This window comes from Streptosporangium oxazolinicum, assembly GCF_039537505.1.
Lineage (GTDB): Bacteria > Actinomycetota > Actinomycetes > Streptosporangiales > Streptosporangiaceae > Streptosporangium > Streptosporangium oxazolinicum.
This window is the reverse complement of record NZ_BAABAQ010000016.1, coordinates 1-57,671: the sequence shown is the minus strand read 5'-3', so window position 1 is coordinate 57,671 and position 57,671 is coordinate 1. Positions and strand designations below refer to the sequence as shown.

Sequence of the window (57,671 nt, the reverse complement as noted above, 5' to 3'; positions counted from 1 at the left end):
CTTCACGGCGCTGGGCACCTACGTGCTGAACGGCGGGACGGCCGCGATGGGCGGGACGGGCTCGCCGGACTCCGGCACGCTCGCGATGGTGTTCGTCGCCGTACTGGCGGCGATCGTGGGGGCGGCCATCGTGGCCGCGGTCACCAGGGGGTCGCAGGCGGCCAGGGCCAGGGCCGAGGCCCAGCGGGACAGCGCCGTGGAACGGGCCCAGCTGCTCGCCGCGGCGATGGACCCCGAGGTCGCCATGCGGATCCTCGGCTACAACGGCACCGACGAGCGGCCCCCGCGCTGAGGGCTCCCGGCAGGTCCCGGGATCTCCGGCGAGCGAGGCGAGCGAAGGGTCACGAGAGAAGAAGAGGAGCGACGGCTGACGAGCACAGCCCGCCGGGCCGAGGCCGACGGCGGGCTGTGGTCGGAGGTTCCGGGGGAACCGTGAGGCTGGTTCCCCCGGAGGTCCGTCAGTCGAACTCGCCGTCCTTCACGCCGCCGACGAAGGCGTCCCACTCGCTCCGGGTGAACGCCAGCGCCGGGCCGCCCGGATCCTTGGAGTCGCGGACGAGATACAGCTGGTCGGCGTCCGCCTTGTGCTGGGCGACCGCAGGGTCACCGGGGACAACCGCCACCTCCACGCAGTTGCCTCCGTTGGTGCTGCGGCCGCTCTTACGCCACTCGGCGCCGGACAGATCCATCGTGGACCCTCGCACTTTTTCTTCCTTCTACTGCTAGGGGGAGGAAAACCTTCTCGCCATCTGGGCGATGAAGGCTGCCGACGCCTCCTGACTGAGAGCCATGGCGCAGAGACTCTCGAACATGGAGGCGTATCGGCTGACTTGCTCGGGGTCGTCCGGCACGATCCCGCTCGCGGCCTGCTCCAGGTAGAGCAGGTCGGGATCCTCCGGTTCGGGGAAGCTGAGCAGGCAGAACTGGCCGTCCATCGCGGGGTGGGCCCCCGCGGAGAACGGGACGACCCGTATCTCCACGTTGGGCAGCCCGCTGAGACGGACGAGATGCTCCAGCTGCTCCGACATGATGTCGCGTCCGCCGATCCGGCGCCGGATCACCGCTTCGTCCAGCACGGCGACGAGATGGATCGGGTCACCGGGCCCATGCAGCAACCGCTGACGCGAGATGCGCACGGAGACCGTCTCCTCGACCTTGGAGGGGGTTTGGACGACTGAGGTCGCCTCGATCACCGCACGTGCGTACGGTTCGGTCTGCATCAGGCCGGGGACGACGAGCGGCTCGTACGAGCGCACGAGCGACGCCTCCGCCTCAAGCCCGATGTAGGAGTCGAAGCCAGGTTTCAGGGCTCGACGGTGGGGGTGCCACCAGCCCCGCCTTCTGGCCTCGACGGCCATCTGGATCAGGGAGTCTCTGGCCTCCCCGGTCACGCCGTACACATCGGTGAGGGCCGACACGTCCGAGGGGCGAGGCCGGGATATCCCCGTCTCGTACCTCCAGACGGTGGTGTCGGTGGAACCGATCCGCTCGGCCACCTCCACCCGCGTCAGCCCGCTGTCCTTTCGCAGACGGCTCAGCTCAGCCATCAGACGGCGATGACGGGCCGTGGGGCTGTGTCGAGAGGCCACGCATCCACCTCCCTCCGTCCTTTGATAGCAAATCTGTGGAATCTCAACATGAGGTATTGCAGTCCTTGATAGAACAGTTCACCGTGAGTGAGTGTGCCATCTCAGAGGGCGATGTGCATGGGATATGCGTGTCGGGGAGTGAGGTCGACCATGACGATCGGACGGCGGACCGTCTCACCTCGATCGACGGTGACTCTCAAAGGGGTCCCGGAGTCGGTGTCGGTGGCACGGAGCCGGGTCAGGGAGCTGCTCGGTGAGGGGCACCCCGCGTCCGACGACGTCGTCCTCCTGGTGAGCGAGGTGGTGACGAACTCGGTGGTCCACTCCGGTTCCGGAGGGGGCGGAGAGGTCGCGATGACCGTGGCGGTGGGATCGGCCGCGGTGCTGGTCGAGGTCTGCGACGCCGGGTCCGGGGCGTCGGCGCCGCACGTGCGCAACGACCCGGAGGCGGAGGGCGGCCGGGGCATGTTCCTGGTGGACCTGCTCGCCGACAGCTGGGGCATCCAGGACGACGTCCCCGAGGGGTCCAGGACGCTCTGGTTCGAGGTGGTCTTCTGAATCCGGCCCGGTTTCATCCGGTTGCGCGGATGAGTTCCCGGTGTTCCAAAAATTTGGGCCTTTGCTAATCAACGCCACTGTTTGACTCTCGGTGGAGGCACGCGACAAAACCCTAGAGTGCGTGCCTGAGGAGGACGCAGGTGAGACGCCGTCTGATCGTGGTGTTCGCCGCCCTGGCGCTGTTGTGTCTCGGTGTGACCGGGGCCGGAGCCTCGGCCGAGCCGCAACCGAACAGCCAGTACAAGGTCCAGGGGCCGAGCACCGCCCAGCAGCGAAGTGCGGTGGCCGCCACCGGCGCCGCGATCGACCAGGTCGACCCCGACTCGGTCGTGATCACCGCCAGCGAGGCGGAGGTCGCCGAGATCAAGAAACTCGGCTACACCGTCACGAGGATCCCCAGGTCGTTATCCCCGACCGGGCCGGAACGACGCGCCGACTTCCCGTCCGCGGACTCCGGCTACCACAACTACGCCGAGATGACCGCCGCGGTGAACCAGATCGTCGCCGACCATCCGACGATCGCCCGCAAGATCAGCTACGGCACCTCGTACGAGGGACGCGACCTGATCGCCGTCAAGATCAGTGACAACGTCGCCACGGACGAGAACGAACCCGAGGTGCTGTTCACCCACCACCAGCACGCCCGCGAGCACCTGACCGTCGAGATGGCGATCTACCTGCTCAACCTGTTCACCGACGGGTACGCCACCGACAGCCGCATCGCCAACCTGGTCAACGGCCGCGAGATCTGGATCATGCCGGACCTCAACCCCGACGGCGGCGAGTACGACATCGCCACGGGCTCCTACCGCTCCTGGCGCAAGAACCGCCAGCCCAACCCCGGTTCCTCGTCCGTGGGCACCGACATGAACCGCAACTGGGGCTACAACTGGGGCTGCTGCGGCGGCTCCTCCGGCTCCGCCTCCAGCGACACCTACCGGGGTTCGGCGGCCGAGTCGACCCCCGAGGTCAGGGCGGTCGCCAACTGGGTGCGCAGCCGGGTCGTCGGCGGCGTGCAGCAGATCAAGTCGCACATCGACTGGCACACCTACAGCGAGCTGATCCTGTGGCCGTACGGCTACACCTACAACGACACCGGCCCCGGCCTGACCCAGGACGACCGTGACGCCCACGCGGCCCTGGGGCAGAACATGGCCTCCACCAACGGCTACACCCCCCAGCAGGCCAGCGACCTCTACATCACCGACGGCACGATCGACGACTGGCTGTGGGGCGTCTACAAGATCTTCAGCTACACCTTCGAGATGTACCCGGCCAGTTCCTCGCCGGGCTTCTACCCTCCCGACGAGCAGATCGTCCCGCAGACGACCCGTAACAAGGAGGCCACGCTGCGCTTCCTGGAATACTCCGACTGCGTCTACCGGATCATCGGCAAGGAGTCGCAGTACTGCGGCACCGGCACCCCGCCGGTGACCGTCTACTCCGACGAGTTCGAGACGGCGACCGGCTGGACGGTCAACCCCTCGGGGACCGACACCGCGACCTCCGGCCTGTGGGAGCGCGGTGACCCCGAGGCCACCACCTCCAGCGGCGCCAAGCAGCTCGGCACCACCGTGAGCGGCACCAACGACCTGGTCACCGGCAGGCTCGCGGGCGCGGCGGCGGGCGATTACGACCTCGACGGAGGCATCACCAGCATCCGGTCACCGGCCATCACCCTGCCGTCCACCGGGACGCTGAACCTGTCGCTGTCGTGGTATCTCGCGCACGGTTCCAACTCCTCCAACGCCGACTTCCTGCGGGTGAAGGTCGTCGGCTCCACCACCACCCAGGTGTTCCAGCAACTCGGCGCGGCCTCCAACCGCAACGGCGCCTGGGCCGTGGCCACGGCCAACCTCTCCGCCTTCGCGGGGCAGACGGTCCGCATCCTGATCGAGGCCGGTGACGCCTCCGGCGCCTCCCTGGTCGAGGCCGGGGTCGACAACGTCAAGATCACCCGGCAACCCTGACCCTTCCTCGGGGCGCCCCCACCGGGGGCGCCCCGAGCCTTCGCCGCTTCCCCTGTTTCCCCTGTCGGGTCGTCCGGGGACACTTCGGGGCGCTCGGGAAGCTTGGGTCACGGACGAACATGGATGAGCCCGTACGAGCTCGGAAGCCGGAGGCTGCGACCCCCCGCGGCTCAGGCGCGGCAGACCAGCTCGCCGTGGAGCAGTGACAGCCAGCCGTCCGGCTGCCCGGCCCAGGTCCGCCAGCCCGCCGAGACGCGGCGCAGGTCCTCCTCGGTGGCGGCCCCCGAGGCGAGCGCCTGGCGGGCCATGTCGGACTCCAGGATCCGCTCGGCCCACATGCCGCCCCACCACGCGCGGTCGTCGGGGGTGGCGAAGCACCAGGTCGAGGAGGTGGCCGAGACGTCGGTGAACCCCGCCGCGCGCGCCCACGACAGCAGCCGCCGCCCCGCGTCGGGCTCGCCGCCGTTGGCTCTCGCCACCCTCCGGTAGAGGTCCAGCCACTCGTCCAGCTCGGGAGTCTCGGGGAACCAGGTGAACGCGGCGTAGTCGCTGTCGCGTACCGCGACGATCCCGCCCGGCACGCAGACCCGCCGCATCTCGCGCAGCGCCTGGACCGGGTCGCCGACGTGCTGCAGCACCTGGTGGGCGTGGACGACGTCGAAGGTGTCGTCGGGGAACTTCAGCGCGTGCGCGTCCGCCACGGCGAACGCGATGTCGGAGCGCCCGCGCCGCGCCGCCTCCGCGCGGGCCAGTCCGAGCGCCTCCTCGGTGATCTCGACCGCGGTGACCGCGCCGGGCGCGATTCGCTCCGCCAGGTCGGCGGTGATGGTGCCCGGCCCGCAGCCCACGTCCAGCAGCGTCATGCCCGGCCTCAGGTGCGGCAGGAGGTGGGCCGCCGAGTTCTCCGCCGTACGCCACCGGTGGGACCTGAGCACGGACTCGTGGTGCCCGTGCGTGTAGACGGCGTCCTTGCCTGTCATGGAAGTCCTCCCCTTCTCGTCGCACTGGTTGGACCGTAGCAGGAGTCTCATATTTCAAGAAAAACGGTCTCAGCATGTGGTCGTAACGGTTTTCGCACTATTCCATTACTTGTTGTGATGAGAGGTCGGGTTCACACTCAGGTCGGATATTCGTTGACACATGGGGGTGGTCCTCGTGCACGAGGAGTTCAGTGCTCACGAGACCTGGCCGCTGGGGTGCGCGCACTGCGGGCACCTGTGGCAGGAGGAATACCTCGTCCGCCACCTGACCGACGGGCACGGACACGATGTCGTGCTCTGGCTGCGGTCCGGTGTCATGGTCCAGCCGCCCTGGTTGGGGGCGAACTGCCCCGCCTGCGGACGCGACGGCGTCCGCGCCTTCCCCCCGGGCACGCGTCCCCGCGTCATCGCCGTGCCGCCTCCGGTGGCGTTCCCCGCGGTGTCCCCGGTGACGCCCTCCGGCCCCGACCTCGGCCCTGACCTCGGCCTCGGCCTCACGCCCGTTCCCGCGACAGAGCCGGGGCTCTCGGCGGCCGAGCCCCGCCCGCGCCGCCGCGTGTCGCAACCCGTCCTGCTGTACGCCCTCCTCGCGGTCGCGTTCGTGCTCTTCATGAGCTTCGAGGTCTTCGAGTACGTGGTGACGCGCCACTGAGGATGTCAGGTCCTGGTGGGAGGCGCGTCCGGGATCGCGTTCTCACGTGTGGCGGCGCTCATGCCGCCACACGTCGAAGGCGCCCGGGGTGTCAGAGGCGGAAGTCCAGGTCGGGGACGATCTCGGCGACATCCATCTGGGCCTTCTGGAGCCTGCCCGAGTGGTCCCAGTTCATCGCCTGCCAGCGGGTGAACTGGTCGAGGACCCACACCCCCGACTGGCGGCTGCCGTTGCCCGACTTGCCGTTGCCGCCGAAGGGCAGGTGGGCCTCCGCGCCGGAGGTGGAGTTGTTGACGCTGACCATGCCCGCGCCGATGCCCTCGCGGAAGCGGAAGGCCGACGCCGGGTCGGTGGTGTAGATGGAGGAGGAGAGCCCGTAGCCGGGCAGGTTCGCCAGGTCGACGGCCTCGTCCAGCGTGCCGAAGGGCGTCACGCCGACGATGGGGCCGAAGGTCTCCTCCAGGAAGAGCCGGTCGCCGGGGCGGACGCCGTCCACGACCACCGGGTGGTAGTAGAGGCCGCCCTCCCCGGTGAAGCCGCCGCGCGGATTGTCCGGGGTGATGCGGCCGGTGGGACCGGAGACGACCGTGTGGTGCGGCTGGATCCAGCCCAGGTACTCCTCGTAGCGTGCGGCGAACTTCCGGTCGAGCAGCGGCCCGCACAGCACGTCCCCGGCGGGGTCGCCGATCGTCGCCCCGGCCACGGCGCGCGCGTACCGGCTGAGGAACTCGTCGTGGACGCTCTCGTGCACGATCACCGTGCCGAGTGAGGTGCACCGCTGCCCGGCGGTGCCGAAGCCCGCGAACAGCGCGCCCTCCACGGCGAGGTCCAGGTCGGCGTCGGGCATGACCACCATCGGGTTCTTGCCGCCCAGCTCCAGGCAGGGGGACTGCAGGTGGCGCCCGCACAGCTCGCCGACGCGGCGGCCCACCTCGGTGGAGCCGGTGAACCCGACCTTGTGCACCGTGCCCTCCGCCAGCGCCGCCTCCAGCCCCTCGAACGTCGCGGCGCCGTCGGCGAGCACCAGGTTCAGCACGCCGTCGGGCAGCCCGGCCGCGGTGAACAGCCGGTAGAGCGCGTGCGCGGAGGCCGCCGCGTACTCGGCGGGCTTCCACACCACCGCGTTGCCGCACAGCAGCGCCGGGACGAGGTACCACGACGGCACCGCGACCGGGAAGTTGCCCGCGGTGATCACCGCGGCCACCCCCACGGGGACCCGGAAGGTGAACAGGTTCTTGTCCGGCATCTCCGAGGGGACCGTCTGCCCGTACAGCCGCCTGCCCTCGCCGAGGAAGAAGTCGCACGTGTCGACGATCTCGCGTACCTCGCCCAGCGCCTCGGCGTACGGCTTGCCGATCTCGCGGGTGACCAGGCGGGCCAGCTCCTCGGCGTTCGCCTCCACCAGGCGCCCGATCGAGGCGATCACCCGCCCCCGGACGGGCGCGGGAACTCGCGCCCACTCCCGCTGCGCGGCGGCGGCCGAGCGGCACGCGGAGGAGAACGTGCTCGCGTCCGCCAGCCGGACCCGTGCGACCACCTCTTCCACGCGAGCCGGGTTGACCGACTCGTAGGCCGCGCCGTTGGACGTTTCTTTTCCGCCGATGACGGAGACGATCTCGCTGGTCATCTTCGACCTCCCGGTGTGAACCTGTGACCGCATTCTCCCCGCACCGGGGGAGGCCGTCACATCGGCCGGGAGGCCGTTCGCGTCATCTCCTCACGGCGGGCCGTTCGTCCCACCGTCCGTCGCGCTGTCCGTGTTGTCTTTCACGTCGTACGGCGGGCCGTGAGGAAGTCGGCGACGTCGAACACGCCGTCAGATCATGCGGAAGTCGGCGAAGTCGAAACCGGGGGACACGACGCAGCTCACCAGCACGCCCTCGTCACCGGCGGGACGGGCGGCCTGCCAGGTGCCGCCGGGCACCACGACCTGGAGGACCTGCCCCTCCTCCACCAGGGGCCCCAGGGTCACGGTGGAGGAGGGCTGCCCCTCGTGACCGCCGAGAACCATCGTCAGCGGGCCGCCCCGGTGCCAGAACCACACCTCGTCGGAGGTGACCACGTGCGGGCGCGACTCCTCGCCCGGCTCCAGCAGGAAGTAGATCCCGGTGGCGGTGGCCCGCGTGCCGGAATACCCGGGCGGGGTGAGGTCGACGGAAGTCTTCCAGGTCTCGCGGAACCAACCCCCCTCGGGATGCGGCAGCAGGTCAAGGGCCTCGGCGAGCGGAGGACGTGAAGGGGTCGTCATCGCACCGATTCTAGGGAACCCGGTTCCGGTGAACGCACCGTGGGACGGCCGTTGAGGACGCGTCCGGATTTGTCGGCGGGGTTCGTTAGGTTCGGTCCGTGATCGAACGGTGGAACCAGGATCAGGTGCTGGCGCTCGCGCCCGACGCCTCGTCCCAGAAGGCGGCCCGGGGGATCTCCTCCCCCGGCAAGTGGTCGGGGATCGGGGTCACCGCCGACGCGGTGTGGGGCGAGTGCGCGGGCAGTGGCTCCAAGCCCTACCGGGCGTGCGTCGACCTGTCCGACCCCGCTTACCGGTGCAGCTGCCCCAGCAGGAAGTTCCCGTGTAAACACGCCCTCGGCCTGCTGCTGCTGTGGTCGGCCGACGGCGTTCCCGCCGCCGAGGAGCCCGCCGACTGGGTGGCCGAGTGGCTCGACGGGCGGCGCGGGCGCGCGGCCAGGGCGGCGAGCTCATCGGCGGCGGGGGCCGCCGAGCCGGGTCCCGCGGACGGCCGCCGGGCCGCGTTGCGCGAGCGGCGGGTGACCGCGGGGCTGTCGGACCTGGAGCGCTGGCTCGCCGACCAGATCAGGCAGGGCATCGCCGGGTCGCGGCGCCACGACCAGTGGGACGACCTGGTCAAACGCCTGGTCGACGCCCAGGCGCCCGCCGTCGCGGGCTCGCTGTCCCGCCTCGGTGCCGTGCTCGACGGTGACGACTGGCCCGCGCGCCTCCTGAGCGAGTACGCGCTGCTGCACCTGCTCTGCGTGGCCCACCGCGAACTTTCCGTCCCGGTCGGCGACGGGCCCGATCCCGGGTCCGCCGGTGGCGAGGACGCGCCGGACGGTCAGGGGACACACCGGGAGAAGGTCCCCGCCGGGCTCCTCGAAAGGGTGCGCGACCGGGTCGGCTTCCCGATGACACGGGAGGAGGTGCTCACCCGCGGTGCTGTCCGAGGTGCCGTCCGCGACCTGTGGGACGTGCTGGGACGGCGCGACGAGGAGCACGACCGGCTGATCGCGCGCCGCGTCTGGCTTCGCGGGCGCGCGACGGGCCGGGCGGCGCTGGTGCTCTCGTTCGCCCCGGTCGGGCAGGCCCTCGACGCCTCGCTCGTCACCGGCACGACCATCGACGCCGACCTGGCGTTCTATCCCGGTTCGTCCCCGCTGCGCGCGGTGGTCGCCGCCCGTCACGATCCCGCCCGTCACGATCCCGCTCGTCATGACCGCGTTCGCGACGACCCCGCGCGCGCCGACCGCGTTCGGGACGAAGGGCGGGCCGAGGCCCGGGACGAACACGTTCCCGATGACCCCGCTCATCGTGACCCAGCTCATCGTGACGCCGACCGTCGCCGGGGCGCCCCGGCCGGTCCGCCGCCCGGCTCGACCGTCGAGCAGGCCCTCGACGAGGTGGCCGAAGCCCTGGCGGGTGACCCCTGGCTCGACTCCTGGCCGCTCGTGCTGGAGGGGGTGACTCCCTCGGGGAGCGGTTCGCGGCTCCTGGCCGGGCCCTCCGGCGGGCTGCCGCTCCACCCGTCCGCGGGCACTCCGTGGCGGCTGGTCGCCACCTCGGGAGGCCACCCGCTCACCGTCGCCGCCGAATGGACCCCGAGGGGTCTGCGCCCCCTCACGACCTGGGACGAGGAAGGCCAGGTGATCGTCCTGTGAGCACCTCCGCCGAATGGGAGGACCTGGTGTCCACCGCGCTCGTCGGGACCGACCGGCGCCCCCTGCCGGGGCCGGGCGCGAGCGAGGTCGAGTTGCTCGGGCGCGCCGCCGTGCACACGCTGCGGATGCGCGCGGGGCGGCGGCCGGTCGCCCCGGGGGAGCCGACGGCCGTCGCGGCGCCCGAGGAGCAGCCCGCGGTCTCGCGTGCCGCGGGTGAACGGCTCGCCCGCATCCTCGGCGGTGAGCAGCCGAGACTGCTCACCGAGTGGCTGGAGACCGCCGCCGCGCGGGGATACCGCCTCTCGCCGCACCTGCTGCCCGAGCTTCTCGACCACGCGGCCAAGGACCGGTCGATCCGCCCGCACCTCGGCGTTCTCGCCGGAAACCGGGGCCGCTGGCTGGCCGGGCTGAATCCGGCGTGGGGTTTCCTGCTGGAGGAGGTCACCGGGGTCGCCGACGAGATCTCCGACGTCCCCGAGGTCTCCGAGGTCTGGGAGTTCGGCACCTCCGGCGATCGGCGCGTCCACCTGGGCGCGCTGCGGGCGGCCGACCCGGCGAGGGCGAGGGAGCTGCTCACCGCCACCTGGGAGAAGGAGACGCCCGACGACAGGGCGGCGTTCCTGGAGGTCCTCGGCACCGGGCTCTCGCCCGACGACGAGCCGTTCCTGGAGGCCGCGCTCGACGACCGCCGCCGCGAGGTCAGAAACCAGGCCGCCGACCTGCTCACCCGGCTTCCGGGATCGCGGCTCGCCCTGCGCATGGCCGAGCGGGCCGCCCGGTACGTCAACGTCCTGAACGGCGACATCCACGTCACCCTGCCCACGGCGTGCGACAGCGCCATGGAGCGCGACGGCATCCGGGCCAAGGCGCCCCGGGGGACCGGCGAGCGGAGCTGGTGGCTGCAGCAGGCCGTGGCCCGCACCCCGCTCGACGTCTGGCCCCGGTTGCTCGGACGGCCCCCTCGGGAGCTCATCCGGATGAAGATCGCCGACTGGGGTCGCGAGATCAGGGCCGGATGGGTCAGGGCCGCCGTCCTCCAGGAGGATCCGGAGTGGGCGCTGGAACTCTTCGCCTGGGATCCGATCGCCGACCTGCTGGCGGCGCTGCCCCGCGACAAACAGGAGACCGTCGCCGCCGACTTCGTCCGGCGGCACGGCCTGGACGGCCAGTTGATCATGGTTCTCGGCGGGGCCGCGGCCCCCTGGGGGCCCACCCTGGCCACGGCCGTCCTCCAGAAGATCATCGACGTTTCCGGCACCCAGCCGTGGAACCTCGGCGAGCTGACCAAACTCGCCGGTGAGCGCATCGACCCCGCCCTGCACGGCGTGGCCGGGCGGCTCTCACCGGAGCCGCCCATCCAGGAGGTCGCCGCCCTCCTGCGTTTCCGTGACGACATGTTGAGGGAGCTTCAGTAGTGACAACGGTTCTGCGGGCCCACGCCGAAGACCAGTACGCCGAGGAGCTGGCGATCCTGGCCAAGGGCGACGACCGCACCCGCCCGCCGGGCTGGAAACTGTCGCCCTGGGCGGTGACCACTTACATCCTCGGCGACGGTGACCAGATCACCCCGAAGTACATCGGGCCGCGACGCATCGTCGAGGTGGCCGTGGCGACGCTCGCCACCGACCGCGCGCTGCTGCTGCTCGGCGTGCCCGGCACCGCCAAGACCTGGCTGTCGGAGCACCTGGCCGCCGCGATCAGCGGTGACTCCACCCTCCTGGTGCAGGGGACGGCCGGCACCGCGGAGGAGGCCATCCGCTACGGCTGGAACTACGCCAGGCTGCTCGCCGAGGGCCCGTCCATGGAGGCGCTCACACCGAGCCCGGTGATGCGGGCGATGGCCGAGGGACGGCTCGCCCGCGTGGAGGAGCTGACCCGTATGCCCTCCGACGTCCAGGACGCGCTGATCACCGTGCTGTCGGAGAAGACGCTGCCGATCCCCGAGCTCAACCGGGAGGTCCAGGCGGCGCGTGGCTTCAACGTCATCGCCACCGCCAACGACCGGGACCGCGGCGTCAACGACCTGTCGAGCGCGCTGCGCCGCCGGTTCAACACCGTCGTACTGCCGGTCCCCGCCACCGCGGAGGAGGAGGTGGACATCGTCTCCCGGCGGGTCGGCCAGCTTGGCCGCTCCCTGGAGCTGCCCGAGACCCTCACCGGCCTGGAGGAGATCCGCCGCGTCGTCACGGTCTTCAGGGAGCTGCGCACCGGCGTCACCGAGGACGGCCGCACCAAGGTCAAGTCCCCCAGCGGGACGCTCAGCACCGCCGAGGCCATCTCCGTCCTCACCAACGGCATCGCCCTGGCCGCGCACTTCGGCGACGGGGTGCTCCGCCCCTCCGACGTGGCCGCCGGCATCGTCGGCGCGGTGGTCCAGGACCCGGTCTCCGACCGCGTCGTCTGGCGCGAATACCTGGAGACCGTGGTGCGCGAGCGCCAGGACTGGCGCGACTTCTACCGGGCCTGCCGTGACGCGGGCTGACGCGACGCCCTCCGGGAGGGATGTGCCCCCGGTCTCCACGTCGCCGGTCTCCGCGTTCTCACTCCCCGCGTCGCCGGTCTCGGTGCTCCCGGTCCCCGTGCTCCCGGTTTCCGTGTTCCCGGTCCCTGCGTCGTTCCCGGTCCCTGCGTCGCCGGTTTCCGTGTTCTCGGATTCCGTGCCGTCGGTTCACGTGCTCCCGGTTTCCACGTCGTCGGTGTCCTCGGTCGCGGTTTCCCGGCCTGGCGGGGGGTGCCGATGAGTGTCTCCGTGCTGGGGATCCGGCACCACGGCCCGGGGTCGGCGCGGTCCCTGCGTGACGAGCTCGAACGCCTCAAACCAGACGTCGTGCTCATCGAGGGCCCGCCCGAGGCGGACGAGCTGGTCAGGCTGGCCCACGACCCCGATCTCCAGCCGCCGGTGGCGTTGCTCGCCCACGTGCCGGGCGAACCGTCCACGGCCGCGTTCTGGCCGTTCGCGGAGTTCTCCCCCGAGTGGCAGGCGATCCGCCACGCCGTCACGGCAGGCGTCCCGGTCCGCTTCTGCGACCTGCCCGCCGTACACAGCCTCGCCTCGCGTGCCGGTGCGACCGGTGACGCCGGACCGGGGGAGACCGGCGACGCCGGACCGGCGGAACCCCCTGAAGGGGAGGGCACCGGGGCACGGGGACCGGACGCGAAGGTCCCCGGCTCCCGGGGCGAGGCGGCCCACGAGGGGGAGACGGGTGGCGAGGGCGAGACGGACGGTGAGGGAAAGACGGACGGTCGGGGCGATGCGGACGGTGAGGCGGACGTCGCCCTGGAGACCGTACGGATCGATCCGATCGGGGCCCTCGCCCGCGCCGCCGGATACGACGACCCGGAACGGTGGTGGGAGGACGCGGTCGAGCACCGTGGCGACACCCCGTTCCACATGATCGCCGAGGCCATGGAAGCCGTCCGCGAGGGGCACGTCGCCGACGAGTACGAGGCACGGCGTGAGGCTTTCATGCGGCGCACGATCCGCAGGGCGGTCAGGGACGGGTTCGAGCGGATCGCCGTGGTCTGCGGGGCCTGGCACGTCCCCGCGCTGACGGGCACGTCGCGCGAGGGCGCGCCCTGGGGAGCCGGGCTGCCCACCGCGAAGGCCGACGACGCGCTGCTCAGGGGACTGCCCAAGGTCAGGGCCGAGATGACCTGGGTGCCGTGGACGTACGGGCGGCTGGCCGCCTGGAGCGGGTACGGCGCGGGAGTGACCTCCCCCGGCTGGTACCACCACCTGTTCGCCTCCCCCGACCGCCCCGTCGAGCGGTGGCTGACCGGGGCGGCCGGGGTGCTCCGCGAGGAGGACCTGCCGGTCTCCTCCGCGCACGTCATCGAGGCGGTACGGCTCGCGGAGAGCCTGGCCGTGCTCAGGGGACGGCCGCTGGCCGGGCTGGCGGAGGTCACCGAGGCGGTCAGGGCGGTGCTGTGTGAGGGCGACGACCTGCCGGTCGAGCTGATCCAGCGGCGCATGGTCGTGGGGGAGCGGCTCGGCCAGGTGCCCGACATCACCCCGATGGTCCCTCTCCAGCGCCACCTGCGCGAAGAGCAGCGGCGGGTGAAGCTCAAGCCCGAGGCGCTCGACCGGGAGTACGACCTCGACCTGCGCAAACCTCTCGACCTGGAGCGCAGCAGGCTGCTGCACCGGCTGCGCCTGCTCGGCGTCGGCTGGGGCACCCTCAAGGAGAGCCGAAGCAAGGGAACCTTCCGCGAGTCGTGGTCGCTCGCCTGGCGGCCCGAGTTCGACATCGACCTGATCGAGGCGGGCGTCTGGGGCACGACCGTCCCCGTGGCGGCCGCCGCCCGGGTCCGCGACCTCGCCGACGGAGGAGGGACGCCCGGCCCGGCCACCCGGGGCGGAGCGTCCGGCGGCACCTCCGGTCCGGGTGGTGGCGCTCCGGGGATGACCGGTCCGGGTGGCGTCGGTCCGGGGGCGTCCGGGCCGGGCGGATCCGGAGGGCCCGGCGGCATATCCGGCGGCGCGTCCGGCGGGGTCACGCTGGCCGGGCTCACCGGCCTGGTGGAGCGCTGCCTGCTCGCCGACCTGCCGGAGGCGCTGCCGTACGTGCTCGACGCCCTGTCGGCGCGGGCCGCGCTCGACAACGACGTCACGCATCTGATGGCCGCGCTCCCGGCGATGGTCCGCGCCCAGCGTTACGGCGACGTGCGCGGCACCCCCGCCACCGGGCTGGCCACCATCGTCGAGGCGATGCTCACCAGGATCTGCGTCGGCCTCGGCGGGGCCGTCGCCGGTCTCGACGACGACGCCGCCCGCGACCTGATCCGCCACGTCGACGCCGTCCACACCGCCGTCGCCCTCCTCGACACCGGCCCCGCCCACCCCGGAGGCTCGACCGGCTCGCGAGTTCCCGGAGGCTCGACCGGCTCCGGGGAGGAGGCGCCGAGGGAGCGGTGGCTGGTGGCGCTGCGCGGGGCCTCCGGCCGCGCCGACCTGCACGGGCTCATCGAGGGACGGCTCACCAGGATCCTGCTGGACGCCGCCGACCTCGACACGGCCGAGGTCGAGCGGCGGATGTCGCGGGCGATGTCGGCGGGGCACCCACCGGCGAGGGCGGCCGCGTGGATCGAGGGGTTCCTGTCGGGAGGCGGGCTGCTGCTCGTGCACGACCCCCGGCTGCTCGGGCTGGTCGACGGGTGGCTCACCGGGCTCGCCCCGGAGACCTTCGTCGACGTGCTGCCCCTGCTGCGCAGGACGTTCGGCGCCTTCGCCGCCCCGGAGCGGCGTTCGATCGGCTCGCGCGTCCGCTCCCTGGGCGCGGGCGGCGACGACCTGGCGCCGGACGCGGAGACCTTCGACGAGGAGCGCGCGGCGGCGGCCGTGCGGACCGTGCTGACGATTCTGGAACCGGCGATCTCGGGAAGGACGGGCAGCGCCGATGGATGAGAGACTCCGCCGCTGGCGGATGGTCCTGGGCGGCGACGCGGACGGCACCGGGTGCTCGCTCGCCGGGACCGACGCCCAGATGGACGGCGCGCTGGCCGCGCTGTACAACGGCGGCGACGGTGGTTCCGCCGAGAGGAGCGGGGGCCTGGGCGCCTCCGCGCCCAGGGTGGCGCGCTGGCTGGGCGACATCCGCTCCTACTTCCCCTCGACCGTCGTCCAGGTCATGCAGAAGGACGCCGTCGAGCGGCTGAACCTGACCCGGCTGCTGATGGAGCCGGAGATGCTGGACGCGGTCGAGCCGGACGTCCACATGGTCGGCACGCTCCTGTCGCTCAACCGGGTGATGCCCGAGAAGGCGCGCGAGTCGGCCAGGGCGCTGGTCCGCAAGGTCGTCTCCGAGCTGGAGCGGAAACTCGTACAGAAGACGAAGGCCGCCGTGACCGGCGCCCTGGACCGCTCGGCCAGGACCCACCGGCCCAAACGGGTCGCCGACATCGACTGGAACCGGACGATCCGGGTCAACCTGAAGAACTACCTGCCCGACCGCAACACGGTGATCCCGTCGAGGCTGGTCGGGTACGGCAGGCGGCAGCGGGCGGTCCAGCGCGAGGTCGTGCTCTGCATCGACCAGAGCGGGTCGATGGCCGCCTCCGTCGTCTACTCGAGCGTCTTCGGCGCGGTGCTCGCCTCGATGCGCTCGCTGAGGACCTCGCTGGTCGTCTTCGACACGGCGGTCGTCGACCTCACCGACCAGCTCCACGACCCGGTGGAGCTGCTGTTCGGCACCCAGCTCGGCGGCGGCACCGACATCAACCGGGCCATCGCCTACAGCCAGGGGCTCATCACCCGGCCCAACGACTCGATCCTCATCCTGATCAGCGACCTCTACGAGGGCGGCGTACGGGAGGAGATGCTCCGCAGGGTCGCCCAGATGACCGCGGCCGGTGTCCAGGTGATCGTGTTGCTCGCGCTCTCGGACGAGGGCGCGCCCTTCTACGACCACGACAACGCCGCGGCGCTCGCGGCCATGGGGGTGCCCGCCTTCGCGTGCACCCCCGACGCCTTCCCCGACCTGATGGCCGCGGCGATCGAGCGCCGCGACATCGGCCGGTGGGCCGAGCGACGGCTGGAGCGCACCGCCACCTGATCCCGTCCCGGCGAGGGCGGCAGGGCCACGGGGGCCCGCCCCTGCCGGGACGTCAGGGATCACATCCGGCGGCTTCAGGAGACCTTTTCGAGGAGTCAGCCGGGGGAGGAGAAGGGCAGGGAGCGACGGATCACGATGTCGCCGTACTCGGTGTGGGCGCGCACCTTGGCGGTCTCGTCGGACGGCCCGGGGTCGTCGCAGGACTCCAAGGAGTTGCTGACGGTGCCGTACCGAGTCTGCACGTCCAGCCAGGCGGCGGTGCCCTCGCGGATGCCGACCTCCAGCTCGCCGCTCGCGGTCTCCAGCGCGACCGAGCCGCGCACGACCTCGCCGATCCGGACGCTGCCGTGCGCGCTCTTGGCACCGATGGACGCCAGGGCGCGATCGACGGTGATGTCGCCGTACGCCGTGTTCAGCCGCAGGTCACCGGTCACCTCGCCGAGGGCGATGTCGCCGTTGGTGGTCTTGATCACCGCCGTCCCGTAGATCTCGCCGATCCGGATCCCGCCGTCCGCGCTGGTGACGTCGGTGTGCCCGACCGACCGGGCCACCGTGATGTCGCCCGAGGCGGTGTTCAGCCGCAGCTTGTCGGTCTGGTCGAGCCAGATGTCGCCGGAGGCGGTGGTGAATGTGGACTCGCCGAGGCGGCCCTCGCAGCGGAGGTCGGCCGACGTGTTCGCGTCGACGCGGGAGTCCGTCGGCAGGTCGATCGTCACCTCCACCGACCCGTCCCTCTCCAGCCACGAACGGTTCTTGTCGCCGGGGGTCTTCACCAGCAGCCTGCCTCCGGAGTATTCGACCCGGATCTGCTCGGCGGCCCGCGTGTCGGCGTCGTTGAGCTCGTCACTCGGGCGTATCTCGACGACGGTGTCGGTACGGTCGCTCGCGGTGATCCGGACGTTGCCGGTCGCGAGGGAGATGGTGGCGGAAATCGGTTCGGGGGTGTCGAACGTTGGCATGGCGGTGCCCTCCTGACAGGGGTGGCGGGCGTCCCGGCTGCGGGCGCGGGACGGGTGACCGGTGGTGGTGTGGCCGGGTGTCGCTAACGCACCCAGCCGGTGTAACGCCGCCCGGGTTCCGGCTCGGTACGCCGGTCGGAGCGGTGGTCGGGGCGGCGGCTCGCGCCGCCGGGTTCGAGTGCGGCGGAGACGGCGCGGACGAGCCAGGCGTTGACCGAGAGCCCCTCCCGCCCGGCCGCCTCCTCGATCCGAGGCTTGAGGTGCTCGGGGACGCGGAGCGAGATCCGCGACGTACCGCCCTCGTCGGCCTCCGGCGGTGCCGGGGGCACAGGAGGCGCAGGGGGCACCGGGGGAGGCGGCGGGGTGGGTGGTGCCGGAGGTCCCCCGGCGGGCGCGGTCTCGTGGTGGTGCCCGGCACCGTTCGAGAGCGTCCGTCCGGCCATGGGCGGCGTCACGACGAAGGCGGGATCGCGTCCGCGCAGGCGTACGTCGACCGAGCCCGGCGCGAGGTCGCGGGTGATCTCGGCGGCGGCGTCGGAGAGTGCCCCCAGCAGGACGAGCCGGGTGGCCGATTCGAGGGGGGTGACGAGGCGCTCGGCGAGTGCGCGGGCGTCCTCGCCCCCGGTCGCGGCGGCGACCGCCAGCTCGCGGCGGAGAAGATCGACGTACGGTGCCAGGTCCATGACGCCACTATGACGTCATTTTGACGTCACCGCAAGCCCCGAATGGCCAAATGTGGCGTCACGCCTCATCCATGGCCGAAGCCGATCACCTCTCCGGCCACGACGACCAGCCATCGGCCGCACGCGCACCGCGAGTAGCGGACGACCCCCTCCGAGCTGTAGTGGGCGGATGAGGGGACGGCCGCGGGCCGTCCACACGAGGGGCATTCCGGCTGCTGCCCGGTTGAAATCTCACCGATCATGCCTACAGCGTGCTGTCATTGTTCAATGCATTTCAACCCTTACGGAGGGGTGGCCGCCGAGCTCGCCGCCGCCCTGGTGAACGCGGACCCTCACTCGTCGCCCGCGGTGATCACGGAGATCCTGCGGGCGCACGACTACCGGCCCTTCCGGACCCTGGAGGCCGACGAGGCGGCCGAGCTGCTGCGCTGGGCCGCCCGGCTCCGCCCGGTCTTCACCGGCGCGGATCTGGACCGGCGGGTCGAGGTGGTCAACGAGCTGCTGGCCGTCACCGTCAGCCGGCCCTACGTCTCCCGCCACGACGGTCGCGCCCCCCACCTGCACTTCGCCCACGAACACGCTCCCGTCGTCGACCGTCTCAAGGCCTACACCGCCACCGGGCTCGCCCACGTGATCTGTCAGGACCACACCCGGCTGGGTGCGTGCGACCGCTCGGGCTGCGGTGTGGTCTACGTCGACACCTCCCGCAACGGCAGGCGGCGGTTCTGCGCCGTCCGCTGCGCCAACCGGGTGTACGTCGCCGACCACCGGAGCCGTCACGCGTAGCCGTCACACCTGTCACGCGTGTTGGTCTCTCGCGTGGTCGTCACGACGGCGACGGCGGGGGATGTCAGTGCGCGACCTCCTGCTCGGCCCGCGCCCGCAGGGGGAGCAGGAAGGCGACCGCGAAGGCGGCCGCGAGCAGGCCCACCTCGACCCAGATCGTGAGCACCATCGCGTCCTCGAGGCTCCGGCCGTGCTTGACCAGGCCGAAGAAGAGCGTCCCGATCGCCGCCGCCCCCAGAGCGCTGCCGAGCTGCTGGACGGCGGTGAGGGTGCCGGAGGCCGAGCCGGACTCGTGGGGCTCCACCCCGGCCAGCACGATGTCGAAGAACGGCGCCATGATCAGGCTCATCCCCACGCCGGTGAGCAGCAGGGCGGGGGCGAGCTGCCAGGGGGTGACGCCCATGCCCGCGAGGTTCAGGGTGAGGGCGACCCCCGCGACGCCCCCGGCCATCACGACCGCGCCGATGTGGATCAGTTTGCGGCCCACCTTCCGCGCCAGTCCCGAGGCGTTGACGAGGGTGAAGCCGACCAGGGTGCCGATGGCGTTCGGCAGGCCCGCCAGACCCGCCTTCAGCGGGTCGTAGCCCAGGGCGATCTGGGTGTAGAGGCCGAACACCAGGGAGAAGCCGACCATCCCGGAGAAGAAGACGAGGCCGGTGAGCAGGCCGCCGGTGAAGGACCGCTTGCGGAACAGGCTCATCACCACCAGCGGGTCGCCGCCCGCGCGCTCCTTGCGGGACTGGTGCAGGCAGAAGAGCGCGAAGACCGGGACGGAGGCGGCCATCAGGGCGAAGGTCCACGCGGGCCAGTCGAGGTCCCGGCCCTGGACCAGCGGGAAGATCAACAGGAAGGAGGCGGCCGAGACGAGCCCGGTTCCGGTCAGGTCCAGGCGCGAGGCGTGCGAGGTCTTCGACGCGGGCAGGTAGCGGAGCGCGCCGAGGAGGGCGAGCAGGCCGACCGGCAGGTTGATCAGGAAGATCATGCGCCATCCGGTGCCGAAGAGGTCGGCGTCGACGAGCCAGCCCGCCAGGACGGGGCCCGCCACCGTGGACAGCGCCATGACCGGGCCGAACGCGCCGAACGCGGCGGCCAGCTCCTTGGGCGGGAAGACCTCCTTGATGATGCCGAGACCCTGCGGCACCATCACCGCCCCGGCCAGGCCCTGCAGCACCCGCGCGCCGATCAGCATCTCGGGGGAGGTGGCCAGGCCGCACAGCAGCGAGAACAGGGTGAAGCCGAAGGCGCCGGCCACGAACATGCGCTTGCGCCCGTAGAGGTCACCGAGGCGGCCCCCGGTGACGAGGCCGACGGCCATCGCCAGGGTGTATCCGGCGCTGAGCCACTGGATCATGCTCGACGAGCCACCCAGCTCCTTCTGGATGGACGGCGCCGCGATGACCGTGATCATGGCGTCCAGCAGGTCCATCACCTCGGCGGCGAGGACCACGAAGAGGGCGGCCCAGCGCCATCGGTATGGCTCCGCGCCGGTGTGCGCGGGTCCGGTGTCGACCGTGTGTGTCACAGGGGGCTCCGATCGGGGAGTTCGATGACCGAAGAACGGCGTTCGTTCTTCACGAACGATGTTTTATACACGAACACTGTTCGCGTCAAGTGCGTTGTTCGTAAGTGCGAACGATGTTCGTGGAAAGTACAGTGTTCGCTAGCGTGGTTCGACGCGGTATAGGATCGGCGCGTGACCGAGATCCCCGCCCCGCCGTGGCGCAAGACCCGCAAGGTGAGCGCTCCGCGCACCGTCCTGAGCAGGGATCTCATCGTCGCCACCGGGTTGCGCCTCCTCGACGCCGAGGGGCTGGACGCGCTGAGCATGCGCCGCGTCGCCCAGGAGCTCGGCACCGGTCCCGCCTCGCTCTACGCCCACGTGGCGAACAAGGAGGAGCTGCTCGACCTGATGTACGACGAGGTCATGAGCGAGATCCGGGTGCCCGAGCCCGAGCCGGAGCGCTGGCTGGACCAGGTCAGGGAGCTGGCCCTCGACGCCTACCGGGTGTTCGCCTCCCACGCCGACATCGCCAGGGTCGGCCTGGCCGCCATCCCGACCGGGGTCAACGCGCTGCGGGTGGCCGAGGGGCAGCTGGCCATCATGCTCGCGGGCGGCGTGCCGCCCAAGATCGCCGCCCTGATGATCGACCGTCTCGGCCTGTACGTCTGCTCGGACGCCTACGAGAACTCGCTGTACGTCACCCGGCAGCGCGAGAGCGGCACGACGCCGGAGACCTTCATGAGCGACTTCTTAGGCCAGATCGGTGCCTTCTACCGCAGCCTGCCCGCAGACCGCTTTCCCAACATCGTCGCCCAGGTCGACAACCTGATGGGCGGTGACGGGACGGACCGGTTCGAGTTCGGGCTCGACCTGCTCCTGCGGGGCCTGGCCTCCCACGTCCTGGGCGCGGGTCCTACGTCCAAGGGCTGACTCAAAAGTCCGATGCGAGCCGTCGTGTGCCGGCCGTACTGTCAACCCCATGACTACCGTGATGACCGACAAGCCTCCTGCCGGGATATTCGCCCGGAGTCACCGCGCGCTGACGGTCGGGATGGTGGCCCTCATCTCCCTGGCCGCCTTCGAGTACCTCGCGGTGGCCACCGCGATGCCGGTCGTGGCCGACGAGCTGGACGGTCACGCGCTGTACGGGCTGGCGTTCAGCGGGGCGCTGGCGGCCGGGGTGATCGCGACGGTGCTGGGCGGATGGTGGGGCGACCTCAGGGGGCCGGTCGCGCCGCTCTGGACCGGGGTCGCGGTCTTCGGCACCGGTCTGGTCGTCGCCGGGGTGGCGCCGACGATGGACGTGTTCGTCGCGGGCCGGTTCGTCCAGGGCTTCGGCGCGGGCATCCTTCAGGTCTCGATGTACGTGCTGGTCTCGCGGTCCTACCCGGCGGAGCTCCATCCCCGAGTGTTCTCGATCTTCGCGACCGCCTGGGTGGTGCCCTCCATGGTGGGGCCCGCGATCACCGGCGTCGTGGTGGAGAACGCGGGCTGGCGCTGGGTCTTCATCGGCGTGACGGGGATCCTCCTCCCGGCGGCGCTGCTGCTCTGGCGCGGGCTGGCCTCCGCGCCGATGACGGCACCGGTGACGGAGCCGACGGTGCAGCCGGTATCGGGAGCGGCGCCGGTGCTGGAGCGGCCGTCCGGCCTCCGTTCCTCGATCACGCGCAGGCTGGGCTGGGCGCTGCTCGTCGCGGCCGGAGCGGCGCTCATGCAGTACGGCGCGTCGGCACTCACGCGGTCCGAGGGCACGGTGCCCGGCACCGTATCCGGCGCCGGGTTCGTCCTGCTCGCCGCCGGTCTGGCCATGCTGGTCGCGGCGCTGCCCCGGCTGCTCCCCCCGGGAACCCTGCGCGCGGCCCGCGGCCTGCCCTCGGTGATCTCCCTGCGCGGGATCGCGGCGGGCGCGGCCATCGGCGGCGAGGCGTTCCTGCCGCTGATGCTCAACGAGGAGCGCGGCCTGTCGCTGACCATGGCCGGGCTCACCCTGACCGGCGGCGCGCTGAGTTGGTCGTTCGGCTCCTGGGTGGTGGGTCGCCGGCGGTTCGACCGGGTCCTGGTGCTGCGCCTGGGGTCGGTGCTGATCGCCGTGGGCCTCGCGCTGATGGCCCTGACCGTCTTCGCCGTCGTCCCGGTCGCCACCGCCTTCCTCGGCGAGATCACCCTGGGGCTCGGCATGGGCATCGTGTACCCGACGCTGTCGGTGCTCATCCTGGAACTCTCGCCCCCGGGTGAGGAGGGGAAGAACAGCGCGTCGCTCGGTGTCGCCGAGTCGGTCTACACGGTCGTCGCGGTGGCGGTCGCCGGAGCGCTCCTGGCGGCCCTGGGCGCCTCCGTCGTCGTCTACGTGCTCTGCTTCGGGCTGATGGCGCTGATGGCGGCCACCGGAGCCCTCGTCTCCGGCCGCGTCCTGCCCAGGATCTGAGCGCCCCGTCCCTCCAAGCCCTATCCAGCCGGACCCGATTCCCGCTACGCGCCTGAGGCATTCGCGGGTCACCGTGGCACCATGGGAAGAACGCCGTTCTTCGCAGTGTTGAGGGGGGAGTCCCGCCTCCAGGCGGGATTCGCGTTTCCAGGGCCCGGGTTCTCCGAGCCTCGGAAAGTCGTCGGGGTCCGGGGTCTCCCGGGCTTGGAGAGGTCGAGGGGGGTTCATGCCGCGCATCCGTGAGCTTGAGGTGTTCCGGCTGGTCCTGCCGTACGGCAGACGGCCGGAGAGCATCCTCGTCCGGCTCACCGACTACGGCGGCATGACCGGGTGGGGTGAGGTCGTCGACGCCGACCCCAAGACCTGGGTCGCGCTGGAGGAGGGGCTCGCGCAGGCGCTGATCGGCGTCGACTGGGAGCATCCCGACGAGCTGAGCCCGGTTCCCGGAGGGTCCGCCGCCGACATGGCCTGCTGGGACCTGTGGACGAAGATGCGCGGGGTGCCGCTGGCCCACGCGCTCGGCGGCACCCGCACCTCCCTCATGGCCACCGTCAGGATCGGCGCCGAACGCAACCTGGAGAGCCTGGTCGCGAGGGTGAACCGGCATGTCTGCGCCGGGTACGCCCACGTCACCCTGGACGTCCACCCCGGCTGGGACATCGAACCGCTGCGCGCCGTCCGCCGGGCGTACCCCGCGCTGGGCATCGGCGTGGACGCCCTCGGCGCCTACACCGACATCGACGCCCTCGAGGCACTGGACGCCTACACGCTCTCCGCCATCGAACGCCCCTTCGCCGGTCTCGCGAGCCTCGGCGACCACGCCGACCTGCAGGAGCGCGTCGCCGCCCCGGTGCTGCTGGAGGTCTCCTCGGCCGCCGAGCTGGACGAGGCGGTCACCGCGAGGGCGGGCCGGGCGCTGCTGCTCCGCCCCGCGGCCCTGGGCTCCCTGCGCGAGGTGCGGCGGGTGCACGACCGCGCGGTACGCGCCGGATGGCAGATCGCCTGCGCCGGGGGCAAGGGCACCGGGCTGGCCCGCGCGGCCACCGTCGCCGCGGCGAGCCTGCCCGGCTGCGGCCTGCCCTGCGACGTGGCCGAGCCGCCGCGCAGCGCGCAGATCGTCGACCCGCCGGTCGGCGCCTCGGGCGGCGTGGTGGCCGTGCCGCTCACCCAGGCGGGCCTCGGCCACCGCATCGACGAGGACCGGGTCCGCCGCCTGGCCAAGGAGTCGTACTCGGTCTAGAAGTCCACTGAAGATCCTGCCGGGTTCGTGGCGCGGTCAGCTGACGGCCGGGACGAGAATCCGGTTTCCGTGAGGGGTGGCCTCCTCACCGCCGGTGTCGTCACTCAGGCGCGGATCGGTCGGGGAGTCGCAGGTGCCGGCGAAAACGGGTGAACTCCGCCGCCAGGGCGGCGGGAGGGTAGTGGGCGTTGCGACCGCTGGGGTTGGGCAGCACCCACACCCCGGCCCCGCCGACGGTGCCGGGCTGCGGGCCGGGACGGGCCCCGGGGGCGTCGAACGCGACCCGATATCCGCTGACGCCGAGGAACGCCGCCCAGGAGCAGTGGATGCCGGTAAGTCGTAGCGTCAGGTCGCGTCCACCGTCGACGAGTTCCCGCCGGGTCAGCTGAGCGGCTTGGGAGGTCGGCCGCCGCACGATGCTGGTGATGCCCAATCCGAACGACAGCAGGTCTCGTTCCCGCTCGGGCCGTACCAGGGCCGGGGTGAAACCGGACGCGTGCAGCGCGGGCCAGAACCGGTTTCCCGGGGTCGCGAAGCTGTGCCCGATCGCGACGGAGGCCGGTGCGGGGTTGATCCCGATGAACACGACCGTCAGCCCGTCGGCGAGCACGTCCGCGAGTCCTTCGACGCTCACTGTTCCCGCCTCCCTCGAAAATCTGACATGACCACTCTCCCGCGTCGTGATCGTTGTCTCTTTCCGGCCGAGGCCGTGCCGCGCCCGCGGTGGCCGCGTGTCCTTGCCATCGCTTCGATCGGGAACCTGCTTCGATCGGGGACTCGCGGCAGGCTTACGACGTCTGGAGCAACTCGAAGCCCATCGTGGCGGGGAAGGCGGCGAGGTCGCCTCCGGCGAGGTTGGCGGCGGCCGTGCGCAGGGCGCTCATGCTGTGCAGGTAGGGGCCGACACCCAGGCTGATGCGGCGGGCACCGGCCCGCTGGATGTCGTCGATGGTGAAATCGCCCGATGACCATCCCATGAGCACGTTGACGGGTTTGGGGGCGACCGCCTTGACGACGGTGGCGATGGCGTCCAGGTCGGGCAGGTAGGGGGCGAAGAGCACATCGGCGCCGGCCTCCGCGAAGGCGGTGAGGCGGCGGATGGTGTCGTCGAGGTCGGGGCGGCCCTGGATGAAGTTGTCGGTGCGGCCGGTCAGCACGATCCGGCCCCGGGCCGCCGTGGCGGCGCGGCGGACGCGTTCGACGGCCTCGTCGAAGTCGCGGATGGGGTGGCCGGGGTTGGCGGAGGTGTCCTCGACGCCGATGCCGGACAGGCCCGCGGCGATGGCGGCCTCGACGGTGGCGGCGACGTCGTCGGGGGTGTCGCCGTAGCCGTCCTCGAAGTCGCCGTTGACGGGGAGCCCGCTTGTCCGGCCGAGGAGTTGCGCGTGTGCGAGGTGCTCGTCGCGGCTGATCGCGTGGCGGCCGTCAAGACGGCCGAGGGTGGCGGCGAACGCGGCCGAGGAGGTGGCGACGGCCTTGAAACCCGCGTCGGCGAACACCGCGGCCGACAGGCCGTCGAAGGCGTTGGGCATGACGAAGGGGTCGTCCTGCTCGTGCAGGGCGGCGAAGGCTTCATAGCGCTCGCGCGCGGTGGTCCCAGACATGGCTCTGTCCCTTTCGAGATGGATGGTGCCGTGCTGATCGTCGGTCTTGCTCAGCGTTTATGCAGGTCAGGAGGGGCGAACTTTTCGCTTTATGGGCTACGCAGCCCATTGATGGACAGTAAATCGGACAAGGATTGGGCTGTCAAACCCAATTTTGGAGTACGCTCGGTGTCATGGGCGTCAGAAGGGCCGATGTGAAGTTCACGGCCAAGGGACTCGCGGCCAGGGCCCGCATCGTCGAGCACGCGGCGGAGCTGATCTACACCCATGGCGTGCACGGCACGAGCAACGAGCTGCTGCGCAAGGCGTCGGGCGTGAGTGGATCACAGCTCACCCACTACTTCCCGGACAAGGAAAATCTCGTGCTCGCGGTGATCGAGTGGCAGACGGAGAAGATCCTCACCCTGCACACCGGGTCGAGCTTCGCGGGATTCGACACCATCGACGCCCTGCGGAAGTGGGCCGCGTTCTACGTCTCCTATGAGCGTGCCTGCCAGGAGGGCTGCACGCTGGGCTCGCTCGCGGCCGAGATCGTCAAGGCCGATCTCGACGTCCACGACCGGCTCGCCGCCGACTTCGACCGCTGGAAGGACGTTCTGCGGGCCGGACTCGATCGCATGCGCGACAGCGGCCGACTTCGCCTCGACGCCGACCCCGCGCGGCTGGCGAACCTGCTGCTGGCCGCGATGCAGGGGGGCATGCTGCTCGCCCAGATCGAACGCGACGTCACCCCGCTACGCGACGCCCTGACCGCCGCCATCGACCACGTGCAGTCCTTCGAGGTGGCACAGGCACCGCCTGGGCCGGGGTGACGGGAGGTGAACCTGTCCACCGGCTTCCCGAAGACCGGGTTCTGTTTCCTGGATCAGGCGCGGAGCCATATTGTCAGGGTGGCGGCCGTGATGGTCCCGAGGTAGACGTAGGCGCGTTTGCCGTAGCGGGTGACCACGGCCCGGGAGTTCTTCAGCCGGTTGATCGCCCGCTCGACCACGTTGCGTTTCTTGTTGCGCTTGATGTGGTGACCGCGCGTGAGGGGATCTCGTCTTTCAGGTGTCGGTGGCCAGCGGGACTTCGCCGGCGGTCTTGCTGTAGCCGAGAGCCTCGATGATCTGGCCGTCGCGCACGTGCATGAGGTTCACCCCGCTGACCCAGTCCGAGGGGCCGGGGCCGTAGTGGTAGTTCCAGCGGATCGTCGCCCGTTCTCCCGCGACCACGACCTCCTGCGGCTCGAACCGGCTGGTGCGGTCGTCCACGAGTGCGCCCCACCAGTCCAGGCAGGCTTGGCGGCCGGTGACGCGTTCTCCGGTGGGGGCCGGCTGGACGGACTCCATCACGCAGTCCTCGGCGACCAGGTCCGTGAGCAGGGCGCGGTCGCGGTCGACGAAGGCGCGGTTGAAGCGGTCGATGACCTGGGCGGTGGAACGGAAAGACACAGCCCCTCCAAAATATAGATAGATCGATCGGTCTATAAGTGTATATCGACCGGTTGATCTACTTGTCAATCCATGGGAGGCTGGCCCGCATGAGCGTTCGCACACGACCAGGCCCGCGAGAGCGGCTACTGGAGGCCGCTCACCAACTGATTTACAGCCAGGGCGTGAACGTCGGCGTAGACGCGCTGCTCAAGGCGGCGAACGTGGCCAGACGATCGCTGTATGAGCACTTCGGCGGCAAGGACGGCCTGATCGTCGAAGTTCTCAGATCCGCCGCCGACACTGACGCCGCCGACTACCGGCGCACCATGGACGCCGCCGGGGACAATCCGCGCGAGCGCCTGCTGGCCGTGTTCGACCGGCTCGGCGAGATCACCGCGATGCCCGGGTTCCACGGCTGTCGCTACCTGGCCGCCGACCTCGCCCTGACCGACCCCGACCACCCCGCGCACGAGATCACCCGCGACTACCGGCGGCACGTGCACGACCTCCTGCGCTGCGAACTCGTCGCGCTCGGGCACCCACGGCCTGGGCGCGGCGCCGATCAGCTCCTGCTCCTCATCGACGGCACCCTCGCCGCCGGGGCGACCCGCCCCGGCACCGACCCGGCGGCAGCCGCACGGGAACTGGCCGAACGCGTCATCGCCACGTGACATGCGCGGCCGGGATGTCCGCAGTGGGTGCCGGCCGACGGCAGAAGCGGGCCGTGAAGGCGACAGCCGCCGGTCAGCGTCGCACGAGTGCCGCGCAAGCGGTGGAACGGCCGATTCTGAGGATGCAGGCGGCCTCGGTAACCGAGACGTCACCGTCAACCAGACGGCGCGGGCGACCAGCACGGCTTCCAGGGAGGGGTCTGGAGAAGCCGCACGCTGCGGCCCAAGCCGTATCCCGGTAAGAGCTTCCCGCGAGAGGCGGCCATGCGGTCACCGGCCTGCCTGCACGACCTTCTGGTCTCGACCCTCTTCACCGAAGGGTTCGACGCTGACCCGGACCTGTGGCAGCTGGGATTCAGCGCTCTCTGGATCGAGGGCGCGGACCTCGACGCCCTCGCCCGGGACTTCTCCCTGGACCTGGCCGGAGAGGTGGTTCGGCGACGACCCGCACGTGCTCGATCACCTGATGGACGGGCTGCGCTTCCAGATCAGCGACGATCCCGTGGAGGCGCCGGAGAGCGTCAGTTCGGCCCTGGCGCTGATCGGGCGCGTCACCGGAACCGACTGGTTCTTGGCGCGGTCGCGCATCCGGCCCACCTCCTGACAGCTGACAGCTCGCGCTCAGGCCCGCTGTTGGTGGACACAGGGGTCAGTGACCGGGAGCCGTCAGGCAACCACCGTCGTTGATGTAGCCCCCCACCTCCACCTTCGACTCACGCTCGTCGTAGAAGCCGGTCAGGCATCCTCCCGACAATTCGATCGCGAACACCACGGCGGAGCGAGCTCCTCCCGCCCTGATGACGACGTTCGTTCCCGGTGGGGCGACCGCCCGGACCGCCCGAGCGACGTGGGCCTCGCCATGCAGGTTCCGCTCGCGCAGGTCGGCGAATGTGCCCCGCAGGGCTTCGGCCACCGGCTTAGCCTCCGCGGCCGCCTCCGGAGAAAGCGTGCCGCGCTGGCGGTATGCCTCGTTGTCCGCGTGCTTCCGCTCCCAGGAGGGCATCGTCACGCAAGGGCTGGGCATCGGCGCCTCGGTGATTTCCGGGCAGGGAAGTAAGGGCGATGGCGACGCCGACGGCGCGGCTTCCCGCGCCCGCACCACACCGCAGCCGTTCAGGACGGCCAGCAGCAGCACGGCGACAAGGGTAATCAAGATCTTCATGCCTCAACGGTCGGACACGGCGAACCGGGACACAAGTCACGTCGGCGGTAGTGAGGCGATTTGGTGGTGTTCGCCGGTTCACGAGACGGCTTCCAGGACGAAGAACAGGAAGCACAGAGGGGAACAGCTGTCCCGTCGTTCCTCGTCCCCGTGACATGCCGCGGGTGCCCTGGGTAATTGCGTGGATCGTACTGTGCTGCCTTTGCCACAATCGCCCGGTGCGATTGTGGACGGTGCAGGACCGGGCGGTTCTCGACTCGCTGGAGACCGACGGCGAGCTGACCGGCGACTGGGCCCGCCTGCCGGTCTCGTCGTACCGGCCGGTGTACGAGGAGATGGTGGCGGAGATGGCCAGGCGCGGCCTCGACTGCCGGGGCCGCCCGCCGGTGTGGGCGTGGCTCGGTCCGGACACCCGCGACAACGCGGTAGCCGTGACGGCCGAGGCCCTCCTCTGCCCGGAGACCGACGAGGAGTACGCCCGCTACATCATCCTGGACCTGGACGTACCGGACGAGAGGGTCTTGCTCAGCTCGTACGGGCGCTGGAACGACTTCATGGAGGCGATCCTTCTGGGCGGACGGCAGACGACCATGGACTGGTCGATCGACCGGGAGGAACTCGCCGGTGTGCAGGCGTGCCTGCCACGCGTACCGGCCAGGTATGTGCTCGGCACCCGCCCCCTGGAACCGTTCGATCCGGAGAAGGAAGAAGACGAGGACGACGACTTTTGACCTCGACGGCGCCGTTCCGATGGTCCTGACGAATCGTGTCGAGGTGGGCTTGGCCGTCACGGGAAAATGCTGTTGATCAGGCTGCTCCGTGCGTGAAGGCTGTGCCGGATCACCGGTGAGGAGTCGTTCGTGGCGAGTGGCTGGGTCGTCGTCGTGCTGGGCGTAATCGTGGTGGTGGGCGCGTCGGTGCAGCGGCTGGCGGGAATCGGGTTCGCGCTCGTGGCGGTGCCCGGCCTGGTGTTGCTGCTCGGCCCGAGCGAGGGTGTGGTGCTCGCCAACTGTGCGGCCGGTGCCATCAGCGCGGCCGGGCTCGCCGGCACCTGGCGCCAGGTGCACCTGGCCGCGATGGTGCCGCTGGTCGCCGCTGCCGCCTGCACGGTGCCGGTCGGGGCCTGGGTGGCCGCCCGTCTGCCCGAGCCGGTGCTGCTGGCCGGTACGGGGGTGCTGGTGAGCGTGGCCGCACTACTGGTGATGTGGGGTGCCCGGGTGCCCGCCCTGCGCGGTGTCAAAGGTGCGGTGGCCGCCGGTGCCGCGAGCGGGTTCATGAACTCCTCGGCCGGGGTGGGCGGCCCGGTGGTCTCCCTGTACGCGGTCAACGCGGGCTGGACGGTACGGAGGTTCGTGCCGAACGCGCAGTTCTACGGGCTCGCGGTGAACGCGCTCTCCGCCGCGGTCAAAGGTCTGCCCCAGCTCACCACGCCGGTCTGGCTGCTGATCGCGGCCGCGATCGCGGCAGGCTCGGTCATCGGCGCGGCACTCGCTCGACGGGTGCCGGAAAGACCGGCCCGGCTGATCGTGCTACTGCTCGCGTTGAGCGGCGGGCTCGTCACGCTGGGCAAAGGACTGTGGGGCCTGTGACCGGGCGCTCGTTCCCAGTGGACAACTGTCGTTGTCCACCGAGAAACCCTATGATCTCGGTGGATAATGTCGATCCGGAGCACCCAGAGCCCCGGGGGAAACTCAGTCGTCGAGCGCGTCTTCACCTAAAACCATGTGCGAGCATGACGGTCCATGATGGCCTTGGAGCGAGAGACGATCACCACCCGCCTGGCGGCGGGGCCGGTGGAGTACCGGCTGGACGGTGACGGCCCCGAGACGGTCGTGATCTTTCACGGTGGTCACATGCGGGCCGCACTGGCCCTTGGTGAGGAGGTCTTCACCACCTCGGGCTACCGGGTGCTCGTGCCCTCTCGCCCCGGATACGGGCGAACCCCCCTGGCCACCGCCACCACGCCCGCCGCGTTCACCGACGTCACCGCGGATCTGTGCCGCACCCTGGGCATCGAGCGGGTGGCCGCGGTGGTGGGCGTCTCGGCGGGCGGGCGCACCGCCGTGGCCATGGCCGCTCGCCACCCGGATCTGGTGCGCCGGGTGATCCTGCAAAGCGCGGTCGGTTTTGGCCCCTGGCCCGACGACCGGCGCACCCGCCTGGGCGGTCGTCTGGTGTTCAACGCCCGCGTCGAAGCGGCGTCCTGGGCGGCGGTTCGGCTGCTGATGCGCACGGTGCCGCAGGCGGGGTTGCGGTTGTTGCTGCGCGACTTGTCCACCCGGCCCGTCGGCCAGGTCATGGCCGCCCTGAGCGAGCACGACCAGGCCGAACTCCTCGCACTGTTCACGCTCATGCGCTCGGGTGCGGGCTTCGTCAACGACATGCTGCCCGTGCCCGACTGCGCCGGGCACGTCACCCAACCGGCCCTGGTCATCGCCACTCGCACCGACCGATCGGTCCCCTTCACCCACGCTGAATCCCTCGCCGCGACCATCCACCGGGCCGAACTGGTCGAAAGCCGGGCCGATGGCCACATGATCTGGTTCGCCCCCGACTACCCCGCGATCACCGAGAAGATCAGGGGCTTCCTCACCGCGGCCTGAGCATCCGCGCTGCCCCGCCGGACCGACCGAGCAGGCCGCCGTCGTCGAGCGCGTCTTCACCTAAAAGGTCAGAGCCCGAACAGTTCCAGCTGCTCGCCCTGGCTGGGTTCGGGCTCTTCGGGGTCACCAGTTTCGGGCAGCGCAGGCAGGTGACCGACCCCTGCTCGGGATGGGGCGCGCCCGGGTCCCAGCCGCTGACGCCGACCATGCATGCCGGGCCGGGCATCCGCTCCCCGCCGAGCCAGCGGGTCATCACCACGGCGTGCACGATGCCGCTGGAGAGCACCCGCAGGTTGGAGCCCGCGTACGCCGACCGCGCGGCCGCGGCGAGCGCCTCATACAGGCCGGGAGTGACATAGTCGACCTCCTGTCAGGTCTGGGAAAAGGCGCGGAAAGCGGGGCCTGGTCGCGGTTCTTGGCCATCAGGACCAACCGGGCCGGGTGGGGGCCGCTGCTGATGAAGTCGGCCGGTTCCTCAGGCGAGAAGTCCTCGTTCAGGCCTTCGGTAACCTCGGGGTCGTTGCCGCACACCCGGCAGGTACCGACATGGGTGGCCATGTCATCGACCTGGGCGGCGCTGGAGCGGGCGCTCATGTGGCGCTCTCGGCGCCTTGGGCCAGGCGCTCCAGCTCGTCGGCCGTCCGCAGGTGAGCGTTGCGCGTGGCGCCGCTCGCGGTGGCGGCGCCGGTCCGGGACTGCTCGGCCCGGCACCGTAGTGCGGCCGGGTCCTTCTCGCTGTTCCTCACCGGGGATTCTCCTGTGTCTGGTGCCGGGGTACGGGTGAGAGGATCCAGGTGTGCCCGGGGTCGGTAGGAACGGCCCCGGGCATGTTCGCGTTCGTGCTCACTTCGTGCGCTTCGGGGGCAGAGACGGCGACGTCGTCGGCCAGGACGTGAAGCCGATAGTCGCGTCCACCCACCCGCGGGTACGCCGTCATCAGCTGGGGTTCTACCGCGCGGGGGCAGATCACGTCCCCGCGGCCCGTCGCCGTCAGAGCCGATGCCTGCTCCGTGGGCGGTCGGCCACCGGGCTCACCTCGGCGAGCAGGCCGGTGAGCTCGGTGACGGGGATGTTCTCCAGGTCCTCGACCGCCGCGACAATCCTCTCCCGGAGCGCGGCGCCCGCGAACGGCTCACCGAGCCAGTGCAGCTTGTCCACCACCCGCTCCCACGTCATCGGCCGCGTCGGCGCCCCCTCGAAGTCCAGCTGCTCACGGTGGACTTCCCGGCCGTCGCGCAGCAGGAGGTGGACGCGCGCGGCCGTCCGCTCGGGATAGGCCCGGGTGAGGTCGGGGGCGGGCCGGACCTCCACCCGCGCCAGCAACTCTTGGACGTCCTCTTCCCGGACCCGCGCCGTGATCAGCTGCTCGGGGCCCACCTGCCCGTCCAGCAGGGCGACCGCGATCAGGTACTTGAGGTTGTAGTCGCCCTGCTCCTTGGTCCGCGGGTGCTCCTTGCCGCCATAGGCGCCGCCGCCGGCGACATCGTAGGCGCCCTGGAACACCTCGACGCTCGCCCGTGCGACGTCGGCGCCGCCGATGCCGTACCCGTCCCGCAGGGCCAGCGCCGCGTCGATGACCGCTTGGCCGTGGATCAGCGAGCAGTACTTCTTGAGATAGGTGTGCTCCGCGGCGGTGAGCGAGCGGTCGGCGGTGTACAAGTCGATCGGCTGGCCGAACAGCTGGACCAAGCCGCCGGGCCCCTCGAACAGCCCCCTGGGGCCGGTGACCCCGCGACCGGCGAGCATCGCGGCGTGGATCGCGCGCATCCCGGTGACGGCCGGGGAGATCCCCTTCCAGGTGGAGACGGGCTCGGCGTGCACACAGGCCAGCGACACGTTGTCCGCGGCGGAGGCGGCGATGGCCTCGGCGGTGGCTGCGGCGCCGAGCCCGAGCAGCCGGGCCGAACCGGCGGCCACCGACATCGCCAGCTGCAGTGCGTGGTTCAGCCCGCGGGCCATGACGGGCACCTGAGCGCTGAAGCGGCACTGGATCTCGTAGGCGATCGCCAGGGCGAGCAGGAAGTCGGCGCCACCGGCGTTCTGGTGCTCGGCCACCGCGAGAACGGCGCCGAAGTTGTCGGCCGGGTGGCACAGGCCGCCGACGGCCAGGTAGGTGTCGAGCAGATCGAGATAGCGCACCAGGGCGGTGTTGAAGAACGCGGCCTGGTCCATCGACGCCCGCCCGCCACCGACGAACGTCGCGGTGGGGCGGCCGCTGAACTGCACGGCGTGGGCGCGCAGTGCGGGAATCAGCTCGCCGTCCAAGGCGCCCAGCGCGCACGCGACACTGTCGAGCACGTTGCGTTTGAGCGCCCACAGGGCACCGTCCGTCAGATCGGCCCGGTCGGCGGCGACCACGAACGCGGCGAGATCGTCCACGGTGGAGGTGTTCGTCATGAGCGTTCCGTCTCGGCGAGTCGTTACGGTTCCGACTGAGTGGATAACTGTGATTATCCGGGGAGTGCTTGTTTGATCCCCGAACAACACCGACCCAGGATGTGACCTTCATCGATACGTGGTGGTGAATCCTCTGCCGGTGAGGCTGGAGGCGAAAAGGCCGGGCGCCCGATCGGACGCCCGGCCCGCTATCGGCCCCCTCCCGCGAGGCCGGTCGCTCAGAGCTCGCAGTTCTGCTCGGTCTCGCCGGTGCAGGTGTCGGTGTTGGCGCCGCCGTCGGTCGTGTCGTTGCCGCCACGGCCGTTCAGGAAGTCGTCGCCGGTGCCGCCGACGAGGATGTCGCGGCCGCTGCCGCCCCAGAGGGTGTCGTTGCCGGTCGAACCGAAGATCTCGGTGAACCGGTTGACGGTGTCGTTGTTGACGATGTCGTCGCCCTGGCGCATGTTGACCATGATCGTGCTGGCGTTCACGCAGCTGACCCCGCCGGAGATCGGCTGGCAGTCGGTGTCGCTGGAGGTGACGCCCGCCCCGGTCACCTTGATGGCGCCGCCGGTGCCCTCGGCGAGGGTGATCAGGTCCGATCCGGTCGTACCGGTGACCGACAGGCCGCCGAGGCTCACGGTCACGGTGATCGGCGCGGCCGCCTGGGCGGGAGCGGACAGGGAGGCCATTCCGGCTAAAGCGGCGATGGTGAGGGTGAGGGCGGCGATGTGACGACGCATTTCATTCAGTCCTTCGATTCGGTGATCCCGGCCCCCGTCGGGCCGATGACCCAAGGAAAGCGCCTCGCGCCCCTTCGGTCTGTGCTGAAATGCACGCCCGGTACCGGTCCAAATACCTACGGGATGAAGACGGAACAATGCCTGTCTGACAGAGAGGAGCCATCCCTGGAGAAGCCGAGGATCCACAGGGCACCGACGAAGAGACTGGCGCTGAGCGGGATCGAGCCGGTCGGGGCGAGGGCGAGGATTGGCCCGCTCCGGGTGAGCCGCAGGCCCTGGCCGGTGGCGGCTTTCCCGAGGCTTTTCCTGGCGGGACGGGAGCCGGTTCGTCGCGGTTGGCCACGAGAATCAACAGTGAAGGAAACCGAGTCTGCCCCTTTTCGTATTTCGTACCGGAAGGGGGAGATAGTTAGTGACTTGTGGCTACGATCGGAATTCTTGTCCGGTACATGCGGGGTGTGGGAGGTCGTGTGGCGGAGCTCGGGCTGGCCGAGGCGATCGAGCGGGTGCGTGAGGAGTTGCGGCAGGCGATGGTCGCGGGCGCGGACGCGGATATCCGGTTCCCGGTGGGTCAGGTGAGTTGGAGTTCCAGGTCGGGATCAAGAAGACCGGGGAGGGGAGCGGGAAGGTCAAGGTGTGGGTGCTGGAGGCCGGTGCCAGTGGGAAGATCGAGCATGACGAGGTCCAGAAGGTGACCGTCGTGCTGCAGCCCCCGGTTGATCCGTCCGGTAACCCGATCAAGGTCGCGGCCTCCTCTCAGGCCAAGCCCGGTTAGCCGGCGGTGCCGTGGCGCTCCAGGACCCGGTCGAGGAGGCGATTCAGGTCCGGTTCGTCGAGGTGCTGGCCGACCTCGGCCCCGGCGCTCGGCCGAGGTGGCGGTGCGCGTCGGGGTTTTTGATCGACGGACGCCATGTGCTCACCTCCCTTCACGCCGTCGTCGACGGCGAGGTGACCATCCGGCGGGCCGGCGACGCGCCCAGCGGCCCGAAGCGGGAATGGCCTGCCACTTTGCTGCTGGCCGGAGACCTCGACGGCGCGGATCTGGCGATCCTCACCCTTGGCCGAGACATCGGGCCGCTGCGCCCGGCGGAGTATCCGCGGGTCGCGCGCCGCACTCCGCAACCCGTCGTGATCGAGCGATGCGGCGCGGTCGGGTTTCCCCGGTTCACCGCGCGCGGCGACGCCGAGGACGCCGTCCGAGACAGCGCGCATGTCGAGGGCCGTATCCCGACCTCCCAGAACCTGGTGTCCGGGCTGCTCACCTTGCAGACCACCCACACCCCCCAGCCGCTGCCACCCGCGCAGACCGGGCTGAGCGCATCCACGTGGTCGGGCATGTCCGGTGCCGCCGTCCTGGCCGGCGGGCGGATCATCGCGGTGGTGTCCGAACACGCCCTTCGCTAGGGTCCCTCCGACCTGCCCCTGGTGCCGATCACGTTGATCGACACCCTGCCTGATGCCGACGACTGGTGGAACATCCTCGCCACCCATCCCGCGCATCTGCCGACCCTGCCACCACCCGTGCCGACGTCGGCGATCCCGCGGATCCCGCAGCCGCCCGGACGGCCCCTGGCACACGTCACCGACCCGTTCGATCTTGAGGTCCACCGTCCCATCCACACGGCCGACCACGGCTCTGATTTGCCTGCGCTGCCGCGGTATGTGCGGCGCGCCCACGACGATCAGCTCGCCGCGATCGCCGCTCAGGCGCTCGCCGGGCACAGCGTCCTGGCCGTCCTGGTCGGCGGGTCCTCCACCGGTAAGACCCGCGCCTGCTGGGAAGCGCTCACCGTGCTGAGCGCCGACGGGCTCGGCGACAAGGTCGCCGCCGGCCTGCGCGAACTGCTGCCCTACCAACTGCTGGCCGAAGCCGCCCCCGGCTACCTCACCGACACCGAATGGAACGACGTCGGCGACGACTGGCTGGAAGCCGTCCTCGTCTACTGCAGGTGAACGAGGACCACCTGACGCACTACGGCGACGCCACCGGACCGCCCGAGAAAGACAGAGCTGAGAAAACCCTACAGTCCTACAAGCCTTAGCGATTTTTTGTGTTGATTGCTTTCCCTGCTGCAGAGGAGTTTTATCAATCAAAAATTGGATTAAGCCAAACCGATGTAAGTTCTCCAGACTCCTCTCCTAGTAAAATTCCGTCGGCGATTTCAATTAGATGTTCGTCGGCGCTGATTCCAAAGGAAACTCGCAACCAATCATTGGATGAATCGTATTCTGTGCGCCATGACTCTGCGTTGGAGATGGGAATCGAAATGCCCGCTTTCAGGTCATGTTTAATATCAAAAATAACAGCTCCTGGAGTTCTTTTGGGGATAGGCAGGTCTGAATTTATCCATCGATTTTTTGGATGGAAACCCCAAACATAGAGCGCTTCCTTTGATTCAACACCAACTTCGATCTGAAGAGTATCAATGGTGACACTAGTTACCCCTCCACTGGAGCGGTGCGCCAATTCAGGCAGATGTAGAGGTTCGAAGATAAAGCTATACTCATCGTTTAAGTATTTAAGCGTGCCAGCCAGGGGTGCGCCTAGAATTTGTCGAATTATCATCGCTTCTTTGTGCTAACGAAATTGAAGTGAAGAATGGTGTTCGTGCGGGCATCGACCACTAGTTCCCAGGTGCCTTGAGACCCTCTGAATTTTCCAGAAACGTCCCACCTTAGTGCCGTACTAACGCCCCTGGGGTCCAGCTTCGGGCGACCCCCTTTCATAATTTCTCGAACAAGTAGAATGGAGTCCGTGTACGGACGAGACTTTTCGCCCGACTTTGTTATGTCGTCCAGGTGTTTTTCGACAGTTTTTGTCATTTTTATATTATCGGCATTGATAAGTTTTATTAAGTTATCAATAGCACAGTTTGTATTGTGAACAAGGGTGCTGGTATTTCCGACAGCTACATAATAGGTAGGGATGCCATCGACTGTCAGGTTGTGGACACGTTGATCAGTAGCCGTCCACCGGGCGATGTTGGCAACTTGAATGTATGTTCCCGAGCTGGCACGTAGCCACTGGCCCCGCCGAAGCTCTCCAGCTGTTCGCCAGTTTTGCAGTTCAATAACCCAGAATGGGTGATTGTCGGTGGCTATGACTGCACCGGTCTTGTTGCCCTTGGCCCCGTCGGTGTCAACGGTGACTCGCACCAGATTCTTAACGCCCTCGCTTGTGATGAGGGCAATAACGGGCCTGGCTCCTGTTTCATTGGTTTCGGGGTCGGTGGCCAGAACTTTGTCCCCGACCCTTACCTCTTCGATCGGTTTGAGGGAGCCGTCGGCCATTAGTACCTTGGTGCCGGGAAGGAAGCTGCTTCGACACGTCTTTTTGATAGCTGAAACAGTATCGGAAAGCTTTCCTAGCTTTTTAGCGGCTTTAACGGCTTTAACGGCTGCGGAAACAGGGGGGGCGGCGAAATTAGCGGCAAATATTGCACATGCGGCTAGGTCGCCCTTATAACAGTTTTTCGCGTCTCCAAGGAAGAAGTCGAGAACTTCATTGACGGGACCCATTAATGGCGCTATGGCCTTGGCTATTTTATCTAGAACATCTGACCCAGTACTCATGTTCAGCTTGTTCGCGTCGACTCCGAGCGCAGTTGCCAAGAGCACGCATTTATCCTTATTTGCAAGTGTGACCTTGCTGCAACCTTTTTTAAATTCTTGTAAGGCCAGAACCTGCTCTGCGGATTCACGCCAAGTGTCGCATTTGCTTTTTGAGAACGTTTGGGCGCATTTTGCCCATCGGCCGCTCCCGTCCAACACTTGAGGGGGTGCGCCAGACGCCGCCACCGGTGAATTCGTTGGGGGATTGAGCAGTCTCCACTGGAAAACTATGGAGTCGTCGGTTACTTCTGCGCGGTACATCTGCTCGACGTTGTACAGCAGCAGGAACTCCTCCTGCGCGTCCGGGCTGGCGTTCCAGAAGTCGTCTTTCATGCCCTTGGGCATGGGCCTGCCGTTGGGGAGAACGCCTAATCTCTTGGCTTCTTCGTCGTTGAGCAGTGGTGTCCGCGAATAATCACCCCAAAGCCTTTCCCATTCTATCATTTGTGCTTTGTTGGTGAATTGGGGGTAAATGTTACTCGGCTGGCTGGGCCAGGCGTTGTACGGCTTTCCCGGGATGACCTCGGGTGGGGTCCAGTCCCAGCTTGGGCGGCGCGAGTTCAAGGTGCTCAGGTAGGACTGCCATCCTGAGCCTGGCGTGTAGGCGCCTCCCGAGGCCCCGTTCTGAGAACCTCCGCCCTGGATGGTGATGCTGCCGCCGGCTCCGACCGGGATGGGCATGCTGCTGTGCCCGGTGGGGTCGGTGTGGGTGAGAGGGTCGGCGTTGGCGTAGGTGTAGCGGTTGGCCTGGACGGATGGGTCCGGGTTGAGGGTGGCGGTGTCGCGGGAGGCGAAGGTGCCGGTGCCGGGCTGGTACCAGCGGGCGTGCATGTTGACCTTGCCGGTGTCCGGGTCGGTGTATTCGCCCTGGTAGCCCACGGTGCGCGCGGTTCCGGTGCGGTGGGTGACCTCGCCGAAGGGGTCGTAGGCGACCGAGTCGACCAGGGCGGTGGCGGAGAAGGTGCCCACCACATCGCCATGCAGATCGTTCATCACCGCGAGCGCGGGCCCTGTGCCTTCCTGCAGGCTGAGCAGGCCGCCGGACGGGTCGCGGCCGTATTTGGCCAGGGTGGTGTTGGCGCCGTCGGCGACGGTGACGAGGTCGTTGCTCAGCCCCGAATAGGTGAAGCGCTGCTGGGTGGCGCCGGCGGTGCGCGAGGTCATCCGGTCCAGGGCGTCGTAGCCGTAGGTGGCCTCGCCGTCGGAGAGGAGCCGGTCGAAGGCGTCGAAGGCCAGGTTGCGGGTGACGCCGGCTTTGGTTTCGGTGGCGGTGGTGCCGCGGGGGGTGTAGGTGTAGTCGACGCCTGCGCCGGAGGTGAGCCGGTTGCGCTGGTCGTAGACGAACGTGTTGTTGCCGGCTTTGGTGCGGTTGCCGGAGGCGTCCCATTCGTAGGCGGTGACGGCGCCGCCGGGGGCGGTCCAGGAGGTCAGCCGTCCGGCGCGGTCATGGGCGTAGGTGTTGGTCCCGGCTCCAGCAGTGCCGGTGGTGGTCTTGGTGGTGAGGTTGTCGTCCTTGTCCCACCCGTAGACGATCTTTGACAGCTCGGTGCCGGAGTTGTTCTTCACCGCCTGGGAGGTGAGCCGGTCCAGGGCGTCATAGCCGTAGGTCTGGGTGCCGACCGGGTTGGCGGAGGTTTTGCTGGTGAGCCGGTTGGCGTTGTCGTAGCCGTAGGTCCAGGTGCGTCCGGTCACCGGATCGGAGGCGGTGTTGAGCCGGTCGGCGGCGTCCCAGGTGTAGGTGGCCGTGCCGGTCGGGTCGACGCGCTGGGTGGTGTTGCCCACCGCGTCGTAGGCGTAGGTGGCGACCGGGTTGGTGGCCTTGGAGACCTTGGTCAGCAGGCTACGGTCGTTGTATTCCATGGTGTAGTCACCGATCGCGGTGACCCGGCCCGCGCTGTCGTAGGTGACCGCGCGGTTCACGGTGGCCATCGCGGTTCCGCTGCCGACCTCCGCGGTCATCCGGTTCAAGTGGTCGAAGGTGCGATCAATGCGCACTCCGCCCGGCTGCACGGTGGCGGTGGCGTTGCTCGCGGCGTCGTAAACACTGGTCCATGTTCGATCAGCGGCGTTCGGGTGGGCGGTGGTGGACGGTTCGATGACGGATTCGACCAGGCCGAGGCTGTTGTAGGTGGTCCAGGTGGCGTTGCCGCGGCCATCGGTGGTGCGGGTGCGGGCGCCGGTGGCGTCGTAGCCGAACGTCGAGGTGATCGACGAACTCGCGGTGACCGGTTCGATCAGGGAGGTCAATCGTCCTGCGGCGTCGAACGTGCGCTGGGTGACATACCCCTCGCCGGAGGTGGTGCTGGTCGGGTTACCGGCCGGGTCATAGCCGAAGCCGACGGTGCGTACCGCAGTGGTGCTGGTGAGGTCCTTGGCAGCGATCTTGCGGCCGGCCAGGTCGTAGGTGGCCTCGGTGGCGTTGCCGAGCGCGTCGGTCACCTTGGTTTGGCGGCCCATCAGGTCGTAGCCGAAGCTGGTGGTGCGGGTGGCCGGGTTCGTGGTGGTGGGGGTGGCCGGGGCGACGGTGTCGGTGACCTCTCCGGCGGCGTTGACTGTGTAGGTGGTGGTCTTGTCACCTGGGGCGACGCTCTTGATGAGGTTGCCGGCCGTGTCATAGGTCAGGGCGGTGGTGTGCGCCGCGGTGGTGGGCTTGCGCTCGATCACGGTTTCGGTGACCTGTCGGCCAAGGTCGTCGTAGGTGGCCTCGGTCCGGGCACCGGTGGGGTCGATCACCGCGCGCTGCTCACCCAGCAGGTCGTATTCGGCCACCCAGGCGCCGCCCGGCCCCGACGGGCCGGGTTCGGTGACCTTGACCGGACGTCCCAGGGCGTCGTAGACGGTGGAGGTGACGTGGTTACGCGGGTCGGTGACCGTGGTCTGCCGCCCGGCCGCGTCGTAGCCGAAACTCACCGTGGGAGTGATCGCGCTGCCGCCCGGCGGAGTGTAGGACGCGCCGATGGTCGAAGCCAGGCGCCCGGCCTTGTCGAAAGCGAGGGTGGTGGTGCGCCCTTCGGCATCGACGACGTGAGTCTGCTGGCCCGCGCTGTTGTAGCCATACCTGACGATGGGCTGCCCGGTAGCGGCGGTGGCGCCGTTCTTTTCGATCGTCACCTGCGGTGATTTGGCCTCCACCAGCCGACCTGCCAGGTCGTAGCGCATCGTGGCGGTGAAGTCCGCGGGCGTGGCGCCGGAGGCGTTACCGCGCGGGTCGGTGGCCGCGCTCAACAGGCCCCGATCGTCGTAGACGCTGGTGGAGACCAGGTCCTCGGCCCCGTTCTCCACCGTCTGCCGGGTCACCTGGTTCAACGCGTTGTAGAGATAGGAGGCCGATTCGGTACGAGTGGTACCGGCTGCGGTGGAGGTCTTCTTGGTGACGTTGCCGACCGCGTCGTACTCGAAAGCGGTCTTGCGCCCGAGGGCGGCGGGGTCGAACGTGGTGGAGGTGAGGCGGCTCGCGGCATCGTAGACGGACTGGACGGTGACTTTGCCGCCGCCGCTGACCCGCTTGACGAGGTTACCGGCCGCGTCGTAGGTGTTGTCCTCCAACACCACGTCGGTCCTGGCAGTGGTGGCGTCGTTGAGCCTGGCGTCATCACCGGTTACCTGGGACAGACGGTCGTCGGCGAAGTAGGTGTAGGAGGTCTTGCGGCCCATCGCGTCGACCTGGCCCGCCAGGCGTCCGGCGAAGTCGTAGGACAGCGCCTGCAACACCACGTCCTGCGCTGCCTGCGGGGCGACCGGGCTGCCGGTCCAGTTCTTCAACGTCACGGACGCCGGCTCACCGCGCTTGGTGTAGGCGTAGGTCAACACGGTGCCCACCGGATCGGTCGTCGAGGCCAGGGCACCGGTGACATCCCAGGTAGAACGGGTCACACCCCCCTCGGGGTTGGTGACCGTCTCCGCCCGCCCCTTACCGTCATAGGTGTAGGTGATGATGCGCGCCGGATCACCGCCGGTCAGATCCGACACCGTCTCGGTGAGCGTATTGCCGTCCGGGTCGTAGGTGTAGACGGTCTTGGCGGTGTGGGTGACGTTGGTGACCTCGTTCTTCACCCCCGGAGCGGTCTGTGTCAGCAGGCGCCCGAGCCCGTCGTAGGTGGACGTCATGGTGACACCACTCGGATGAGCCGCCGACACCTCGGTTCGCGAGGTCACCCGGCCCACAGCGTCATGAGCGAACTTCGTCACCAACCCGGATGGACTGGTCTGCTCGGCCAGGTCCCCGGCGGCGCTGTAGCGGTAGGTCGTCTCGTTGAGCTTTGGATCCTTGGTCACCTTCGGCAACCCGGCCGGTGTGGTGCCGCCGCCGACGGCGGGCTCGGTGCCGTCGGTGTAGGTGGTGCTGGTCGAGCGGCCGGCGGGGAAGTCCGAGGTGGCCGGAGTGGTCTGTTTGAGCGTCTCGCCGAACTCGTTGTACGTCGTCGTGGCGGCGTAGGTGTCGTCGCTCGCAGAGGAAGAGCGGGCGTCGCGCGCCACGGTGGGCTGGTCGTTGCGCGGGTCGAACGGGTTGTCCTGGTTGACGTAGTAGGAGAAGTAGGTGGTGTCACAGTTGTTCACGGTGCGGCAGGTGCTCTGGCCGGTCAGGTTGCCGCGCTCGTTGTAGAACAGCTCGACGACGTTGCCGTTGCGGTCGGTGGCCTTCGCGAGATTGCCGCCGGCGTTGTACTCATATTTGCTGGTCTTGCCGAGCTGGTCGGTTTCCGACACGGTCCGGTAGTTGCGCTGGGCGTCGTTGACATAGGTCAGGGTGTTGTTCTTGGGATCGGTGACCACGACGGAGGCGTTCACGCTGTCGGTTTCGTGGTCTTCCGCATACGTCAAAGCGCCGAGTTTCCAGACCCCGTCGTGGTTGTCGGTGTGGGTGAGCAACCGCCCGCCGTCGGCGTCGAAGGTGTTGCTCGCCGAGATTCGGCCCGAGGGCAGGGTCGCTGTCGTCATCTGAGGTTGTGCCAGCCGGGCGGCGTAGTGGGTACGCACCTCCGCCGGCCCGAGGGGCTTGTCGTAGACGGCGACCTCGTCGATCTCCCCGGCGAAGGGGAAGGCGGTGGCGCTGGCGCCGGTGACGGTGGCGGGCCAGGCCGAGGAGGCGCGGCCGTATCCGACGCGGGCCTCGCCCTGGTCCAGGTGGGTGATGTCGCCGTTGAGCGTGCCGACGACCTGCCCGTCCAGGAACAGGGTCTGGGTGTTCTCGGCCCCGGTGAGCACCACGTGGTGCCAGGCGCCGTTGTTCACCGCGGCGGCGGAGGTGATCGGGGTGGTGGTGGCGGTGCGGAACTGGCCGCGCAGCTTGCCGTCGGTGCCGACGTAGACGGCCGGGGTGAAGTTGCCCTGCGTGGAGTTCTCGTAGCCGATGATCGTGCCCGAGCCCGTGGTCTTGAACCAGGCCTCGACCGACAGCAACTCGCCGCGTCCGTTGATCGCCCCGGAGGGCAGCCTCACGTAGGTGGAGTTGGCGGTGCCGCCGAAACGCATCGCGCCGTCGCCGCTTCCGGCCAGCGCGCCGGGGCTGGTCTTGATGACGTTGTAGGAGGCTCCGGCAAGGGTGGCGTCCTCGTCGTTGATGTTCCAGTCGGCCGAGTTGGTGACTTTGTCGCCGATTTTGGTGGTCGTGTCGTTCAGGCGCCAGTATCCGGTGGGGGCGGCGTTGGCGATCACGCTGCGGTAGCGGGAGGCGTTCGTGTAGGCGTAGACGGTGCAGGCGGTGCCCGCCCCTGGCGCGCATACCTTCGTCAGGGCGTCACCGGTGTAGGAGTAGGTCCAGGTCAGCGGGGCGCCGTTGACGGGATTGGTGGAGACCGTTGTCACGTGGCCGCCGGTCCAGGTGAAGGTGAGCGACCGCCCGCCGGGCGCGGTGACCGTGGACAGCTTTCCGTCTGTTCCGTAGGTCAGGGTCTGGGTGCGGTTTCGGCGGTCGCTGACCTTGGTCAGCCGTCCGGCGGCGTCGAACCAGTAGGAGGTGGAGGACTTGTCCATCAGCCGCCAGCCACCGCCGGCGACATCGGCCATGGTGGCGTACGTACCCGGCGGTGGAGCGTATGTGCCGTCGCTCTTGGCCGCGAAGCGCACCTGGCGCCCGTCGGGATAGGTGACCAGCAGTGTGGCGGTCTGCGGCTCGGGCAGCACCCGCATGTCCCAGCGGGTACTCCAGCCCGCACCGAACGCCCCATCCACCCGAGGATCAAGGCTGTTGTAGGTACGGTTCACCGACAGCGGCAACCCGGCCGTGGCGACGGTGGCGTCGGTGACCGACCGGGTGTAGTTGCCGCTCACATGGTCGAAGTCGCGCCCGGTGGTGCCAGAGGCCAGCAGCGAGTTGATCGTGCCCTGCTCCGGTGAGGTGGTGAAGGTCCGCCAGGGCGAGGTGACGCTCATGGAACCATTGGAGGCTTGGACGTGCCAGGAGTAGGTCTCTCCCCACTTCAGCTTCTCCGCCGGCACCTGCCAGCTCCATGACTGATCCCAGCCCCCGGAACTCTCGCACCAGTCCCAGTTCGCCGGTGTGCCCTTACAGAGCTGGAACCAATACGACACCGGCGTTGATGGATCGCCCGGCTTGGCGTAGGCCGACAGTGTCGGCTTCAGGGAGCCGACCTGGGTGTTGTCCTCCGGTGAGGCCCACTGCCACAGCAGTACCTCTGTCTTCAGGGTCTGCCACGCCGACCAGGGGCCGGTCGGTGAGCCGGTCGCCGCTGCCCGTCCCTGGATGCGCCACTGCACCGTCCAGCCGTCCGACAGCTCCCCGGACGGCACGTCGATCCTGACTTGGGAGCCTGAGGCGGCGGACGCGCCTGTTGCCCCTGACCAGATCATTCCGGTGCCCTGTTCCGGCAAGGTCGGGGCATGACGCACCTCCACATTCACGCCCACGGTCCGGCCCTCAGGGTCGGTCACCTTCGCCGACAGGCTCGGCGTCAGCGATGACGTCGTCGATCCCTCCGACGATGTCGTGGACGGGGTCACCGTCAGGTTCGACACCGACGGCCTGGAGATGCTGACCTGCAGGGTCTGCCAGTCCGACCAGGCGCCGGTCACTGAACCGGTCGCCGCTGCCCGTCCCTGGATGCGCCACTGCACCGTCCAGCCGTCCGACAACTTCCCTGACGGCACGCCTATGCTGACCTGCGAGCCTGAGGCGCTGCCCGCGCCTGTTCCCGCCGACCAGATCGCCCCCGTGCCCTGTTCCGGCAGGGCCGGGTCATGGCGGACTTCCACGTTGATGCCCACGGTGCGGCCCTCGGGGTCGGTCACCTTCGCCGACAGGCTCGGCGTCAGCGATGAGGTCACCGCCCCACCCGGCACCGATACGGACGGGGTCACCGTCAGGTTCGACACCGACGGCTTGGCGATGTTCACCTGCAGCGACTGCCAGGCCGACCACGGCCCCTCTCCATTGGTCGCCGCTGCCCGTCCCTGGATGCGCCACTGCACGGTCCAGCCGTCCGACAGTTCCCCTGATGGCACGCTTATGCTGACTTGCGAGCCTGAGGTGTTACCCGCGCCCGTTCCCGCCGACCAGATCATTCCGGTGCCTTGAGTCGGCAGGGCCGGGTCGTGGCGGATCTCCACGTTGATGCCCACGGTGCGGCCCTCGGGGTCGGTGACCCTCGCCGACAGGCTCGGCGTCAGCGATGAGGTCACCGCCCCACCCTGCATCGATACGGATGGGGTCACCGACAGGTTCGACACCGACGGCCCGGCCGCCAAGGCCGCTACCCGTGATGACTCCTCTGGGCTCACAGCCGTACTTCCCGCACCAGAACGCTTGGGAAGGGGCGGAGGTGACTTCAGACCGCCCTTGGCGGGCTCGTTCGTGAACTCATGGCGCTTCTCCAGGGGCACCGCGTCCTTGGGCGGCTTCGGAGCACGCTTGACCACCTTGAGATCGGCTCGTGTCGCCTCAGGGGGAACCAGGGACGGCAGACCGGCCGCGGAACCGGTCAATTGCTCAGGAGTGACCGGCTCGCCGTCGACCAGTACGACCGGCTGTACCGCGGCCGAGGCCGGAAGTGCTTGAAACAGCAGTAGGCCCGGTATCAGCGCAGCGATGGCCGCCACTATCCGCCAGGCTCTATGGCCGATCGGACGCGGTCGCGACAGACTGCGGCGCATACGCCGTCACCCTCCGAACAAGTCAGCGCGAGAGCCAACCGCTCCCGCGTTACCCCAGCCCGCCACCAGGCCCGAAGCAGGACCGGGGTCGACGGTTCGGAGCGCGCTACCAGCAAACGATCAGAAATTACCCACAGAGCCTCTATGTGTGCAATATGTGCAAGTGCGGATAAATGGGACATGGATTTTGGGTTTGAAAATAGACGTATCAAGCCCGCATCCTTGCGGTGACGCTCGGTTGCCGAGAGGGTGGGCCGAAACGATCGCGCAGAGAAAGAAGATCTTGACTCTCGGTGCGCCCCCTGGGTGCCCCACCTCTGATCTTCTTTAAAAACACAGCTCACACCCTGTGGAGCATGGTGATGTCCGCGACAACACGACGGAAGAGCGACGGGGAACGAGCGAGGTCCGGAGCTTTTGGGATGCCTCAAAGTCGGCACGGATCACTTGTCGCGGGTGGAAGATCGCGCCAATGGGGTCATGTCCCGATGTGATGTGGAACACCGTCGTGCGAAGCCGGGCGTTCACCCGGTTTCGAGACCTGTTCGGGGAGTCGGCCCGGCCGCTCGGTCGCACCTGGGCCTGTCCGCCGCCTGCTGTTCGTCGTTCGCTGTCCGTCGTCGGCCGGAGGTGGATGGGGGGAAGGTCGGTGCTCAGCCGCAGCCTTCGGTGATGCCCTTGGGAGTGGTCGGGTCCGGTTTCGCCGTGGTGCTCGCCGTGGGGAGGGGGGTGCGGGTGGTCGTGGCCTTCGGGGTGGCGCTGGGGGGCGCGGTGGCGGTGAGGGGGCGCCGGGTGACGGACGAGGTGCGCAGGGCCTTGGCGGTGACCGTGCGGATCTTGTTCCAGTTGGGGTAGCCGGTGTTGATCAGCGGCGGGACGAACTGGACACTGGTCACCTTCGCGTTCTTGACCTTCAGCGCCAGCGGGACCAGGTGCTCCAGCATCGGGCGCGGGATGTCGGTCCGCAGCAGTTCCTTGGTGGCCAGCGCGACCTGGTTGAACCGGGACAGCACGGTCGCCGGGTCCGACTGGGAGAGCAGGGCGCCCAGCACGCAGCGCTGGCGTCCCATCCGGGTGTAGTCGTCGCTGTTGGTGCGCGAGCGGGCGAACCACATCGCGTCGGCGCCGCGCAGCTTGCGGGTCCCGGCCTTGACCAGGCCCTCGTTGTACTTGCCGAAGACCACGTCCTGGGGAACCGTCAGCGTCACGCCCCCGATCGCGTCGATCAGCCGGGCGAAGCCCCACATGTTGACGAGGGCGTACCAGTCGATCTTCAGGCCCAGTGTGTAGCCGACCGTGTCGATGAGCGTCTTGGTGCCCTGGTTCTTACGGCCCCCGAAGATCTCCGGGTGCGAGTCGGCGTACTCCCAGACCGCGAAGAGCAGGTCCTCGCGCGAGCCGTCGGCGTTGGCCGGGAGCCGGAACCCGTCGGGGAAGCGTTTCGCCATGGGGGAGCCCGGGACGAAACGGACGTTCTCCAGGTTGCGCGGCAGGCTCAGCAGCACGGTGTTGCCGGACTTGACGTCCACGCTGGCCACGTTGATGCTGTCGGTCCGCACGCCCACCCGGTGGGTGTCGGCGTCGCCGCCGAGCAGCAGGATGTTCACCCGCTGACGGCCCGCCCACGGGTCCTCCTCGCCGCCCCCGCTGCTCGCGGGACGCGGGGTGGACGGGGCGCTGAAGACGTCGTCCAGCGCCGACTGCGAGACCGCCGCATACTGCCCGACCAGGCCGAACGGCAGGAGTACGCTCACCGCGAGCGTTCCCGCCACGCCTCCGGCGACCGCCTGCCCCTTACTGGGTAGCGTGCCGGGGTTCATCACCACGAACGAGTGCACGATCAGCACGAACCAGGCGACGCCGAGCGCGAGGGAGGCCACCGTGATGGCGGTCAGCCAGGATGAGGCGACCAGCTGCCCGGCGAGGTCGCCGAGGTTGGAGGTGAGCCCGACCCAGAGCAGGGCCAGCAGCAGCGCCGTGTACGCGCACAGGATCGCGAGCCCCGTCCTGCGCCATCCGGCACGCAGGTGCGCGGCGCCCGGGACGATGGCGGCCAGTGCCGTCCAGCCGATGACCGCACCGACGCCGGGCGGCTTTGATCTGTCCCGCAACTGCTCCCCGTTTCCTCGCGCTTGACCGCCGCAGGGAGATGGTAGGGGGGTGAAACCCGGTCGCGGGCGACAAGTCGGTGAACAATGCGGGAAGCTAATACGCCTATATCGCATCATTTCTACTGCAATGAGTCTCGATCGTGGTTTTCACCGAGATCGAATCACCGCCTCACCGCGCTGATCCGTATCGGCCCGCACCGACCCCATACCGGCTCGCGCTGACCCGTACCGGCTCGCACCGACCCGTACCGGTTCGGCACCACCGGGGGCGCCACGGTTCTTCCGGGGCAGCGCCCGGTACCCCTTCACGGGAAAGTCCCGACGCGGGGTCGGACGGAACTTCCGGCTCCTTCCCTGTGGGCTCCCGGCGCGGTGGATCGAACGCCCGGTTCCCTCCCCGGGAGGTTCCGATGTGGCCGGACGGAACCGCCGGTTCTTTCCTCGGGAGGCTCTGGGGTGGCCGAACGGGACTCCCGGCTCTTGCTTCGCGGGCTTTTGATATGACGGATCGGACGCCTGGCTCCCTCCGGGAGGTCCCGGTGTGGTTGGACAATTCGGACGAACTACCCTGATCGTTATGCCCGACGTTCTCGGTCCCGACTACGAGCTCACGGTCCTGCCGATGGCCGATGACGACGAGGGCGCGGTGGTGGCCTCGCTGGTGCGGCGACGGGCCGCCGAGCCCGTCCGCGGAGCGGTGCTCTACGTGCACGGCTTCACCGACTACTTCTTCCAGACCCATCTGGCCGACCACTTCGTCGCCAGGGGCTTCGACTTCTACGGCCTCGACCTGCGCAAGTACGGCCGCTCGCTGCTGCCGCACCAGACCCGCGGATTCGTGCGCAGCGTCACCGAGTACTTCCCGGAGATCGACGAGGCGGTACGTGTCATCCGCGAACAGGACGGGCACGAGCACGTCGTCCTCAACGCCCACTCCACCGGCGGCCTGATCGCCCCGCTCTGGGCCGACCGGGTCCGCGGCCGGGGGTTGGTCCAGGCGCTGGTGCTCAACAGCCCCTTCCTCGACCTCAACGTCCCCGCCCCCGTGCGGGCCGTCGCCGACCTGCTGCGCGGGCCGCTGTCCAGGTTGCCCGCCCGCGCCGTCCTGCCCATGACGACCGCCACCGCGTACGGCGCGAGCCTGCACCGCAGCCACCACGGAGAGTGGGACTTCGACCTGGAGTGGAAGCCCATCGGCGGGTTCGCGGTGCACGCGGCCTGGCTGGCGGCGATCCGCCGGGCGCAGCGCAGGCTGCACGACGGCCTCCGGGTGGACGTGCCGGTGCTGGTGCTCTGCGCGGAGAAGGGCCTGCGGCTGCGCGCCTTCATGCCCGAGGCCCAGGAGGCGGACGTCGTGCTCGACCCCCGGCGGATCGCCCGCTGGTCGACCAGCATCGGCTCGCACGTGACGTGCGTCCGGGTGCCGGGTGGCATACACGACCTGGTGCTGTCGTCCGAGCCGGTGCGCGAGCGCGTCTTCGCGGAGATGGACCGCTGGCTCGACGTCCGCGCCTGACGGTCATGGGGGCGTGACGCCGCTTTCGGCCGTCGTGATCCGTCATGATCCGCTGTGATCCGTCGTGATTCGTCGGGCCCCGTCTTGATCCGCCGGAAGGTGCCGGAAGTGCCGGGGCCCCATACCAGCCGGGGCCATACCAACCGGCCTCCATACCAACCGGCCTCCATACCAACCGGCCCCCGTGCCAACCGGCCTCCATACCAACCGGCCCCCGTGCCGGCCGACGACCCCGTACCGGCCCGGGTCCCTACCAGGGAAACGAGAACAGGCCGTAGTAGGCCGCGGCCACCAGTAGCAGGCCGGTGCTGCCCAGCACCCCGGCGATCGCGAAGCTCTGCGGGCGTGAGGGCTGCCAGCCCTCGCGCAGCCCCGACACGACGGCCGCCACGCCCGTGACCTCCTGCAGCAGCATCAGCAGCGCCAGGATCCTGATGACCAGCCACCCGGCGAGCACCGCGGGCCACGCCCCGGCCTGGTTGACCGAGAACAGCACGAGCAGCGTGATGAACGCCACCACCGAGACGAGCAGCCCCACCCCGGTCCACGCCATCCGGCGGAACCGCCGCCGGATCGGTGGCCAGACCAGGGTGTTGGCCTCCGCGACCGCCGCCCGGCCCCGCAGCCGCGCGGCCATCTCCGCGACCGGCCCGACCACGTAACCGACCACGGCCAGGCAGAGCGTGAGGCCGATCACCGTACCCCCGGCGTACCAGGGGGCGACGGGAACGTCGCTCGCCTCCAGCCGCTGGACCGGCGTGGCACCGGCGATGTGCACCGAGGGCCGGGCCGTGCCCGGCAGGCCCGTGACCCAGTTGGCCAGCGTCCGCAGGTAGTCGGGGACGAGGGGACCGCCGTGGAAGCGCATGCCGTGGTCGGCACGGTCGAGGTAGCGGATCGTGTAGTTGCCGTTGCCGCCCTTGGCGAGCGCGCCGGTCAGCGCCTTGCTGCTCTCCACGAACGGGATCGAGGGATCGCGCGTGCCGTACAGGGCGAGGACCGGCTGCCGCAGCTCGCGCAGCGCGGGCAGGCCGTCGTAGCGCAGGAAGTCGGCGTCGAAGGCGCCGATCGCGCGGATGAGCAGCTCGCGCACCCCGCTGGGCGCGTACAGCCGCTGGAGCTGCTCGCCCAGCGCCCACGTCACCTGCCGCATGGGGGAGACGTTGGGGGCCGACACCAGCACGGTGAACCCGACGGCACCGCTCTCGCGGGCGGCGAGGGGCACCACCCAGCTGCCCTCGCTCACCCCCCAGAGTCCCACCCTGGCCGGGTCGACGTCCTCGCGCGAGCGCAGCTCCTCCACCACGCGCAGGGCGTCGCGGGCGAGGAGGCCGAAGTCGCGCTTGAGGAAGTCGTAGCCCACGGTCCGCTTGTCGTAGACGAGGGTGACGATCCCAGCCTTGGCCAGCCACTCGGCCTGGGTCGTGAACTCGCCCCTCACCCCGGGGCCCGCCCCCTGTACGAAGATCAGCGCCGGGTGCCGTCCCGGGGCCACCGGCGCGCGGATCGTCGCCCCCAGCGGCGTGCCGTCCTCGGCCGTGACGGTGACGTCCTGCGTGGTGATCTGCCGGTTCGAGGGGACGTACCGAAGCTCGGACGGCGGCTGGGGAGGAAGGGTCTGGAAGACCGGATCGACGCGCAGAGGGGTCGGGTCGAACGGCGGCGGCAGGGTGTATCCCACCGTCGCGAGGACCACCAGGATCAGGCCTGAGGCGACGCTCAGGACACCGCGGCCCACCTGGACATCGACGCGATCCCCGATGGTGACTCGCCTCCGTGGTCGTCGTTGTTCCGGTATCGTTCCCCCCGATCTTCAAGCGTACTCACCGCCGGAAGCCCCGAACAGAGCGGGGATTCGCGTGACGTGAGTGGCCACATTTATCGCTGAGTCCTGTTAGCTTCGTGCGACATGCGGGTGTTGCACACATCGGACTGGCACCTGGGCCGCTCGTTCCACCGGGAGAGTCTCCTGGCCGCCCAGGGCGTCTTCGTCGACCACCTGATCGAGACGGTCAGGTCGGAGCGGATCGACGTGGTCGCGGTCTCCGGTGACGTCTACGACCGGGCGCTGCCCTCGGTCGACGCGGTCGACCTGTGCAACCAGGCGCTGCGGCGGCTGGTCGACACCGGCGTACGGACCGTGCTGATCAGCGGCAACCACGACTCGGCCCGGCGCCTCGGCTTCGGCGCCGACCTCATCGACGCGGCGGGCGTCCACCTGCGCACCGACCCGGGGCGGGTCGGCGAGCCGGTCGTCGTCGGCGACGTCGCCTTCTACGGCATCCCCTATCTGGAGCCCGAGCTGGTACGCGTCCCCTGGGAGCTGCCCGAGCGCACCCACACCGCCGCGATCGAGCACGCCATGTCCCTGGTCCGCGCCGACCTCGGGCGGCGCGGCCCCCGGTCGGTGGTCCTCGCCCACGCGTTCGTGACCGGGGGACGGGGCAGCGACAGCGAACGCGACATCAGCGTGGGAGGCGTCGCGCACGTCCCGGTGCGCGCCTTCGACGGCGTCGACTACGTGGCGCTCGGCCACCTGCACGGCCGCCAGCGGATGAGCGAGACCGCCCGCTACTCCGGCTCCCCGATCGCCTACTCCTTCTCCGAGACCGGCCAGACGAAGGGCTCCTGGGTGGTCGACATCGGCCCCGGCGGGTACGAGGGCGCCGAGTTCGCCGAGGCCCCGGTGCCCCGGCCGGTGAGCCGTCTCACCGGCCGCATCGACGACCTGCTCGCCTCGCCCGAGTACGCCCGCCACGAGGACCACTGGCTCCAGGTGACGCTCGTCGACCGGATCCGGCCCAAGGGCGCGATGGAGCGGCTTCGGTCACGCTTCCCGCACACGCTCGCCCTGTCCTTCGAACCCGAGGGCGGCGTCCCCGAGACCGTGACCCGTGCCAAGGCGGCCGGACGCCCCGAGATCGACGTCGCCCTCGACTTCGTCCGCGAGGTGCGCGGCGAGGCCGCCGACCCCGACGAGACCCGGCTGCTACGGGAGGCCGTGGAGTTCTCCCGCATGAAGGAGGCGAAGGCGTAGATGCGCCCGCACCGTCTGTGGATCACCGCGTTCGGCTCCTTCCCCGGTGAGGAGCAGGTCGACTTCGACGCCCTCGCCGAGGCGGGGCTGTTCCTGATCCACGGCCCCACCGGCGCGGGCAAGACCACCGTGCTCGACGCGCTCTGCTACGCCCTGTACGGCAGGGTGCCCGGCCGCCGCGACAGCGCGAAAAGCCTGCGCTGCGACCACGCGCCCCCGGGCCGGGGCCCCAGCGTGGCCCTGGAGGTCACGGTCAGGGGCCGCAGGCTGAAGATCACCCGGTCACCGGCCTGGCAGCGTCCCAAGCTCAGGGGCACCGGCACGACCAGGGAGAACGAGAAGGCCCTGCTCCAGGAGCTCGCGCCCTCCGGGGAGTGGGTGGGGCTGACGACCAGGGTCGACGAGGCCGGGGAGTTCGTCGGCACCCTGCTCGGCATGAACGCCGAGCAGTTCCTCCAGGTCGCGATGCTGCCCCAGGGAGACTTCGCCAAGTTCCTGCGCGCCGACGGTGAGGATCGCCGCAGGGTCCTGGAGCGCCTGTTCTCGGTGAAGATCTACGCCACCGCCGAGTCCTGGCTCGCCGAGCAGCGCACCGAGGCGTACCGCGAGCAGCAGACCCTCCGCAAGGAGGTCGACTTCGCCGTCAAGCGCCTGGAGGAGGCCGCGGGCCCCGTCTTCCTGACCGCGCTGGCCGATCTCCCCGAACCCGGGGTCTCCGTGGAGGACGACCCGCTGGGGTGGGCCGACGCGCTTGAGGACCTCGCGCGCCTGGAGGCCGCGCGGCTGGGCGGGGAGGGAGCCGAGGGCGAGGCGGCCGTACGGCGGGCGCGCGAGAGCCTGGAACGCGGGGCCGCGCTGGCCGACCGGCGACGGCGCCACGCCGAGGCGCTGACCAGGAGCCGGGCGCTGGAGGAGACGGCCGAGGAGCGCGCGGACCTGGAGACCATCCTGGAGGAGGCCGCCGCCGCCGACCGGGTGCTGCCGCTGATCCAGGGCGCCGAGCAGCGCGCCGAGGCCGCGTCCAAGGCCCACCACCTGGCCGCCGACGCCGTCGCCCGCGCCCTTCCCCTCCTCGACCCGTCCCTCGACCGCACCGGCATCGCATATAACGGCGGCGACGTCCATGACAGCATCCACGACGACGTCCGTGACCACACGGACGCCGGTGCGGACCGTCGTCACGCCGTACTCGGCCACCTGGTCACGCTGGAGCGCGACCGTCAGAGCGAGATCACCCGTCTGGGCGAGCTGCGTACGGAGGAGTCACGCCTGGCGGGAATCGTCCGGGAGCGGGAGAGGACCGCTCACGAGATCGCCGAGCTGACCGCCGAGCAGGCCGAGGCCGACGCCCGCTTGCAGGTCCTTCCCGGTCTCCGCCGGGAGCTGGACGAACGTCTCACCGCCGCGCGCCTGGACGCGGCCCGCGTCCCCGCCGCCGAGTCGGCGGTGGAGGGCGCCGCCACCCGCCTCAGGGCGGCCGAGCACCGCGACCGGCTCGCCGCCGACCTGTCCGCCGCCCGCGCCGACCTCGCCGCCAGACTGGCCGTCTTCCCCCCGGAGATCGGTGAGGCCCCCCACCCCGGTGAGATCCGCGAGGTCCTCACCGCCAGGGAGAGGGAGTGCGGGCGGGAGCTGGCCGGGCTGGAGGGGCTGCGGACCGAGGAGGCCCGGCTCGCCGAACTCGACGACCTGATCGCCGCGCTCGACGCCGAGCTCCCGGAGGTGGTCCGGCAGGAGGCCGAGGTCCGCGAGACCCTGGAGGGACTGCCCGCCGCGTCGGCGGAGGCGTCCGCCCGGCTGGGCGAGGCCAGGGCCGCCGCGGCGGGGATCCCGGCGGCGCGGGCGAGCTCCGAGACCGCCGCCTCGGTGCTCGCCGCGGCACGGCGCCGCGAGATACTCCGCGTCGAGCTGGAGTCCGCGCGCGCCGCGCAGAGCGAGGCCACCGACTTCGCCCAGGCGCTCCGTGACCGGCACCTGGACATCCGGCAGTCCAGGATCGACGGCATGGCCGCGGAGCTCGCCGCCAAGCTCACCCCCGGACAGCCCTGCGCGGTCTGCGGCTCACCCGACCACCCCGCCCCCGCCGCCCCGGCCGACCGGGCGCCCACCGCCGACGACGAGCGCGCCGCCCAGGGCGCCTACGAGGCGGCGATGGAACGGCGCCAGGCCGCGGGAACCACCGTCACGACGCTGGGCTCCCGCCTCGACGAGGCACTCGCCGTCGCCGGGGAGGTGACCGGGGAGGAGGCGGGGGAGATCCTCGACGAGGCGGGCCGGAGGCTGGCGGCGCTGACCTCCGCCGCGAGCGCCGAGGAGACCCTCGCCGCCGAGGTGGAGCGGATCACCGCCGAGCTGGACGGCGCGAGGACCCGGGCCGCGGAGATCGACCGGCGGCTCGCCGAGGGCCACGCCCGCCGTACGGGCTGGCAGGCCGAGCGCGAGCGCCTTACCGCCCGCCTGGACGACGCCCGGGGCACCGACCCCACGGTGCGGGACCGCCGCGACCGCCTCACCCGGGAGGCCGCGCGGCTGTCTTCCGCACTCACCGCCGCGACCCGCGCCCTTGAGGTCGCCACGGCCCACCGCGAGGCGAGCGACAGGACGGACCTGGCCGTACGGGACGCCGAGGGCGAGCTCACCGAGGCGGAGCGGGCACTGGGCGCGCTCCGCGAGTCGGCGGGGGCCGAGACGGCGCTGGCGGCCGAGGCAGGGCGGATCGCCGCCGAGTCCGAGCGGCTCGGGGAGCGCTCGCGTGAGCTCGCCGTCGGGCTGGCCTCCCGCCGTACGAACGCCGAGAGGCTCGGTGCCGACGCCGAGCGGCTGGCCGGGCGCCTCGACGAGGCGCGCGGCCAGGACCCGACGCTGGCCGCCAGGCTGGACCGGCTGGCCGACGAGGCCGCGCTGCTGCGGGAGGCCGTCGAGGCCGTCAGGGACGAGCGGGTCACCGCCGCCGAGCTCGCGACGGCCCGCGACCGGGCGCTGGGCGCCGTCGTCGAGGCGGGCTTCCTCGGGCTCGACGACGCCCGCGCGGCCCTCCGCTCTCCTGCCGAACGGGAGGAGAAGGCCGCCCGGCTCCGTGAGCTCGCCCAGGAGGCCGCCGCGGTCGCCGCGACGCTCGCCGACCCCGAGCTGATCGCCGCCGTGGCCGAGCCGGAACCCGACCTCGCCGGGCTGCGCGACGCGCGGGACGCGGCCGACGCCGCCCACGCCCGCCTGCTGTCCGAGCGGGACCGGGGGGAGGCCCGGCTGACCCGGCTGGCCGCGCTCCGCGTCGAGCTCGCCGCCTGCCAGCGACGCTGGGAGCCTGCCGACGAGCGGCACCGCCTGACCGAACGGCTCGCCACCCTGACCGGTGGAAACTCCACCGACAACCGGTGGAAGATGCGGCTGTCGTCCTACGTGCTCGGTGAGCGTCTCAGCCAGGTGGTCGAGTCGGCCAACGAGCGGCTCGACCACATGTCGGGCGGGCGCTATCTCCTGGAGCACAACCGCGACCGTTCGGCCGGAGACCGGAGCAGGTCCGGTGGCGGGCTCGGCCTGCACATCCTGGACAGCTGGACCGGTGTGGGCCGCGACCCGGCGACCCTCTCCGGCGGTGAGAGCTTCATCACCTCGCTCGCCCTCGCCCTCGGCCTGGCGGACGTGGTCAGCGCCGAGGCCGGGGGAGTGGAGCTCGGCACGCTCTTCGTCGACGAGGGCTTCGGCACCCTGGACGAGGACACCCTCGACGGGGTGCTCGACATCCTCGACGGCCTGCGCGACGGCGGCCGGGCGGTCGGCATCGTCAGCCACGTCGCCGAGTTGCGTACCCGGGTGCCCGCGCAGCTGCACATCCGCAAGGAGCGCCGGGGTTCGACCGTCCGCCAGTGACCGGGCGGGTGACCGTGGGACCCGGCGGTCCCACGGCACGCGTCCGGTCACCGTGTTTTCGTGCCATCCGTCCGCGACCGGCGGCGGCGTGGAGGCGTGGAGGCGTGGAACGGGAGCCGTGGACGTGCCACCCTCGGCCCGTCACCGCCGACGCCGAGGAACCGCCGACGCCGAGGAGAACCCGGAACGGGAACGCCGCGGGCGTCGAACGGCCCGCGGCGCCGCTGTTGCGGCAGGTGTTCAGGTCGATGCCGTCGTTGACCAGGTTCGAGCCGTTGAGCATGCCGGTGCTCTGGAACCAGTTCCAGGCGGCTTGTGCCCGGGGCCGGTTGGAGGATGCCGCCCGGTGGTCCTCGGGTCGTTTCCGAGGACCACCGGGCGCTCCCGCCGTCCGGCTAAACGCCGAGTGTGACGCGGAGGATCCTCTCGTTGCTGTTGTTGGGGGTGCTGTCCTTGTCGCCGGTGTTGGAGGTGGTCAGCCACAGGGCGCCGTTCGGGGCGGGCTCCACGGTGCGCAACCGGCCGTAGGTGCCGTTGAAGTAGGTCTGCACGTTGGTCAGGGAACTGCCGCTGATCACCGCGCGATACATCCGGGTACCGCGCTGGCAGGCCACATACAGCGCCTCCCGCACGATGGCGATGCCGGAGCAGGAGCCCTCCGCGGTGGGGTAGGTACGCTTGGGAGCGATGAACCCCGCGGTGCCGCAGGCGCCGCTGGTGCCCTCACACGACGGCCACCCGTAGTTGCCGCCCCGGGTGATGAGGTTGGTCTCGTCCATGATGCTGTTGCCGAACTCCTGCTGCCACAGCCGCCCCTGGGCGTCGAAGGCCAGCCCCTGCGGGTTGCGGTGCCCATAACTCCACACGCGGTTGCCGAACGGGTTGTCCGACGGCACACTGCCGTCCGGGTTGATCCGCAGGATCTTGCCACTCAGGTTGGAGGTGTCCTGCGCGTAGTTGCCGTTCTGCGCGTCACCGGTGGCGGCGTACAGCTTGCCGTCCGGACCCCACCGCAGACGGCCACCATTGTGATACTTGTTACGCAGGATCCCACTGA

At 70.0% G+C, this 57,671-nt stretch carries 47 protein-coding genes and 1 pseudogene (1 of these 48 running past the window's edge); 25 read left to right on the top strand and 23 right to left on the bottom strand.

Features of this window, described 5'->3' with window-relative positions:
- On the top strand, positions 1-292 hold the final stretch of the coding sequence (locus ABD817_RS33805; protein ID WP_344922385.1) for an AAA family ATPase. It extends 2,672 nt beyond the left edge of the window; only the last 292 of its 2,964 coding nucleotides appear in the window; the start codon falls outside the window, past its left edge; the stop codon is at positions 290-292.
- 166 nt (positions 293-458) lie between these two features.
- Here ABD817_RS33805 and ABD817_RS33800 read toward each other — a convergent pair whose 3' ends face one another.
- Both ABD817_RS33800 and ABD817_RS33795 read right to left on the bottom strand, forming a co-directional pair.
- A complete protein-coding gene (locus ABD817_RS33800) occupies positions 459-689 on the bottom strand; it encodes a DUF397 domain-containing protein (protein WP_344922537.1) in 231 nt (76 codons plus the stop codon).
- 33 nt (positions 690-722) lie between these two features.
- On the bottom strand, positions 723-1,547 hold the full coding sequence (locus ABD817_RS33795; RefSeq protein WP_344922384.1) for a helix-turn-helix domain-containing protein: 825 nt from the start codon (positions 1,545-1,547) through the stop codon (positions 723-725).
- A 258-nt stretch (positions 1,548-1,805) separates the two neighbouring features.
- On the opposite strand from ABD817_RS33795, the gene ABD817_RS33790 reads away from it, so the two are divergent.
- Complete coding sequence (locus ABD817_RS33790) at positions 1,806-2,147, top strand: ATP-binding protein (RefSeq protein WP_344922383.1); 342 nt, start codon at positions 1,806-1,808, stop codon at positions 2,145-2,147.
- A 140-nt stretch (positions 2,148-2,287) separates the two neighbouring features.
- Positions 2,288-4,117: a M14 family metallopeptidase gene (locus ABD817_RS33785; RefSeq protein WP_344922382.1), complete on the top strand. Its 1,830-nt coding sequence runs from the start codon at positions 2,288-2,290 to the stop codon at positions 4,115-4,117.
- A 170-nt stretch (positions 4,118-4,287) separates the two neighbouring features.
- Here ABD817_RS33785 and ABD817_RS33780 read toward each other — a convergent pair whose 3' ends face one another.
- Positions 4,288-5,097 (bottom strand): class I SAM-dependent methyltransferase, encoded by an 810-nt coding sequence (locus ABD817_RS33780; protein ID WP_344922381.1) that lies wholly within the window; start codon positions 5,095-5,097, stop codon positions 4,288-4,290.
- 160 nt (positions 5,098-5,257) lie between these two features.
- Between ABD817_RS33780 and ABD817_RS33775 the strand changes: the two genes are divergently transcribed.
- Positions 5,258-5,749 carry a hypothetical protein gene (locus tag ABD817_RS33775; protein ID WP_344922380.1) on the top strand — a complete coding sequence of 164 codons (492 nt, stop codon included), beginning with the start codon at positions 5,258-5,260 and terminating at the stop codon, positions 5,747-5,749.
- Positions 5,750-5,840: 91 nt separating this feature from the next.
- Here the strand turns inward: ABD817_RS33775 and ABD817_RS33770 are convergent, their stop codons facing one another.
- Complete coding sequence (locus ABD817_RS33770) at positions 5,841-7,376, bottom strand: aldehyde dehydrogenase family protein (protein WP_344922379.1); 1,536 nt, start codon at positions 7,374-7,376, stop codon at positions 5,841-5,843.
- A 189-nt stretch (positions 7,377-7,565) separates the two neighbouring features.
- On the bottom strand, positions 7,566-7,997 hold the full coding sequence (locus tag ABD817_RS33765; protein ID WP_344922378.1) for a cupin domain-containing protein: 432 nt from the start codon (positions 7,995-7,997) through the stop codon (positions 7,566-7,568).
- 98 nt (positions 7,998-8,095) lie between these two features.
- Here ABD817_RS33765 and ABD817_RS33760 point away from each other — a divergent pair, with 98 nt between their 5' ends.
- From ABD817_RS33760 to ABD817_RS33740, 5 genes are all read left to right on the top strand, one after another.
- Positions 8,096-9,640, top strand: coding sequence for an SWIM zinc finger family protein (locus tag ABD817_RS33760; protein WP_344922377.1), 1,545 nt, complete (start codon positions 8,096-8,098; stop codon positions 9,638-9,640).
- Positions 9,637-11,055 (top strand): DUF5691 domain-containing protein, encoded by a 1,419-nt coding sequence (locus ABD817_RS33755; RefSeq protein WP_344922376.1) that lies wholly within the window; start codon positions 9,637-9,639, stop codon positions 11,053-11,055. Before ABD817_RS33760 ends, ABD817_RS33755 begins: the two co-directional genes overlap by 4 nt.
- Positions 11,055-12,122 carry an ATP-binding protein gene (locus tag ABD817_RS33750; RefSeq protein ID WP_344922375.1) on the top strand — a complete coding sequence of 356 codons (1,068 nt, stop codon included), beginning with the start codon at positions 11,055-11,057 and terminating at the stop codon, positions 12,120-12,122. The genes ABD817_RS33755 and ABD817_RS33750 overlap by 1 nt, the downstream gene beginning before the upstream one ends.
- Positions 12,123-12,377: 255 nt before the next feature.
- The gene (locus tag ABD817_RS33745; RefSeq protein ID WP_344922374.1) at positions 12,378-15,044 is read left to right on the top strand and encodes a DUF5682 family protein; all 2,667 of its coding nucleotides are present in this window, start codon (positions 12,378-12,380) and stop codon (positions 15,042-15,044) included.
- Entirely contained in the window at positions 15,037-16,191 is a 1,155-nt protein-coding gene (locus ABD817_RS33740) for a VWA domain-containing protein (protein WP_344922373.1), read from the top strand. Before ABD817_RS33745 ends, ABD817_RS33740 begins: the two co-directional genes overlap by 8 nt.
- A 95-nt stretch (positions 16,192-16,286) precedes the next feature.
- Here ABD817_RS33740 and ABD817_RS33735 read toward each other — a convergent pair whose 3' ends face one another.
- The 3 genes from ABD817_RS33735 to ABD817_RS33725 form a co-directional block, all read right to left on the bottom strand.
- Positions 16,287-17,150 carry a DUF4097 family beta strand repeat-containing protein gene (locus tag ABD817_RS33735; RefSeq protein WP_344922372.1) on the bottom strand — a complete coding sequence of 288 codons (864 nt, stop codon included), beginning with the start codon at positions 17,148-17,150 and terminating at the stop codon, positions 16,287-16,289.
- Positions 17,151-17,233: 83 nt separating this feature from the next.
- Positions 17,234-17,833 carry a hypothetical protein gene (locus ABD817_RS33730; RefSeq protein ID WP_344922371.1) on the bottom strand — a complete coding sequence of 200 codons (600 nt, stop codon included), beginning with the start codon at positions 17,831-17,833 and terminating at the stop codon, positions 17,234-17,236.
- A 65-nt stretch (positions 17,834-17,898) separates the two neighbouring features.
- Positions 17,899-18,075: a hypothetical protein gene (locus ABD817_RS33725; RefSeq protein ID WP_344922369.1), complete on the bottom strand. Its 177-nt coding sequence runs from the start codon at positions 18,073-18,075 to the stop codon at positions 17,899-17,901.
- Between the two features lie 25 nt (positions 18,076-18,100).
- Between ABD817_RS33725 and ABD817_RS33720 the strand changes: the two genes are divergently transcribed.
- Positions 18,101-18,619, top strand: a complete 519-nt coding sequence (locus ABD817_RS33720) for a CGNR zinc finger domain-containing protein (RefSeq protein ID WP_344922368.1) — start codon at positions 18,101-18,103, stop codon at positions 18,617-18,619.
- Positions 18,620-18,683: 64 nt separating this feature from the next.
- On the opposite strand, the gene ABD817_RS33715 is transcribed toward ABD817_RS33720, so the two are convergent.
- The gene (locus ABD817_RS33715) at positions 18,684-20,141 is read right to left on the bottom strand and encodes an MFS transporter (protein ID WP_344922367.1); all 1,458 of its coding nucleotides are present in this window, start codon (positions 20,139-20,141) and stop codon (positions 18,684-18,686) included.
- 171 nt (positions 20,142-20,312) lie between these two features.
- Here ABD817_RS33715 and ABD817_RS33710 point away from each other — a divergent pair, with 171 nt between their 5' ends.
- From ABD817_RS33710 to ABD817_RS33700, 3 genes are all read left to right on the top strand, one after another.
- The gene (locus ABD817_RS33710) at positions 20,313-21,050 is read left to right on the top strand and encodes a TetR/AcrR family transcriptional regulator C-terminal domain-containing protein (RefSeq protein ID WP_344922366.1); all 738 of its coding nucleotides are present in this window, start codon (positions 20,313-20,315) and stop codon (positions 21,048-21,050) included.
- A 49-nt stretch (positions 21,051-21,099) separates the two neighbouring features.
- Positions 21,100-22,545, top strand: a complete 1,446-nt coding sequence (locus tag ABD817_RS33705) for an MFS transporter (protein ID WP_344922365.1) — start codon at positions 21,100-21,102, stop codon at positions 22,543-22,545.
- Positions 22,546-22,771: 226 nt separating this feature from the next.
- Complete coding sequence (locus tag ABD817_RS33700) at positions 22,772-23,785, top strand: enolase C-terminal domain-like protein (protein ID WP_344922364.1); 1,014 nt, start codon at positions 22,772-22,774, stop codon at positions 23,783-23,785.
- Between the two features lie 100 nt (positions 23,786-23,885).
- Here ABD817_RS33700 and ABD817_RS33695 read toward each other — a convergent pair whose 3' ends face one another.
- Together ABD817_RS33695 and ABD817_RS33690 are read right to left on the bottom strand one after the other, a co-directional pair.
- Positions 23,886-24,419, bottom strand: a complete 534-nt coding sequence (locus tag ABD817_RS33695; protein WP_344922363.1) for a mismatch-specific DNA-glycosylase — start codon at positions 24,417-24,419, stop codon at positions 23,886-23,888.
- Positions 24,420-24,573: 154 nt separating this feature from the next.
- Positions 24,574-25,389: an isocitrate lyase/PEP mutase family protein gene (locus tag ABD817_RS33690; protein ID WP_344922362.1), complete on the bottom strand. Its 816-nt coding sequence runs from the start codon at positions 25,387-25,389 to the stop codon at positions 24,574-24,576.
- A gap of 173 nt (positions 25,390-25,562) precedes the next feature.
- Here ABD817_RS33690 and ABD817_RS33685 point away from each other — a divergent pair, with 173 nt between their 5' ends.
- Positions 25,563-26,201, top strand: coding sequence for a TetR/AcrR family transcriptional regulator (locus ABD817_RS33685; protein ID WP_344922360.1), 639 nt, complete (start codon positions 25,563-25,565; stop codon positions 26,199-26,201).
- Between the two features lie 53 nt (positions 26,202-26,254).
- Here the strand turns inward: ABD817_RS33685 and ABD817_RS33680 are convergent, their stop codons facing one another.
- Together ABD817_RS33680 and ABD817_RS33675 are read right to left on the bottom strand one after the other, a co-directional pair.
- Entirely contained in the window at positions 26,255-26,380 is a 126-nt protein-coding gene (locus ABD817_RS33680; protein ID WP_425583433.1) for a hypothetical protein, read from the bottom strand.
- 55 nt (positions 26,381-26,435) lie between these two features.
- Positions 26,436-26,822, bottom strand: a complete 387-nt coding sequence (locus ABD817_RS33675) for a nuclear transport factor 2 family protein (RefSeq protein ID WP_344922358.1) — start codon at positions 26,820-26,822, stop codon at positions 26,436-26,438.
- Positions 26,823-26,911: 89 nt separating this feature from the next.
- On the opposite strand from ABD817_RS33675, the gene ABD817_RS33670 reads away from it, so the two are divergent.
- Together ABD817_RS33670 and ABD817_RS33665 are read left to right on the top strand one after the other, a co-directional pair.
- Positions 26,912-27,475: a TetR/AcrR family transcriptional regulator gene (locus tag ABD817_RS33670; protein ID WP_344922356.1), complete on the top strand. Its 564-nt coding sequence runs from the start codon at positions 26,912-26,914 to the stop codon at positions 27,473-27,475.
- A 451-nt stretch (positions 27,476-27,926) separates the two neighbouring features.
- The gene (locus ABD817_RS33665) at positions 27,927-28,079 is read left to right on the top strand and encodes a hypothetical protein (RefSeq protein ID WP_344922355.1); all 153 of its coding nucleotides are present in this window, start codon (positions 27,927-27,929) and stop codon (positions 28,077-28,079) included.
- 45 nt (positions 28,080-28,124) lie between these two features.
- Here the strand turns inward: ABD817_RS33665 and ABD817_RS33660 are convergent, their stop codons facing one another.
- Positions 28,125-28,610, bottom strand: coding sequence for a hypothetical protein (locus tag ABD817_RS33660; RefSeq protein WP_344922354.1), 486 nt, complete (start codon positions 28,608-28,610; stop codon positions 28,125-28,127).
- A 245-nt stretch (positions 28,611-28,855) separates the two neighbouring features.
- Between ABD817_RS33660 and ABD817_RS33655 the strand changes: the two genes are divergently transcribed.
- From ABD817_RS33655 to ABD817_RS33645, 3 genes are all read left to right on the top strand, one after another.
- The gene (locus tag ABD817_RS33655) at positions 28,856-29,368 is read left to right on the top strand and encodes a DUF3841 domain-containing protein (protein ID WP_344922353.1); all 513 of its coding nucleotides are present in this window, start codon (positions 28,856-28,858) and stop codon (positions 29,366-29,368) included.
- A 129-nt stretch (positions 29,369-29,497) separates the two neighbouring features.
- On the top strand, positions 29,498-30,226 hold the full coding sequence (locus ABD817_RS33650; protein WP_344922352.1) for a TSUP family transporter: 729 nt from the start codon (positions 29,498-29,500) through the stop codon (positions 30,224-30,226).
- Positions 30,227-30,379: 153 nt separating this feature from the next.
- Positions 30,380-31,240, top strand: coding sequence for an alpha/beta fold hydrolase (locus ABD817_RS33645; RefSeq protein ID WP_344922351.1), 861 nt, complete (start codon positions 30,380-30,382; stop codon positions 31,238-31,240).
- Here ABD817_RS33645 and ABD817_RS33640 read toward each other — a convergent pair.
- From ABD817_RS33640 to ABD817_RS33625, 4 genes are all read right to left on the bottom strand, one after another.
- Complete coding sequence (locus ABD817_RS33640) at positions 31,227-31,526, bottom strand: hypothetical protein (RefSeq protein WP_344922349.1); 300 nt, start codon at positions 31,524-31,526, stop codon at positions 31,227-31,229. The genes ABD817_RS33645 and ABD817_RS33640 overlap by 14 nt on opposite strands.
- 304 nt (positions 31,527-31,830) lie before the next feature.
- Positions 31,831-31,986 carry a hypothetical protein gene (locus tag ABD817_RS33635; RefSeq protein WP_344922348.1) on the bottom strand — a complete coding sequence of 52 codons (156 nt, stop codon included), beginning with the start codon at positions 31,984-31,986 and terminating at the stop codon, positions 31,831-31,833.
- 244 nt (positions 31,987-32,230) lie between these two features.
- Positions 32,231-33,637 (bottom strand): MmgE/PrpD family protein, encoded by a 1,407-nt coding sequence (locus ABD817_RS33630; RefSeq protein ID WP_344922347.1) that lies wholly within the window; start codon positions 33,635-33,637, stop codon positions 32,231-32,233.
- 218 nt (positions 33,638-33,855) lie between these two features.
- A complete protein-coding gene (locus ABD817_RS33625) occupies positions 33,856-34,359 on the bottom strand; it encodes a calcium-binding protein (RefSeq protein WP_344922346.1) in 504 nt (167 codons plus the stop codon).
- A 449-nt stretch (positions 34,360-34,808) separates the two neighbouring features.
- Between ABD817_RS33625 and ABD817_RS39680 the strand changes: the two are divergent.
- The 3 genes and pseudogenes from ABD817_RS39680 (at position 34,809) to ABD817_RS33610 (ending at position 36,312) form a co-directional block, all read left to right on the top strand.
- A pseudogene (locus ABD817_RS39680) lies at positions 34,809-35,134 on the top strand (trypco2 family protein).
- A gap of 11 nt (positions 35,135-35,145) precedes the next feature.
- Positions 35,146-35,763, top strand: a complete 618-nt coding sequence (locus ABD817_RS33615; protein ID WP_344922344.1) for a S1 family peptidase — start codon at positions 35,146-35,148, stop codon at positions 35,761-35,763.
- A gap of 21 nt (positions 35,764-35,784) precedes the next feature.
- Entirely contained in the window at positions 35,785-36,312 is a 528-nt protein-coding gene (locus tag ABD817_RS33610; protein ID WP_344922343.1) for a hypothetical protein, read from the top strand.
- 133 nt (positions 36,313-36,445) lie between these two features.
- Here the strand turns inward: ABD817_RS33610 and ABD817_RS33605 are convergent, their stop codons facing one another.
- The 3 genes from ABD817_RS33605 to ABD817_RS33595 all read right to left on the bottom strand — a co-directional run bounded on the left by ABD817_RS33605 (position 36,446) and on the right by ABD817_RS33595 (position 48,191).
- On the bottom strand, positions 36,446-36,925 hold the full coding sequence (locus ABD817_RS33605; RefSeq protein WP_344922342.1) for a hypothetical protein: 480 nt from the start codon (positions 36,923-36,925) through the stop codon (positions 36,446-36,448).
- The gene (locus tag ABD817_RS33600) at positions 36,922-46,080 is read right to left on the bottom strand and encodes an RHS repeat-associated core domain-containing protein (RefSeq protein WP_344922341.1); all 9,159 of its coding nucleotides are present in this window, start codon (positions 46,078-46,080) and stop codon (positions 36,922-36,924) included. The genes ABD817_RS33605 and ABD817_RS33600 overlap by 4 nt, the downstream gene beginning before the upstream one ends.
- 653 nt (positions 46,081-46,733) lie before the next feature.
- On the bottom strand, positions 46,734-48,191 hold the full coding sequence (locus ABD817_RS33595; protein ID WP_344922340.1) for an LCP family protein: 1,458 nt from the start codon (positions 48,189-48,191) through the stop codon (positions 46,734-46,736).
- A 577-nt stretch (positions 48,192-48,768) separates the two neighbouring features.
- Between ABD817_RS33595 and ABD817_RS33590 the strand changes: the two genes are divergently transcribed.
- The gene (locus ABD817_RS33590) at positions 48,769-49,707 is read left to right on the top strand and encodes an alpha/beta hydrolase (RefSeq protein ID WP_344922339.1); all 939 of its coding nucleotides are present in this window, start codon (positions 48,769-48,771) and stop codon (positions 49,705-49,707) included.
- A 250-nt stretch (positions 49,708-49,957) separates the two neighbouring features.
- Here the strand turns inward: ABD817_RS33590 and ABD817_RS33585 are convergent, their stop codons facing one another.
- On the bottom strand, positions 49,958-51,445 hold the full coding sequence (locus tag ABD817_RS33585) for an alpha/beta hydrolase family protein (protein ID WP_344922338.1): 1,488 nt from the start codon (positions 51,443-51,445) through the stop codon (positions 49,958-49,960).
- A 171-nt stretch (positions 51,446-51,616) separates the two neighbouring features.
- Here ABD817_RS33585 and ABD817_RS33580 point away from each other — a divergent pair, with 171 nt between their 5' ends.
- Together ABD817_RS33580 and ABD817_RS33575 are read left to right on the top strand one after the other, a co-directional pair.
- Positions 51,617-52,744: an exonuclease SbcCD subunit D gene (locus tag ABD817_RS33580; protein WP_344922337.1), complete on the top strand. Its 1,128-nt coding sequence runs from the start codon at positions 51,617-51,619 to the stop codon at positions 52,742-52,744.
- On the top strand, positions 52,745-56,614 hold the full coding sequence (locus ABD817_RS33575; RefSeq protein WP_344922336.1) for an AAA family ATPase: 3,870 nt from the start codon (positions 52,745-52,747) through the stop codon (positions 56,612-56,614).
- Positions 56,615-57,009: 395 nt separating this feature from the next.
- Here ABD817_RS33575 and ABD817_RS33570 read toward each other — a convergent pair.
- Positions 57,010-57,671: PQQ-dependent sugar dehydrogenase (locus ABD817_RS33570; protein ID WP_344922335.1), on the bottom strand; the 662-nt coding region annotated here is incomplete at its 5' end.

Coding starts and splice junctions, on each gene's coding strand:
- ABD817_RS33800 (WP_344922537.1), bottom strand. CDS start 689: ATGGATCTGTCCGGCGCCGAGTGGCGTAAGAGCGGCCGCAGCACCAAC.
- ABD817_RS33795 (WP_344922384.1), bottom strand. CDS start 1,547: ATGGCTGAGCTGAGCCGTCTGCGAAAGGACAGCGGGCTGACGCGGGTG.
- ABD817_RS33780 (WP_344922381.1), bottom strand. CDS start 5,097: ATGACAGGCAAGGACGCCGTCTACACGCACGGGCACCACGAGTCCGTG.
- ABD817_RS33775 (WP_344922380.1), top strand. CDS start 5,258: ATGGGGGTGGTCCTCGTGCACGAGGAGTTCAGTGCTCACGAGACCTGG.
- ABD817_RS33770 (WP_344922379.1), bottom strand. CDS start 7,376: ATGACCAGCGAGATCGTCTCCGTCATCGGCGGAAAAGAAACGTCCAAC.
- ABD817_RS33765 (WP_344922378.1), bottom strand. CDS start 7,997: ATGACGACCCCTTCACGTCCTCCGCTCGCCGAGGCCCTTGACCTGCTG.
- ABD817_RS33745 (WP_344922374.1), top strand. CDS start 12,378: ATGAGTGTCTCCGTGCTGGGGATCCGGCACCACGGCCCGGGGTCGGCG.
- ABD817_RS33740 (WP_344922373.1), top strand. CDS start 15,037: ATGGATGAGAGACTCCGCCGCTGGCGGATGGTCCTGGGCGGCGACGCG.
- ABD817_RS33735 (WP_344922372.1), bottom strand. CDS start 17,150: ATGCCAACGTTCGACACCCCCGAACCGATTTCCGCCACCATCTCCCTC.
- ABD817_RS33730 (WP_344922371.1), bottom strand. CDS start 17,833: ATGGACCTGGCACCGTACGTCGATCTTCTCCGCCGCGAGCTGGCGGTC.
- ABD817_RS33725 (WP_344922369.1), bottom strand. CDS start 18,075: ATGATCGGTGAGATTTCAACCGGGCAGCAGCCGGAATGCCCCTCGTGT.
- ABD817_RS33720 (WP_344922368.1), top strand. CDS start 18,101: ATGCATTTCAACCCTTACGGAGGGGTGGCCGCCGAGCTCGCCGCCGCC.
- ABD817_RS33705 (WP_344922365.1), top strand. CDS start 21,100: ATGACTACCGTGATGACCGACAAGCCTCCTGCCGGGATATTCGCCCGG.
- ABD817_RS33700 (WP_344922364.1), top strand. CDS start 22,772: ATGCCGCGCATCCGTGAGCTTGAGGTGTTCCGGCTGGTCCTGCCGTAC.
- ABD817_RS33690 (WP_344922362.1), bottom strand. CDS start 25,389: ATGTCTGGGACCACCGCGCGCGAGCGCTATGAAGCCTTCGCCGCCCTG.
- ABD817_RS33685 (WP_344922360.1), top strand. CDS start 25,563: ATGGGCGTCAGAAGGGCCGATGTGAAGTTCACGGCCAAGGGACTCGCG.
- ABD817_RS33670 (WP_344922356.1), top strand. CDS start 26,912: ATGAGCGTTCGCACACGACCAGGCCCGCGAGAGCGGCTACTGGAGGCC.
- ABD817_RS33645 (WP_344922351.1), top strand. CDS start 30,380: ATGATGGCCTTGGAGCGAGAGACGATCACCACCCGCCTGGCGGCGGGG.
- ABD817_RS33630 (WP_344922347.1), bottom strand. CDS start 33,637: ATGACGAACACCTCCACCGTGGACGATCTCGCCGCGTTCGTGGTCGCC.
- ABD817_RS33625 (WP_344922346.1), bottom strand. CDS start 34,359: ATGCGTCGTCACATCGCCGCCCTCACCCTCACCATCGCCGCTTTAGCC.
- ABD817_RS33605 (WP_344922342.1), bottom strand. CDS start 36,925: ATGATAATTCGACAAATTCTAGGCGCACCCCTGGCTGGCACGCTTAAA.
- ABD817_RS33600 (WP_344922341.1), bottom strand. CDS start 46,080: ATGCGCCGCAGTCTGTCGCGACCGCGTCCGATCGGCCATAGAGCCTGG.
- ABD817_RS33590 (WP_344922339.1), top strand. CDS start 48,769: ATGCCCGACGTTCTCGGTCCCGACTACGAGCTCACGGTCCTGCCGATG.
- ABD817_RS33580 (WP_344922337.1), top strand. CDS start 51,617: ATGCGGGTGTTGCACACATCGGACTGGCACCTGGGCCGCTCGTTCCAC.
- ABD817_RS33575 (WP_344922336.1), top strand. CDS start 52,745: ATGCGCCCGCACCGTCTGTGGATCACCGCGTTCGGCTCCTTCCCCGGT.